This window comes from Nostoc sp. (genome assembly GCF_036917975.1).
Lineage (GTDB): Bacteria > Cyanobacteriota > Cyanobacteriia > Cyanobacteriales > Nostocaceae > Nostoc.
The window spans coordinates 57,672-110,001 of record NZ_JBALEJ010000039.1 but is presented as its reverse complement, the minus strand read 5'-3'; the positions used below and the strand labels follow the sequence as shown (position 1 = coordinate 110,001).

Annotated in this window: 40 protein-coding genes and 2 pseudogenes (1 of these 42 running past the window's edge); 20 read left to right on the top strand and 22 right to left on the bottom strand. The window is 40.7% G+C overall.

Annotated elements, in window-relative coordinates:
• The 4 genes and pseudogenes from V7K76_RS17925 to V7K76_RS17910 all read left to right on the top strand — a co-directional run.
• Nucleotides 1-270: pseudogene (locus tag V7K76_RS17925) on the top strand (hypothetical protein); the annotation flags it as partial.
• 216 nt (nucleotides 271-486) lie between these two features.
• The gene (locus V7K76_RS17920; protein WP_335029910.1) at nucleotides 487-1,533 is read left to right on the top strand and encodes a hypothetical protein; all 1,047 of its coding nucleotides are present in this window, start codon (nucleotides 487-489) and stop codon (nucleotides 1,531-1,533) included.
• 2 nt (nucleotides 1,534-1,535) lie between these two features.
• Nucleotides 1,536-2,303 carry a hypothetical protein gene (locus V7K76_RS17915; protein WP_335029909.1) on the top strand — a complete coding sequence of 256 codons (768 nt, stop codon included), beginning with the start codon at nucleotides 1,536-1,538 and terminating at the stop codon, nucleotides 2,301-2,303.
• A 311-nt stretch (nucleotides 2,304-2,614) separates the two neighbouring features.
• Nucleotides 2,615-2,944: a hypothetical protein gene (locus V7K76_RS17910; RefSeq protein ID WP_334953355.1), complete on the top strand. Its 330-nt coding sequence runs from the start codon at nucleotides 2,615-2,617 to the stop codon at nucleotides 2,942-2,944.
• Between the two features lie 475 nt (nucleotides 2,945-3,419).
• Here the strand turns inward: V7K76_RS17910 and V7K76_RS17905 are convergent, their stop codons facing one another.
• Together V7K76_RS17905 and V7K76_RS17900 are read right to left on the bottom strand one after the other, a co-directional pair.
• Nucleotides 3,420-3,590 carry a hypothetical protein gene (locus V7K76_RS17905; RefSeq protein WP_334953357.1) on the bottom strand — a complete coding sequence of 57 codons (171 nt, stop codon included), beginning with the start codon at nucleotides 3,588-3,590 and terminating at the stop codon, nucleotides 3,420-3,422.
• Between the two features lie 224 nt (nucleotides 3,591-3,814).
• Nucleotides 3,815-3,952: pseudogene (locus V7K76_RS17900) on the bottom strand (IS5/IS1182 family transposase); the annotation flags it as partial.
• Here V7K76_RS17900 and V7K76_RS17895 point away from each other — a divergent pair.
• Nucleotides 3,906-4,547 carry a DUF4058 family protein gene (locus V7K76_RS17895; protein ID WP_335029911.1) on the top strand — a complete coding sequence of 214 codons (642 nt, stop codon included), beginning with the start codon at nucleotides 3,906-3,908 and terminating at the stop codon, nucleotides 4,545-4,547. The pseudogene V7K76_RS17900 and the gene V7K76_RS17895 sit on opposite strands and share 47 nt — an antisense overlap.
• On the opposite strand, the gene V7K76_RS17890 is transcribed toward V7K76_RS17895, so the two are convergent.
• From V7K76_RS17890 to V7K76_RS17865, 6 genes are all read right to left on the bottom strand, one after another.
• The gene (locus V7K76_RS17890) at nucleotides 4,539-5,816 is read right to left on the bottom strand and encodes a glycosyltransferase (RefSeq protein WP_334779629.1); all 1,278 of its coding nucleotides are present in this window, start codon (nucleotides 5,814-5,816) and stop codon (nucleotides 4,539-4,541) included. The two genes, V7K76_RS17895 and V7K76_RS17890, sit on opposite strands and share 9 nt — an antisense overlap.
• Nucleotides 5,817-6,545: 729 nt before the next feature.
• Nucleotides 6,546-7,514: a Rieske 2Fe-2S domain-containing protein gene (locus V7K76_RS17885; RefSeq protein ID WP_334779628.1), complete on the bottom strand. Its 969-nt coding sequence runs from the start codon at nucleotides 7,512-7,514 to the stop codon at nucleotides 6,546-6,548.
• Between the two features lie 334 nt (nucleotides 7,515-7,848).
• A complete protein-coding gene (locus tag V7K76_RS17880) occupies nucleotides 7,849-10,044 on the bottom strand; it encodes a lytic transglycosylase domain-containing protein (protein ID WP_334779627.1) in 2,196 nt (731 codons plus the stop codon).
• Nucleotides 10,045-10,494: 450 nt separating this feature from the next.
• On the bottom strand, nucleotides 10,495-10,749 hold the full coding sequence (locus V7K76_RS17875; RefSeq protein WP_334779626.1) for a hypothetical protein: 255 nt from the start codon (nucleotides 10,747-10,749) through the stop codon (nucleotides 10,495-10,497).
• 693 nt (nucleotides 10,750-11,442) lie between these two features.
• The gene (locus V7K76_RS17870; RefSeq protein WP_334779625.1) at nucleotides 11,443-12,009 is read right to left on the bottom strand and encodes a phycobiliprotein lyase; all 567 of its coding nucleotides are present in this window, start codon (nucleotides 12,007-12,009) and stop codon (nucleotides 11,443-11,445) included.
• A 75-nt stretch (nucleotides 12,010-12,084) separates the two neighbouring features.
• On the bottom strand, nucleotides 12,085-12,765 hold the full coding sequence (locus V7K76_RS17865; RefSeq protein WP_334779624.1) for a HEAT repeat domain-containing protein: 681 nt from the start codon (nucleotides 12,763-12,765) through the stop codon (nucleotides 12,085-12,087).
• 519 nt (nucleotides 12,766-13,284) lie between these two features.
• Here V7K76_RS17865 and infC point away from each other — a divergent pair.
• Nucleotides 13,285-13,818, top strand: a complete 534-nt coding sequence (gene infC / locus V7K76_RS17860) for a translation initiation factor IF-3 (RefSeq protein WP_334779623.1) — start codon at nucleotides 13,285-13,287, stop codon at nucleotides 13,816-13,818.
• 300 nt (nucleotides 13,819-14,118) lie between these two features.
• Here infC and V7K76_RS17855 read toward each other — a convergent pair whose 3' ends face one another.
• A complete protein-coding gene (locus V7K76_RS17855) occupies nucleotides 14,119-15,576 on the bottom strand; it encodes an AAA-like domain-containing protein (protein WP_334779622.1) in 1,458 nt (485 codons plus the stop codon).
• A 736-nt stretch (nucleotides 15,577-16,312) separates the two neighbouring features.
• Between V7K76_RS17855 and V7K76_RS17850 the strand changes: the two genes are divergently transcribed.
• From V7K76_RS17850 to V7K76_RS17830, 5 genes are all read left to right on the top strand, one after another.
• Nucleotides 16,313-22,906 carry a HAMP domain-containing protein gene (locus V7K76_RS17850; protein ID WP_334952304.1) on the top strand — a complete coding sequence of 2,198 codons (6,594 nt, stop codon included), beginning with the start codon at nucleotides 16,313-16,315 and terminating at the stop codon, nucleotides 22,904-22,906.
• A 590-nt stretch (nucleotides 22,907-23,496) separates the two neighbouring features.
• Nucleotides 23,497-24,540, top strand: a complete 1,044-nt coding sequence (locus V7K76_RS17845; protein ID WP_334779620.1) for an aspartate carbamoyltransferase catalytic subunit — start codon at nucleotides 23,497-23,499, stop codon at nucleotides 24,538-24,540.
• A 49-nt stretch (nucleotides 24,541-24,589) separates the two neighbouring features.
• Nucleotides 24,590-24,748, top strand: coding sequence for a hypothetical protein (locus V7K76_RS17840; protein ID WP_334779619.1), 159 nt, complete (start codon nucleotides 24,590-24,592; stop codon nucleotides 24,746-24,748).
• A 416-nt stretch (nucleotides 24,749-25,164) separates the two neighbouring features.
• A complete protein-coding gene (locus tag V7K76_RS17835) occupies nucleotides 25,165-26,016 on the top strand; it encodes a hypothetical protein (RefSeq protein ID WP_334779618.1) in 852 nt (283 codons plus the stop codon).
• Nucleotides 26,017-26,085: 69 nt separating this feature from the next.
• Nucleotides 26,086-27,078, top strand: a complete 993-nt coding sequence (locus tag V7K76_RS17830; protein ID WP_334779617.1) for a pentapeptide repeat-containing protein — start codon at nucleotides 26,086-26,088, stop codon at nucleotides 27,076-27,078.
• A 392-nt stretch (nucleotides 27,079-27,470) separates the two neighbouring features.
• Here V7K76_RS17830 and V7K76_RS17825 read toward each other — a convergent pair whose 3' ends face one another.
• From V7K76_RS17825 to V7K76_RS17790, 8 genes are all read right to left on the bottom strand, one after another.
• A complete protein-coding gene (locus tag V7K76_RS17825; RefSeq protein WP_334779616.1) occupies nucleotides 27,471-28,811 on the bottom strand; it encodes a TldD/PmbA family protein in 1,341 nt (446 codons plus the stop codon).
• Between the two features lie 270 nt (nucleotides 28,812-29,081).
• Nucleotides 29,082-30,554 (bottom strand): TldD/PmbA family protein, encoded by a 1,473-nt coding sequence (locus V7K76_RS17820; RefSeq protein ID WP_334779615.1) that lies wholly within the window; start codon nucleotides 30,552-30,554, stop codon nucleotides 29,082-29,084.
• 530 nt (nucleotides 30,555-31,084) lie between these two features.
• Entirely contained in the window at nucleotides 31,085-31,909 is an 825-nt protein-coding gene (locus V7K76_RS17815; protein WP_334779614.1) for a glycosyltransferase family 2 protein, read from the bottom strand.
• Between the two features lie 45 nt (nucleotides 31,910-31,954).
• Nucleotides 31,955-33,259 carry an NAD(P)/FAD-dependent oxidoreductase gene (locus tag V7K76_RS17810; RefSeq protein WP_334779613.1) on the bottom strand — a complete coding sequence of 435 codons (1,305 nt, stop codon included), beginning with the start codon at nucleotides 33,257-33,259 and terminating at the stop codon, nucleotides 31,955-31,957.
• Nucleotides 33,260-33,350: 91 nt separating this feature from the next.
• Nucleotides 33,351-33,707, bottom strand: coding sequence for an EamA family transporter (locus tag V7K76_RS17805; RefSeq protein WP_334779612.1), 357 nt, complete (start codon nucleotides 33,705-33,707; stop codon nucleotides 33,351-33,353).
• A gap of 34 nt (nucleotides 33,708-33,741) precedes the next feature.
• A complete protein-coding gene (locus tag V7K76_RS17800) occupies nucleotides 33,742-34,116 on the bottom strand; it encodes an EamA family transporter (RefSeq protein WP_334952309.1) in 375 nt (124 codons plus the stop codon).
• 234 nt (nucleotides 34,117-34,350) lie between these two features.
• Nucleotides 34,351-34,752, bottom strand: a complete 402-nt coding sequence (locus V7K76_RS17795) for a hypothetical protein (RefSeq protein ID WP_334779610.1) — start codon at nucleotides 34,750-34,752, stop codon at nucleotides 34,351-34,353.
• 1,245 nt (nucleotides 34,753-35,997) lie between these two features.
• Nucleotides 35,998-36,216, bottom strand: a complete 219-nt coding sequence (locus V7K76_RS17790; protein WP_334779609.1) for a hypothetical protein — start codon at nucleotides 36,214-36,216, stop codon at nucleotides 35,998-36,000.
• 608 nt (nucleotides 36,217-36,824) lie between these two features.
• Here V7K76_RS17790 and V7K76_RS17785 point away from each other — a divergent pair.
• On the top strand, nucleotides 36,825-38,984 hold the full coding sequence (locus tag V7K76_RS17785; protein WP_334779608.1) for a Tex family protein: 2,160 nt from the start codon (nucleotides 36,825-36,827) through the stop codon (nucleotides 38,982-38,984).
• Between the two features lie 13 nt (nucleotides 38,985-38,997).
• Entirely contained in the window at nucleotides 38,998-39,339 is a 342-nt protein-coding gene (locus V7K76_RS17780) for a 2Fe-2S iron-sulfur cluster-binding protein (RefSeq protein WP_334779607.1), read from the top strand.
• A 48-nt stretch (nucleotides 39,340-39,387) separates the two neighbouring features.
• On the opposite strand, the gene V7K76_RS17775 is transcribed toward V7K76_RS17780, so the two are convergent.
• Nucleotides 39,388-40,377, bottom strand: coding sequence for a hypothetical protein (locus tag V7K76_RS17775; RefSeq protein ID WP_334779606.1), 990 nt, complete (start codon nucleotides 40,375-40,377; stop codon nucleotides 39,388-39,390).
• Nucleotides 40,378-40,615: 238 nt separating this feature from the next.
• On the opposite strand from V7K76_RS17775, the gene V7K76_RS17770 reads away from it, so the two are divergent.
• On the top strand, nucleotides 40,616-41,014 hold the full coding sequence (locus V7K76_RS17770; protein WP_334779604.1) for a phage holin family protein: 399 nt from the start codon (nucleotides 40,616-40,618) through the stop codon (nucleotides 41,012-41,014).
• 126 nt (nucleotides 41,015-41,140) lie between these two features.
• Nucleotides 41,141-41,332 carry a YqaE/Pmp3 family membrane protein gene (locus tag V7K76_RS17765; RefSeq protein ID WP_334779603.1) on the top strand — a complete coding sequence of 64 codons (192 nt, stop codon included), beginning with the start codon at nucleotides 41,141-41,143 and terminating at the stop codon, nucleotides 41,330-41,332.
• A 165-nt stretch (nucleotides 41,333-41,497) separates the two neighbouring features.
• Here V7K76_RS17765 and V7K76_RS17760 read toward each other — a convergent pair whose 3' ends face one another.
• Complete coding sequence (locus V7K76_RS17760) at nucleotides 41,498-42,298, bottom strand: histidine kinase (RefSeq protein ID WP_334779602.1); 801 nt, start codon at nucleotides 42,296-42,298, stop codon at nucleotides 41,498-41,500.
• Between the two features lie 191 nt (nucleotides 42,299-42,489).
• Between V7K76_RS17760 and V7K76_RS17755 the strand changes: the two genes are divergently transcribed.
• From V7K76_RS17755 to V7K76_RS17745, 3 genes are all read left to right on the top strand, one after another.
• A complete protein-coding gene (locus V7K76_RS17755; RefSeq protein WP_179067872.1) occupies nucleotides 42,490-42,714 on the top strand; it encodes a hypothetical protein in 225 nt (74 codons plus the stop codon).
• A 55-nt stretch (nucleotides 42,715-42,769) separates the two neighbouring features.
• The gene (gene petJ, locus V7K76_RS17750; protein ID WP_334710848.1) at nucleotides 42,770-43,105 is read left to right on the top strand and encodes a cytochrome c6 PetJ; all 336 of its coding nucleotides are present in this window, start codon (nucleotides 42,770-42,772) and stop codon (nucleotides 43,103-43,105) included.
• A gap of 307 nt (nucleotides 43,106-43,412) precedes the next feature.
• Nucleotides 43,413-44,432 (top strand): aldo/keto reductase, encoded by a 1,020-nt coding sequence (locus V7K76_RS17745; protein ID WP_334779601.1) that lies wholly within the window; start codon nucleotides 43,413-43,415, stop codon nucleotides 44,430-44,432.
• Nucleotides 44,433-44,571: 139 nt separating this feature from the next.
• Here the strand turns inward: V7K76_RS17745 and V7K76_RS17740 are convergent, their stop codons facing one another.
• Entirely contained in the window at nucleotides 44,572-45,636 is a 1,065-nt protein-coding gene (locus V7K76_RS17740; protein WP_334779600.1) for a tetratricopeptide repeat protein, read from the bottom strand.
• A gap of 64 nt (nucleotides 45,637-45,700) precedes the next feature.
• A complete protein-coding gene (locus V7K76_RS17735; RefSeq protein ID WP_334779599.1) occupies nucleotides 45,701-46,432 on the bottom strand; it encodes a 16S rRNA (uracil(1498)-N(3))-methyltransferase in 732 nt (243 codons plus the stop codon).
• 198 nt (nucleotides 46,433-46,630) lie between these two features.
• Between V7K76_RS17735 and V7K76_RS17730 the strand changes: the two genes are divergently transcribed.
• Nucleotides 46,631-48,223, top strand: a complete 1,593-nt coding sequence (locus V7K76_RS17730; RefSeq protein WP_334779598.1) for an AAA-like domain-containing protein — start codon at nucleotides 46,631-46,633, stop codon at nucleotides 48,221-48,223.
• A gap of 27 nt (nucleotides 48,224-48,250) precedes the next feature.
• Nucleotides 48,251-50,980 (top strand): ABC transporter substrate-binding protein, encoded by a 2,730-nt coding sequence (locus V7K76_RS17725; RefSeq protein WP_334779597.1) that lies wholly within the window; start codon nucleotides 48,251-48,253, stop codon nucleotides 50,978-50,980.
• Between the two features lie 64 nt (nucleotides 50,981-51,044).
• Here V7K76_RS17725 and sir read toward each other — a convergent pair whose 3' ends face one another.
• Nucleotides 51,045-52,330 carry the 3' portion of a sulfite reductase, ferredoxin dependent gene (gene sir / locus V7K76_RS17720; protein ID WP_334779596.1) on the bottom strand. Its footprint extends 631 nt past the window's final position, so 1,286 of the gene's 1,917 nt are visible here — the last part of the coding sequence; the start codon falls outside the window, past its right edge — the gene reads right to left on this strand; its stop codon occupies nucleotides 51,045-51,047.

The following is a 52,330-nucleotide window of genomic DNA, read 5'->3' as shown; positions in this document are numbered from 1 at the left end:
ACTACCTCTTCTCACAATCCCGAAAAATGGGCGCAAGACATTCGCCGCAATATTTCCGGCACTCACACAATTGAGCATTTGAGAGCCGATGCCAGTCGTTCAAGAGTTCAAAAAACTTACAAAATTACACTCAACGACGTAAAACCAGAAGGTTACGGCAGTATCGCTTACTGCCTATTCGCTGGAGATGACAAAGCCTCTATCGAATTAGAGGAAAGCGAGATTGCAATTGGCTTGGATTTCGGAACATCCACAGGAAAATGGGGATAAAAAGTTCATTGCCCTGCTTATAGCGGCAATATCGCTTACACTTCCAGAGCAAACGCTAAAACTCGTTAGTTCTATGGTTAGTGTCTTGGGTGAAGTTTCGGACGCGATTGATACTGACATCCCCGATCCAATAAGCTTCGACTAATTTCTAATTCAAAAGCCCGCCAGAGCTAAACCTGTGCGGGCTTTTTACAAACTTAAACGAGAATTAATCCCATGCTATCAAAAATTACTAAGAATCTAGCAGACCCGCTAAAAGTTCTATTTTATGAGTTATGCCAAGAAGAAAATACAGAAAGCCTAACAGAGAAAACCGCCATACTACAACAATTCCAACATACTCTAGAACATTTAGACAACGAGCTAGAAAACAAGATCCACAAAAATATAGCTAGCTCAATCTTTACTGGCTTTAGCGTATGTTTGGCAATTTCCGGGGCAAGTCTTCTCACAAGCCCACTTGTTATTGCGGTTGTACTTGCCGCAAGCGTAGGGAGTGCGGCTACCATCATTGGTGGAACCATAAACGACCATAGCGAAATCACTAAATCACTACCTAAACTTAAGGTGTATTCACTGGCTCTAGGCTCATCTCCGGCTAAAAATTGGGCTAAGTTATGGCAGCTATCCGGCGATCGCCTGTTCTGCGATGCTCTGGTGAGTGCCTCTAAGGGGGAAATAGCGGAAGGTAAGTTGATTAGACGGGACAGAAAACCCGTATTTGACTATGCTGTAGACTATTGCGCCGAAAGGTTGGGAATTACACGCGCTGAATTGATGGACAGAGCATCAGCCTTAACCGTTGCCACCGCTCCAACTAAGCTACAGAATCAAACACCTACTATATCTACTGCGCCAAAAGTACTGCTAGTGCAGGATTCGGCGACAACAGTATTACAAACTCAGTCCAGCCAAACGAGTTTAGACACGCTAGAAGAAGCAGCGATATCTATTATTGATAACCTGGTGTTGTCGGCTGATAAACAAACACTCGGCGGTTGCGTAATTATTGCCGCACCTGGTGCAGGTAAGACAACGTTTTTAGGTACTGCTTGGGGTAGACTTAAGACCCACCACGGTAATAGACTTCAATCTCTAGCCGTAGTTGTTAAAAAGTCTGATTTAGCATTCTTTAAAAGTTTTGCTACAACCGCACTTTGCATTAAAGATAATCCAGTTAACGCCGTAGTAGAAATAATAAAATTCATTGATGCGGGAATGAAAGAGGGGAAGATAACCAGACTCTTTCTTGAGACTTCTTAACAATGAACGTAATGCTGGAGAACGCACTTAAAGGCATTTATTTAGAACCAAACTCGTACTATATTAGTGAAAAAAAAGAGTTGGGGTTCGTGCCCTTAGCTGGGCATCTACAAGCGAGTTTAAATGAAGCTTGGCTAGTTGGACGCGAGTATAACCTTTGCTTGTGGGTTAGCTCCCATTCTCCTAACTTAGATGCTTTACCATTCTGCGGAAGTAGGGATTCTAGAAGTGTTGGTGACATCATCTTTCTTGCTAAAAACAGCAAGCGCGAATTCTTAGAGTTAGCATTAAATAACGCCCACCTGATCAGCAATTCTAACAAGCGCCAAGAATTGAAACAGCAACTAGATCAACTAGACGCTGGTGATTCTCCTATCGTTCTCTCCAACAATTCAAATTGGACTCTTGGCGTAGTTCCAGAATTTATCCGAGACGAATACAAAGGCTACAGAAGCCAGTGTTTAGAATCAGCCGATTCTATTAAGGATGCTGTAGCAGACGATAACATCCAAGACAACACCAGACAACAGCTAGAGTCATTCTTTAAACTTCCATCTGCTTATACTCCGGCACTATCTAAAGTAGCCGCTACCATTCTAGATATTATCAGAAATGGGAACCCGCCAGTAAAGCTAGAGACTATTAGAAAGTCGCGCAAGTGGGGAGACAAAACACCACCTATGGCAGAAATTAAAAGCGGTATAGATGAGCTAATTCAAAAAGAATTAATTGATGGTGAAAGCGAGAATGGGTTTACTGTTCTAGGCTAACCCCTAGACCGGAGCGGAACACGGAACAGGCTAGAGAAGCGACCGGAACACGACCGGAACAACGCAATATCAATGTTCCTAGCGTTCCGTTCCGGTGTTCCGGTGTTCCGTTCCGGTTGTGTTCCGTTCCATGTTCCGGCTGTGTTCCTGAACTTTTAGACATAGCTTAAATAGCAAAAATGCACCCATACTAGTGTTAGTAGTACGGGTGCATTATAATAATATTAAGTATTAGAGTTTTGGATACACTACTGGAGTATAACATGGAAAACAATAGATTAGACAATAGACTTAGAAAGGTTAAGACCTTCGTGTATAGGAATGTTCGTAAGAGAATATACGGCGAACTTTCTGAAAAAGAAAAGGCGAAAGTTCTACAAGATGCCTTAGACTGGGAAGAAAGAATGTTTACTAAAGATGGTTGTAAGGAATGCGATCGCTTTGATGACTTCATGCCAAGATTTAATCAGTGCGATACTTTTGAATACAAGGCTATAATCACAAACGGTGTAGGTGGTAGATTTGGCGGTATTCAGGTTATTGGAACTATCACGAACAAGGTTAAATTACGAAACTTCCTTGAGAATCAGCCGGATAAATTACCAACTTTTAGACCATCAGACTGGTGGTTCCCGGAATAATCTTGTGGGGAGATTTAAACTAACTCCCTCTTCAATTTGCCTAAGTTTACGCCGTCAAGTGGTTGATTTTGGAGTAAAAATTTTTAAAAAATTTTTGGGCGAACGCCTATATAAAGACCGCCACCCTTTCTGCTGGAAACTTGCATAAAAATGCTATAATTAGCGTAGTAAGCAAGCACTTCAAACAACAAACATAAGCCCGTCTTCTTAACTACAAATAGATAGAAGACGGGCTTATGTTTTTGAGTAAATATGAGGCTGGGAAGAGACACAGATGAGCCATCTACGCCGAAATAGAGATACGTCAATCTCTGGACTCCCCCCCTACCTACGCCCTAGCCTAGACTCAAGTGATTGATTGACTTTGAACGACACGCAGGACATTTTAAAACCTGCTTTGACTTCGTTCTGTCTAATCCTTCTTTCTTAAAGTCAGAGCCTTGATAGCCACAGCGAACGCATTGGAGTAGTGGTTTTATGCCGCTAGTGCTTTGGCTTGGTGTGGTGGTGGTGTTTTCGGTTGTAGATTGGGCTGCAACTTTTTTTCTTGTTCTAGCCTGTCTTGTTCAACCAGTGACTCAAGCAGCGATCGCAAAAATTCCCCACCACCTCGTTCTAGTACCCACGCTCTTACAACTGCGTTCACTAGAACTCTTGCATAAATATTTTGTGGTATGATATTGGGTTATTTTAATTTGAGATTTGGCAATTAGAATAGGAAGAATTTATCAATTTTTTCGATTAGCTATTATCAAGCGATGCCTACGGCGGGCTGCGCCTACGCTAATTTTAAAAAATTAGCAGCAAATCTAGTTTCAGTGATTGATAAAATCCTGAAACTATTTGATAATTTTATTTTTTAATCTGACTTTATAGAGCTAATTCGTAATTATAAATTCCGGCAATTAAATTCGACCTTAAACCAAAACGTCGGTGACGATTTCGATATCTATCAGACAAGATTTTAAAGATTTTTAGACGACGATTTACGTGTTCAACAGCAATTCTTAATGGTATTCCTGATTTAGCGATTTTATCAGCAAAACAAAAGGAACAACAATCCAATAGTAATAAAACAGCAATAGCAACTTTACCCACTGACACAGAAAATAAATCTATTACTGTAACATTACCATTACCTTTAGAAATAAAAGAAGGATATTTAGAAATTAGAGAAGTTTCTACTGGTAAAGTAATAACAGTAATTGAAGTGCTTTCTCCCACCAATAAACGCACAAAATCAGGAAGAAAATCCTATTTAGAGAAAAGAGAAAAAATATTACAAAGTGATACTAATTTAGTAGAAATTGACTTGATTAGAAATGGCGATAAAATGCCAATTATGACAAATATTCCTGACATAGACTATCGGATTTTAGTTGTCAGGTCTGATTGCTTACCCTCGGCTCAATTATTTGCTTTTACAGTGAGAGAAGCTATCCCTAATTTTACTATTCCTTTAGAACAGCAAGAACAGGAAATAAAATTAAATTTACAGAATCTATTATTAGAGATATATGAGCAAGCCGGATTTGATTTGACCTTGGATTATAATCAACCTCCTGTACCAGAGTTGTTGGTAAAAGATAGAGAATTACGATGAAACTACAACTTTTCCTAGCTGTTTTTCGATGGCATCACACGCTACAGCAATACCATCTTCGGCTCGTATGATTTGTCCAATTTCCGCCGCTTTTGCTGCATAAGTCGGATTCTCTAGCAACTCACTCAACTCCTTTACAACTCGTGAAGCGGAGTATTGTTCGCGGGAAATTGTGCGAGACGTTCCTAATCGTTGAACTCTTGCTGCGTTGTCCGGTTGATCATGGCTGTACGGCATAATTAAGGTCGGGCGACCTGCCTGTAATGCTTGAGCCGTAGTACCAATGCCACCTTGATGCACGATCGCACGGGCATGAGGAAATATCTGAGAATACGGCGCATAGTTGATTACCAAAACATTATCTGGAAGATTTTCTAGTGTTGGATTATTACCCATGAGCAAAACAGCTCGGCAATTCAGTTGTTGGACGGCTCGAAGGCTTTCTTGGTAGAAGGTTCCAGCATTCATCACAGCAGCAGAGCCAAGCGTGAAGACGATCGGAGGTTCACCCGCTTCTAAAAACTGCCTCAACTCTGGAGCTAGTTCTGCGCCACCTTGCGTCCCATCGTAGAGAGTGAAGCCTGCGACTACGGTGTTTGCCGCCCAGTCCGGCTGAGGTTGCCCTAAAACTGAAGAAAATAAGGCAATGACTAGATAAGGTGAAAATCGATTCTCAAGAAAAGGATTGTAGTTAATGGGTGATAAATCAAGTTCTCGTCGCAGTTGTCGAATTGGCTCTGCCCAGGAGTTACTCACAAGCTTTGCAAAATTGAGAACGCCTCGATTTACAATCGGTCCCAGTTTGCATAACTTCGCTAAAGCTGGAAACGGAGCTAAAACGGGGGGATCGTAGATTGAAAAAAACGATAGGGGAACCATTGCGCTTGAAGCCCATCGCATTCCGAGCTTTTCTGCCACGAGCAAAGTTGCGATTACCCCTTCGCCCGAAAAGATAAAATCTGCACCTTTGGCAACGTTAAGCAAGTCGGTATACATTTCGCGCAAGTGCGGATTCGCCCATTGACGCACCATGTATTCTTGTCCAGTTTTCAAATCCATCATTCGCGCCATTTCTTGTGGGTCGTTCATCGCTGTGAAATTTGGACGCATGGAATGAAACTCAAACCCCAAGGCTTGTAGCTTTGATTGATACACTTCATGCGTGACAAATACGACATCATGACCTCGCTGCCGCAACTCTAGCGCGATCGCGATCATGGGGTGAAGATCCCCCAAGGTTCCTACTGTCGTCACAGTAATTCGACTCATTCTTTTGCATCTTGCTCCGTAGCATTTGCTTTATGCTACCGCTTTGAGTGGACAGAAGCACAAAAAGCTCAAGATAGAGCCAGAAGACAGGCATTTTATGAGCGTTTTTGGGCGATTTTTGAGTGTTTAAAACCAGAAATACTAGACAAATATTATGGCTGTAGGACTTACGCATTGACACGAAATAGAAAACATGAATGGGTTGAAAAACCACATTTGTCGTAGGGGCACAGCAGTGCTGTGCCCTCCATAGCGCGGGTTTACATATATCAAAGAATGATTCATCAAGGACAGAAACGTCATATTTTCGTGATGCATACCATGATTAATTTGTACAGTGCGTAAGTTCTAGGCTGGTAAGTCAGTCGGCGTTAAAAAATTAACCTATGCAACAAAGTGTAAGGTCAGCAAAAAGCCTATAAAGCAATAGTTCCAGGGTTTTTACAAAACTCAATATACCTTGGTTTTATCGTGCCGACTTACTTAGGTTCTCGATGCTTGAAATCATTTATTTTAATCTGGGCGATCGCGTAAAGCCTACGGCATAGCTTCTCTGCGAGACGCTGCGCGAACGCTTAACACGGAGCGTCTTGTAGAGAAGCGCTGCTACAAGCAAATCGCTCTTGGGGGATCATGAGGGCGTAGGCTTTGCCCGCCGCAGGCATCGCTATTGAATTATAGTCAAGATAAAGTCACTTTAGAGTACATATAAAAATTGAAACCTAACTATTACCAAGCGCTGTATAACTTTTCGACGTAAACCATTATTTCCTCCTTGGGCAACCGGATTTTGGGTTTCTGCTGGGGGTACAAACTCTCCAAGGTAGCTGAATCTTGCTCTATAACCTTTGCTGTTGCCTGTATCAATGACCTCCGAGCGATCGCATTCATTCCCAGCAACTGAAATAGTGGATTCTTCCATTTGCCATAACATAAGACAAATGTTTTTGTTCGATGTTCCGTTTCAGGGTACAAAATGTAGAACTGTGGAATATGCCCAAAATCCACTTCTGCTCTAAACATGGTCGTTGAAGGAAAACTGTATTCTAGTTCGCTTCTATAGGTTTTTGGAGTACTGAGCAAAGCCGGATTCTCTAAAATCTCACTCAGAGTATTGTCTTCTCGGAGAAAGGTCTGTTCAACTCTGACACGATAACCATCTTCTTCAAAAGTATGAACTGGATTTTCACGAATCTTGAAACTTGCACGATGGCTGCCGTTTTGGTGATTAAAGTCGTAGTTGATTTTAATGCAATTTAAAAAGCTTGAATGAATGCTTTTTTCGCCTGCAATACCGAGAAAACCCAACCCTTCTGTTCTTCGGGGAATCAGATCGGGAATGGGCAAGCGCGGTTCAAAGCCACCATAAGTCCAGATTAGATCGCCTTGAATCACTAACTCTAAAGTTGTTACAATCGCTTGACCACTTGGCTTTCCGTCTTTAAGCAATTTACCACTGCCATCAAATTCAAGAGCATGAAAGGGACAAGCGATAGAATCGCGAGATACACATATCCAACCCTCCCAAAGAGGAGCCTGCATATGAGGACAAATATTCTCAAGAGCAAAGATTTCGCCTTGTGTATTTTGCCACAAAACATAATCCTGGCTGTTGAGGGTAACTTTATAAGGCTTGTTTAAACCCAACATTGAGCGATGTGCAATTAGCCAAGGCGCACCAGGAAGAATTGGTGTCATAATAAAAGCTCTCCCATTCCAGAAGGGCAGCAGTTAGGATTCATTACGCTCAAGTTTAGCAGCAGATTTCCGATCCAAAACCGAACGCCTCATCGACAACTTTTGCGCTGCTAAATTAATGCTTACAACCTGCGAGTAATTCCAGTTATTAGCGATCGCTTCACCCTCTCAACAGAAATAGGACTTACGCAAACAATAGCCGAAAAGAGTGATTTTTGAGTAGTAGGGGCAATTCATGAATTGCCCCTACCGCGCGTATTTTTGCGTAAGTCCTAAGCTTGACCTTTAGCTAAACACATATCACTATGAGTTGTGAACTTTGAATTTTGAATTGTTATCGCGCCGGTAGTTGTGGATGTGTAGTCGAGTACTTGGCGACGATATCAGAAATCTCTGGATTGTAAAGTCTCAAATAATTCCAGTAATTGCCAAATACTTGCCGCACATAATTTTTGGTTTCATCAAAGGGAATTTCTTCAACAAACTCGTCTGGATCTTTTGTAGTTAGAGTTTGCAACCATTTGGAGACGTTGCCAGGGCCAGCATTGTAACTAGCGATCGCCAACAGAGAGTTATTGTTATATTGCTGATGAGTATGATCCAAATACCATGTACCTAGCATGATGTTATCGTTGGGATTTTCTAGGTTTATGGTTTTGAAATCCACCTTGATTTGTGGGGCAATCCATTGAGCGGTACTTGGCAACAGCTGCATTAAACCAGTGGCGTTAGCGACGGATTTGATTTTTGGCTCAAACCGCGACTCCTGACGGATTAAGGCAGTGACTAACAAGGGATTGAGTTTACGCTCAGTAGACCACTTTTCAATCTCCCGAAGATAGGGAAATGGATAACGGGCTTGCCAGTAGGTGATTTGTTTGCTCAGAGTTTGATATTGGGCGAGTTCTGCGGGGATTTCGCGGTCTTCCAATTTAGAAATTTTGTCAATTCCGATGAGATTTTCTCCCTTAGCCTGCCGCATTAACCCTTCAGTAAATTGCTCTGCTACCGTTGGCTGAAGTTTGTTCTGAAATTCTGTTTGCCATTGTAACCAGGCATCACGGTCTTGACCCAGCAGATATAATTCTTTGAAAGTCTCAGAACCAGCAGGCGGTACTGGACGTTGGGGTGCGATTACTTCTGGGTTCATGGCGCGCACGTTATCAAAATTGCCGACATTTAGCCCTAGCATGGTTGCGGCTCGCCAAGCATAGTAAGAGTAAGGAAACTGGCTAATCACATATTCATAAGCAGTTTTAGAATCCTGTTGCTTGCCTAGTAAAGCTGTCCATTTACCTACCCAAAAGCCTGCTCTTGGAGCCAAAATACTGTTGGGGTTGTTGGTAACAATTGGTTCTGCCCACTGCCAAGCACCGACGTAATCTTTAACATTGGCTTTATCTTGGGCTATTTTCCAGCGATACTCTGCGGCTTCATCAGAATTACCGTATTTAGCTATGAGTATTTGCCATGCGGCGCTAGCTGACTTTTGATCCTTGAGAGTTTGGAGAGTTTTAGCTTTTTGTGCCAGTGCAGTAGCAGCAAGTTTTGGAAATTTACTAATTACCTGATCGAGATAGGGTAAGCCGTCTTTAGGAGTTTTTGCGGTTTCTGCTAACCGTAGTAAAGCATTCCCAGTTTCCTCAGTATTGGGAAATTGTTGCACCAATTGTTTATAGGTGGCGATCGCTTTTTCTTTATCTTTACCTCCTACCTGTAACCCTCGTGCGGTACGGTAGAGGTTACGCGATGTTTTGGGTGCTTTGGCATAAGCATTGGCTGCTTTCAGAAATTGACTATTTTCCCAATAGCTTGTACCAATTAGTTCCCAATCTCCGGGTTTCAAAGTAGGCTGTTTTACTAGCTGATCCAAAACGCCCACTATGCCCGGTTGGTCATAAGCATAAGTAGCCAAAATCAATTCTAAATTGGGCTGATTGGGATTTTCTTGCAAGCGTTTGCGAATAATTTCCCAAGTTAGAGGATTGCTAGGAAATTGAGCGATCGCAATTTCTTGTTGCTTCGGTTGGGCAATTAGATATAGTGCTTTCACGCTGGCCGCTTCTTTGGGATACAGTTTCAGCACTCTTTGCCTAAGATCCGAGGCTTTGCCATCCTCGCCCAGCATATCCTCTGCCTGGGCAAGTTTGAGCAAAATGTAGGGCGCAAGGATGGGATAGTCTTTCTCTAGTCCTTGGAGTAAAAGTAGAGCTTTTTTCCCTTGGGTTCTTTCAATGTAATCACTCGCCAAAAGATAACGAGCGCGATTTCGGTCTGGCGATTGCGATTCTTGGGCGATCGCTGCTAGTTTTGCCGCCCGTTCTGGCAGTGATTGTGATATCAGTGGAAATACGGCTGATTGAGCCTTACTTGCCTCTGATGTTTGCTCCGTTTTATTCTGACTCAGTTTGAGCCATTTCCCTAGAGATTTGCCGATCTCCGGTGCTGATACCATTGCCCCAGCTAAAAAGGCAAACAGTGCCGCACCCGCGATTATCGAAATTTGCTTTTTCTGTAGTTTCTTCAGCATGAATACCCGCTGAAAAGTTCCGGTGAATTTCTTGAAACTCTAACACTCCTAACCATCAGTGTTACCAAATTTTAATTTTAGATTTTTAATTTTATGTAGAAAAATACTAATTTTCAATCCTACAGTTGGCAGTATTGAGTAGATAGCACATATTAAATACTATTACATCTACCTTGGGTATATCATAAATGCAATTCGTCGCCATCACTTGGCAGTGAAAACCCAATCCCCAGTTCCCAGTCCCTTTAATTAAACTTGAGTGCTTGTTACCAAAATGCGTAGTTTACCGCCGCAGGCATCGCTATTTAGAGCGAATCTCTTTAGGAATGCCTATGCCGTTATCAGAAATTATAATCTTCACTTGGTTGGTATTGATTTGACGAGTCTTAATCCAGATGGTATTTGGGTTGGCTAAAATATCTGGAAACGAACGCCCTTGATTAGATTCTTCTAATCCATCAACAGCATAGCTAAACGCAGCTTGGTTTCTGCTTGTGTTCGTTCTGCGATCGTTGCCGTCAGCACGAGAATAGTGGGTGTAATCACGCCAATAAACGATTGCAGCTGCATTAAAGATTGGTTGATATCTGCACTTACAAAACCACCTTTGCCATTGACGGTGGCGATGACTGCGATCGCTAAAACAACGCTGCCTCCAATTTGCCATAGCGGATGAGGGACTATAGAGGATTTTTGTTGAATCATCTGTTTAGTGGCTGCTTGATATCAACGTTGCTTATCTTTACATAGAGTGCCCTTTTCCCTTAAGGTTGCAACAGAAAGCAGGCATAAAAGTGGTTTAAAAATAATTGACTGTTAACCGTGGTGGGAAAGCTGTACGCAGTCTCCTATATTACAGATAATGTTTCTATCATCAGTAATTGTCTATCGGACTAGTATTTGATTTATGAAAAAATCCAAGTATGTGTAGGGTGTGTTACGGTTTCCGTAACGCACCAAAATCTTCGGGTGGTGCGTTAGCCTACGGCATAACACACCCTACAAGGCTACTGAGATATTTTCAGATGATCGGTCTCTAGTTAACAAACTCCGTGGGTTTAAGTCCCCCGGTTCAATAACCGGCAAGTTTTGGGTCGGGGTCTGTCTTGCAAAGTTGCTCCTCTTGGGGAGACCCCAAGACCGCACTTTGCGCTAAATCCCCGGACGCGACGCTCGAGTACTCGCTAACGCTGCGCTATCGCAGACTCGCTACCGCAACGCTTTCACAAAACTTACTTCCGACTTCTTTAACGAACTTTGGGGGTTTAAGTCCCCAGCAATACAGGCAGCCCGTTTTGGGTCGGGGTCTAAATCCCCGTCCCAAAACGTAATTGCGAATTGCGAATTGCGAATTGTTTTAATTCCCCCCATTTCTGGAGGGAATATGTTGTCAAAAAACTAACTAGATACTGAATTAGCCGTTTCCGAAGCCTTCTCGGCTGGTGGAAAGCCACCCATACGAATTTCAGAAGTGAAAGAAGTGATACTAAATCCATCAAAACTCTTGAGGACATTTACCCGCATTCGTAAATTGGGGCTAGCAAACCACAAGCGTTCCTCTGACGATATATTTTCATCCTCTGTACTTAGAATCAAAGCACCGTCACTGTCGATTTTATAGCGTCCGGCAACTGGAGTTTTATTGGCATCAACTATTTCTCGCAGTAATTTACCTTGGGTGGGATTATCTTCATCAGGTACGGAAACTAACACAGTTGAACCACTGTGTTTCACTTGATCCTTTTCTGTTGTGCCATTCCAGGTAATTTTGCTAGCAGAGGAAGCAGAACTGGGATTAATTTTATACTTTTGACACAGTTTGATCGCTTCTGGATGATCTAATGCCAGCGTCTCAACGATGATATCTGACTTGCTATGTTCCGATTGGTTAAAAGCCAAATGTTGACTAGTACGATGAGAAAACCATTTACCAGCACTTAACTGAAAAAACTCTTCAATATTCATGAATGAAATTACCCTGCATCAAAATGCTAAAATTCCCACTTAATTATTATTAAAAGGTAGCAGAAGGTTTTAATATTAAGCTTGATTGCCTATTTCCTCAAGCTTTTTGAGGCCAATTCTGGCTGCCTCAGCAACGTTGAAATGATTGTCTTTTTCTAGATATTTTAAAGCTGAGACACTTTTAGAAGTAGGAAGATTGCCCAAAGCTTCTGCCAAACGCTGTCTGACTAACCAATCATCTGATTGGGCGAAGCGCAGGATTTTATCTACAGACTCGATGTCTTTAATTTCTCCCAGCGCAGAGATTGCAGCTTGCTGCAACACTACTTCTTTACTATCTAATGCCTGAAGAAGGATTTGACGGGCACGAGGGTCTTTAATGTTACCTAGAGAAACAGCCGCACTGAAGCGTACTAGCCAATCAGTATCTTCATAGAATGCCCGTGATAGCACCTCAAAGGCTCTGGCATCACCCAAATATCCTAAAGCACCGGCAGCATCGGCACGCATACCATAGTCTGGATCATTTTCGAGAATTTTTACCAAAATTGAATAACATTCTGGTGTCGGCTTGATTCCAAGGGCAAATATTGCCATCGATCGCAGTTGCAAAGATTCGTCATCAAGTACCTTTTTAATCAAAGGAACAGCATCTTCAGGGTCAACATGACGCAGATTAGCAAGGGCTACCATGCGATCGCGTAAATTCGGACTTTCTAACTGAGTAGAAATTTCTTGTAAGCTTAGAGCTGCCATTTAGTTCAAAGCGTTTTCTTTACTTATCTTAATTTACCTGATCCGTTCATCAGGCTGTCGCCATAGTGAAGTAGGAGTTTGGCTACTTGACAAAATGCCTCAGTTATGGGTGGATTGGGGACTGCTAGATCCCCGACTTCTTCAAGAAGTCGGGGATCTGAACATCTAGCAAAATTACACCATGTCAAAATTAGTTGAAACTGCCCGACGAAGACGTTAATCGCCCAAGCTAATTGTTACTGCGTAGGCGTAGCCCGTCGTAGACATCGCAAAAAATATTGCTAAATAATTGTAATAATATTTAACATAGCCTAGGTTGTGTAATTTAGATTAACTATCGCCAAGAAATTATCTCAGAGTGAGTAGAATGACAAATACAACGAGGCAAGTCTTTTACGGATTAGTTACCCTAGAACTGTAGACTACGTTTTCATTCTTGAGTTACTTCTGTATTTTGCCTCTGAGGCATACTAATCTAGACCACCCTGAATCCTTCATTAAGAACTCCCACAAATCATAATGTCTGTGATTGAGAAGAAAAGAACTCGCGATCTGCCCCAAATTAATGAACGAATTCGCTTCCCAAAAATTCGGGTCATTGACACTGACGGTGCCCAGTTGGGAATTATGCTCCCACAGGAAGCAATACATCTAGCCGAAGAAAAAGAGCTAGATTTGGTGCTAATCAGCGATAAAGCTGACCCGCCGGTTTGTCGGATTATGGACTATGGCAAATACAAGTTTGAGCAGGAGAAAAAGGCACGGGAAGCCCGGAAAAAGCAACACACCGCCGATGTCAAAGAAGTTAAGATGCGCTACAAAATAGAAGAACACGACTACAATGTGCGTGTTAAACAAGCAGAGCGCTTTTTAAAAGATGGTGATAAAGTCAAAGCGACTGTGATGTTTCGGGGTCGAGAAATTCAACACAGCGACCTAGCAGAAGATTTGCTCAAGCGAATGGCAATTGATTTGGAGCCTTTTGGTGAGCTTCAACAAGCGCCAAAAAAAGAAGGGCGAAACATGATGATGCTTATCTCGCCCAAAAAATAATTCTCTAACTGTTCACTAGACCAAGTTTAGAAATCCCCTGACTGTATAGCCAGGGGATTTTGTCATTTTTGTTTGGGGAATTCCAAGAAATAAATTATCCAATATTGTGGGGTGGGCAAGATGCCATTGGTGTCAAGTTAAGGCATCAGCCCAGATGTCAAGTGACAGAGCAGCTGTTCGTCGGTGACGTTGACGGACGGCTTTAACCCGTAATATAAAAAGATAATCCCCATAAATAAATTTAGCGTCCCGTAGATAAGGGGTGCGGAAGGTGCGAGAGAAAGAGTATCTGATAGTTTCTCAAGCACGTTTTTGTAATGATTTATATTCCAACTCAGCAACGCCTAGTTGTTTTTTAAAGTAGGCACGGTAGAGTTCGCAACGTGGTAGGATGCGATCGCCTTCATAAGCGATCAACCCTAAGCTTTCGAGCTTATGAGCGTCAATGGGGTTCAGAGAAATACTTTGTTTTGTGTTCACAACCTCAATATATGCCTTTACCAAACTGGGATTTTCTTGTAAGATTGCCCAGTGTCGCCATAAATGATAACGATAGATACCGCCATTAGCGATCGCCTCCTGTATCAGTTCTTCTAAGGTGATTCCTTGACAGCAAAGATAATACAGAGCAATCCGAATCAGTGCAGGATGTCCCCCAACCAGAGACATCAGTTGGGTAACTTCGTTATTAGAGTTCCAATCTAGTCCGTGTCTTTGGGCTAAATATTTTACTTGCTGCTTAGTAAATTCTGGCAGATGGAGCGGTAGTCCAATATTAAATGGAGAGCGGTTGATATCCAAAGAAACATATACTTCTGTGGAGTAAACCACCACTAGCCTTAGTTTCTGCAAGTTACTATCTTGTCGTGCTTCTTCATACCAAGAGCGCAACAAACTAAAGAACTCCTGAGCAATTTCAGGATATTCAAAAAAGCGATCAACCTCATTTAATACTAAAACCACTGGGCTTTGACTCTGCTTGAGCAAATAAGATTGCAAATATAAACTGCAACTCAACTTACAGCCTATTTCCTCATCCCATTTCTCATCTAGCTTCGGATCAATGCCCAATTCTGTGGCAATTTGCCAGCACAGAGAACGCAAAAGCTTGTTTAAGTTTGTCAGAAAACTGGAATCTATTTGTTTGCAATTGACCTTTACCGGGCGATAACCTTGCATCTGGGCAAAAGCTAACAACCGTAGCACAAGAGAACTTTTACCCATCTCTCTTGGCGCTCGAATCCGAATCACACAGCCAGGTTGAATTACTTCTCGATAAACTAGTTCCTCAATGGGGGGACGTTCAACATAGAACGGGGAATCTAGAGGTACGGGGCCATCTGGGTATGACCAAAGATTTTCTAGTTGGTCATGGTGCTGAGTAGCAAAAGTATCTAAAGATAAAAACTGGGATATCTCGTTTTTTTTTGTATCTAATGTATCCAAGCTCCGAGAAAAAGCTTGATAGCTTTCGGTATGATTTGATTCACTGACGATCGCATAATCTTCCCTGTGTAATTCTAGGTTAAAGGCGCTAAAACACAATTTCAGGGTTTTTTGATCTACGCCTGTATTCAACGACCATAATCGGTTTAGAGTTTTGGTAGAAACATTCATCCGATCGCCTAAATCTTCTAGAGTGAAGCGACGCCCATTGTTTTGTACCTTTTCTATGGTCAGAATCGCCGCTTGTAAACGCTTCAACCCAGCGATCGTCAGGACAAGTCCCCGCTTTCTCGTGCTTTTAGATTGCTTCATGTCGCTAATTATCTATCTGCTTTTTTTCTTTACCGTCTGAGCTATCTCCTCATTGTTTCATGTTTTAAAACAGTTATTCAACAGTTACTTACCCGTTCTTAGAGTATTAATTAACTAGTAAAAAAATATACATCTATCTTTAGAGAGATTTAGATAAGTGGGTATAAATAAACATAACTATATTGATTATCTTTTTTCCCGCCTCTGTGGAAAGGGGCTGATAATTCTGCATCAAGTATTTTTGATTACTTGCAAAGTTGAAGTCCCTTACCAAGCAACAACCAATCTCCCAAAAATTAATCCTTTGGCACCGTGGGCGCGGTTTACTATGCGATGCTGTATTCGCCCAGGTAGGCATCGCCCACAGTTGATGCTGCATAACAGAGTCCAACTAGCTATTATTAGCTAAGGGACTTCCAAATAAAAAATATTCAATTAACTCTTGTGGGGTGGGCGTCTCGCCCGCCTTATGGACTGGGCGGGCAAGATGCCCACCCCACAATATTGGATAATTTATTTTTTGGAGTTCTTTAAGTGGTATGTCAGATACGACGGCAATACCATCTAGTTTGCAGTCTTTATCAACTGCTTACAGTCGCACCCGTAAAAATTAGTTTGATTTACTTTTTATTTTCTACTCTCTATTTTGATAACCATTACCTAAAAGTTTTCTAACTAAGTACGGGATACAAAAAATACAAAAAATTCCTCAAGATTCAAGATTAAGGATAAGGCTATGGCAACCGAACAGTTGACTAGAGACAGCGACAATTTAGATTTAAATCAGCTACTAAGAACGCTGAATGCTGTTAAACAGGGTGACTTTTCAGCTCGGATGCCCATAGACCATACTGGGGTGGCGGGAAAAATTGCTGATACCCTCAATGATATTATTGATCAAAATGAGCGGATGGCGGCGGAGCTACAACGGATTGGTAACGTTGTTGGCAAAGAAGGCAAAATTGCCGATCGCGCCTCTCTCGGAGATGTTCGAGGATCTTGGTCAGATTGTGTGACTTCTGTTAATACTCTGATTACAGATTTAGTTCAACCAACGGCTGAAACTACGCGGGTGATTCGGTCGGTTGCCAATGGTGACTTATCCCAAACGATCGCCACAGAAATTGATGGCAGACCTCTCCAAGGTGAGTTTCTCCAAACTGCGAATATTGTCAACACGATGGTAGAACGGCTTGGTTCCTTTGCATCAGAAGTTACTAGGGTTGCCCGTGAGGTGGGAACTGAAGGGAAGTTGGGTGTTCAAGCCGAAGTGCAAGGTGTGGCTGGCACTTGGAAAGATTTGACTGATAACGTTAACTTAATGGCGGGTAATCTCACTGGTCAAGTTCGCAACATCGCCGAAGTTGCCACTGCGATCGCCAATGGTGACTTATCCAAAAAAATCACTGTTGATGTCAAAGGCGAAATTCTAGAACTAAAAAACACCGTTAACACGATGGTGGATCAGCTTAATTCCTTTGCGAGTGAAGTAACGCGAGTTGCCCGTGAAGTTGGAACTGAAGGGAAGTTGGGCGTGCAAGCAGAAGTTAAAGGTGTAGCAGGTACTTGGAAGGATTTAACCGACAACGTTAACTTGATGGCAGGAAATTTAACTGCCCAAGTCCGTAACATTGCGGAAGTGACAACGGCGGTAGCTAATGGCGACCTTTCCAAAAAAATCACTGTGGATGTGAAAGGCGAAATTTTAGAGTTGAAAAACACCGTCAACATCATGGTGGATCAACTTAATTCTTTTGCATCGGAAGTCACAAGAGTTGCGCGTGAGGTGGGTGCAGAAGGAAAATTAGGCGGTCAAGCAGAAGTGCGCGGGGTAGCGGGTACGTGGAAAGATTTAACTGATAGTGTGAATTTCATGGCGGGAAGCTTGACGGCACAGGTGCGGAATATTGCCGAAGTTACTACTGCTGTGGCAAATGGGGACTTATCTAAGAAAATCACCGTCGATGTGAAAGGCGAAATTCTGGAGTTGAAAAATACCATTAATACAATGGTGGATCAACTCAATTCCTTTGCATCAGAAGTCACAAGAGTTGCGCGTGAAGTGGGAACTGAAGGGAAGTTGGGCGTACAAGCAGAAGTGAGGGGAGTAGCAGGTACTTGGAAAGATTTAACTGATAACGTTAACTTAATGGCGGGTAATCTCACCGGACAAGTGCGAAATATTGCCGAGGTTGCCACTGCGATCGCCAATGGTGATCTATCTAAAAAAATCACCGTTGATGTTAGAGGTGAAATTCTCGAACTCAAGAATACCATCAATATAATGGTGGATCAACTCAGTTCTTTTGCAAGTGAAGTCACAAGAGTTGCGCGTGAAGTTGGCAGTGAAGGTAAACTGGGTGTGCAAGCCGATGTGCGCGGCGTGGCTGGTACTTGGAAAGATTTAACCGACAGCGTGAATTTCATGGCGGGAAGTTTAACGGCACAGGTGCGGAATATTGCCGAAGTGACAACGGCTGTTGCAACAGGCGACTTATCCAAGAAGATCACTGTTGATGTTAAAGGTGAAATTTTAGAACTTAAAAATACCATTAACACAATGGTGGATCAACTCAATTCCTTTGCATCAGAAGTAACAAGGGTTGCCCGTGAGGTGGGAAGCGAAGGTAAATTGGGTGTGCAAGCAGAAGTGCGCGGCGTGGCTGGAACTTGGAAAGATTTAACTGACAGCGTGAACTTCATGGCGGGAAGTTTGACGGCGCAAGTGCGAAATATTGCCGAAGTGACTACGGCGGTTGCAACTGGCGATTTATCCAAGAAAATCACTGTTGATGTCAAAGGTGAAATTCTGGAGTTGAAAAATACCATTAATACAATGGTGGATCAACTCAGTTCCTTTGCAAGTGAAGTTACAAGAGTTGCTCGTGAAGTGGGAACTGAAGGTAAATTGGGTGTACAAGCGGAAGTGAAAGACGTTGCCGGCACTTGGAAAGATTTAACCGACAGCGTAAACTTCATGGCGGGAAGCTTGACGGCACAGGTGCGGAATATTGCCGAAGTGACAACTGCGATCGCCAATGGTGACTTATCCAAAAAAATCACTGTTGCTGTCAAAGGCGAAATTCTGGAACTCAAGAATACCATCAATATAATGGTGGATCAACTTAATTCTTTTGCCAGTGAAGTTACAAGAGTTGCCCGTGAGGTGGGAAGCGAGGGTAAACTCGGCGTACAAGCAGATGTGCGCGGCGTAGCTGGAACTTGGAAAGATTTAACCGACAGCGTGAATTTTATGGCCGGAAGCTTAACGGCACAGGTGCGAAACATTGCCGCCGTCACCACCGCCGTAGCTAATGGCGACTTATCTAAGAAAATCTCCGTTGATGTCAAAGGTGAAATTTTAGAGTTGAAAAACACCGTCAACACAATGGTAGATCAACTCAATTCCTTTGCCAGTGAAGTTACCAGAGTTGCCCGTGAGGTGGGAACTGAAGGTAAGTTAGGTGTACAAGCCGAAGTTAAAGGTGTAGCCGGCACTTGGAAAGATTTAACCGACAGCGTAAATTTCATGGCGGGAAGCTTGACGGCGCAAGTGCGGAACATTGCCGAAGTTACCACAGCAGTAGCAAACGGCGACTTATCTAAAAAAATCACCGTCGATGTCAAAGGTGAAATTCAGGAACTTAAAAATACCATTAACACAATGGTGGATCAGCTAAATTCTTTTGCATCGGAAGTTACCAGGGTTGCCCGTGAGGTGGGAACGGAAGGTAAATTGGGCGTACAAGCTTACGTTAGAGGTGTTGCGGGGACTTGGAAAGATTTAACGGATAACGTGAACTCGATGGCGGGGAACCTCACCGGACAAGTTCGCAACATCGCCGAAGTTACGAAAGCGGTAGCTAATGGCGACTTATCGAAGAAAATTACCGTTGATGCCAAAGGCGAAATTTTAGACTTGAAGAACACCACCAACACGATGGTAGATCAACTCAGTTCCTTTGCCAGTGAAGTAACGCGGGTGGCGCGGGAAGTGGGAACTGAAGGGAAGTTGGGCGGACAAGCGCAAGTCCAAGGTGTTGCGGGGACTTGGAAAGATTTAACTGATAACGTGAACTCGATGGCGGGTAACTTAACGGCACAAGTGCGCGGTATTGCCAGAGTTGTAACCGCAGTTGCTAACGGTGACTTGAAGCGGAAACTGATGTTAGATGCTAAGGGAGAAATTGAAACCTTGGCAGAGACAATCAACGAGATGATTGATACCCTAGCGACATTTGCTAATCAAGTAACCACAGTAGCGCGAGAAGTGGGAATTGAAGGGAAGTTAGGCGGACAAGCGAGAGTCCCTGGGGCGGCTGGAACTTGGAAAGATTTAACGGATAATGTAAATGAACTTGCTGCTACACTGACAACTCAGTTGCGAGCGATCGCAGAAGTTGCTACAGCTGTAACTAAAGGTGATTTAACTCGTTCAATTGCCGTCGAAGCATTAGGGGAAGTAGCAATACTTAAAGATAATATCAACCAGATGATTGCCAACCTGCGAGAGACAACGCAGAAAAACACCGAACAAGATTGGTTGAAAACTAACTTAGCCAAGTTTACTCGAATGCTCCAAGGGCAGCGAGATTTGGAAACCGTATCTAAACTAATTCTCTCAGAATTAGCACCCTTGGTAGGAGCGCAACACGGCGTATTCTTCCTGATGGAGTCTGCGGAAAATACACCATATTTAAAACTAATCAGTAGCTACGCTTACCGCGAACGCAGACATCTAGCTAACCGCTTCCAATTGGGTGAAGGTTTGGTGGGACAATGCGCCTTAGAAAAAGAGCGAATTCTGCTGACGGATGTGCCAAGTGATTATGTCAGAATTGCCTCTGGTTTAGGAGAAGCCACGCCCCTGAATGCCGTGGTGTTACCTGTACTCTTTGAAGGACAGGTGACAGCAGTGATTGAATTAGCATCCTTTCGCCGCTTTAGCGAAATTCATCTGACATTCTTTGACCAGCTTACCGAAAGTATTGCGATCGTTCTCAACACGATCGCCGCATCGATGCGAACTGAAGAATTACTCAAACAATCGCAATCTTTGGCTGAAGAACTCCAAACTCAGCAAAGTGAACTCCGGGAAACCAACAAGCGCTTAGAACAACAAGCCCAATCACTCAAAACTTCTGAGGATTTACTCAAAGGACAGCAAGAGGAACTGCAACAAACCAACGCCGAATTAGAAGAGAAGGCAGAGTTGTTGGCGATGCAAAAGAAAGAAGTCGAGCGCAAAAATCGGGAAATTGAACAAGCAAGACTATCTTTAGAAGACAAAGCTGAACAACTCGCCCTTTCCTCAAAATACAAATCAGAATTTCTCGCCAACATGTCCCATGAACTGCGGACACCGCTAAACAGCTTGTTGATTTTAGCGAAATTGTTAACAGATAACATCGATCGCAACCTCACCGCCAAGCAAGTCGAATACAGCCGAACAATTTATTCAGCCGGTAATGATTTGTTGACGTTAATCAATGACATTCTGGATCTCGCTAAAATTGAATCTGGAACGATGTCCATTGACATGATCCCAATGCCATTAGGAGAGTTGGGTGATGTGATTGAGCGCACCTTCCGGCAAATTGCTGAAGACAAAGGACTTGCCTTTACAATTGAATTCACTCCCGAATTGCCAAACACCATCTATTCAGATGTCAAACGCTTACAACAGGTGTTGAAAAATCTCCTCTCCAACGCTTTTAAATTTACAGAACAAGGAGAGGTACGCTTACGGATTGCGGTGGCCAAGCTAGGGTGGAGTCTCAGTCACGAAACCTTAAATAGTGCCCAGCTTGTGATTGCCTTCTCAGTCAGCGATACAGGCATTGGCATTGCCCCCGAAAAACAGAAAGTGATTTTTGAAGCATTTCAACAAGCCGATGGCTCTACCATTCGCAGATACGGCGGCACCGGATTAGGCTTATCAATTAGCCGCGAAATCGCCCGTCTCTTCGGCGGCGAAATTAAACTCATCAGTCAACCCGGTGAAGGTAGCACCTTTACATTCTACTTACCACAATTGAGTGCTGAGTCTAGATTGACACTCCCCACTCCCCACTCCCCTCTCCCCTCTCCCCACTCCCCACTCCCCACTCCTCACTCCCCACTCATAAATGACGATCGCACTACCATTGAAAGAGGCGATCGCGTGTTATTAATTGTTGAAGATGACCTTAATTTTGCGCGTATCCTGCTAGATATGGCGCAACAGCAAGGATTCAAGGTAATAGCTGCCCAAACCGGTAGTACAGGTTTGATGTTAGCGCAGCAATTTCTACCTTCAGCCATTTTGCTAGATATCCGGTTGCCAGAAATGGATGGTTGGACGGTATTAGATCGTCTGAAACATGACCCAAATACCCGTCACATTCCCGTACATATTATGACAGTTGAGGAAGGAAGACAACGCGGTTTACAATTAGGTGCGATCGCATATCTGCAAAAACCCTTAACCAGCGAGACAATATCCGAGGCGTTGAGCAAAATTAAAGGTTTTGTTGAACGCCAGGTGAAAAATTTATTAGTAGTCGAAGACGATGAGACTCAACGGCTGAGTATTGTTGAGTTAATTGGCAACAGCGATGTTTCAACCACAGCAGTGGCTAACGGTACAGCAGCCCTAGAAGCGATTCGCACCCAGCATTTTGATTGCCTCGTCCTCGATTTAGGGCTACCCGACATGACCGGCTTTGAATTGATTGAGCAGATAAAGCTTTTACCTCACGGTAAAACTTTACCAATTATTGTCTACACAGGTAGAGAAATTAGCAAAGCTCAAGAAACAGAACTCAGACGAATTGCCGAGACAATCATTATTAAAGATGTGCGATCGCCCGAACGTCTCCTAGATGAAACAGCATTATTTTTACACCGAGTCCAAGCAAATTTACCAGCACCCAAGCGCCAAATACTTGAACAACTGCATTCACAAGACTACTTACTCACTGGCAAAAAAGCGCTAATTATAGACGACGATATGCGGAATATCTTCGCTCTTACCAGTATGCTAGAGCGTTATCAAATCCAGGTTTTATATGCTGAAAATGGCAGAGAGGGAATTGCATTGTTACAAAATACACCAGATATTGATGTGGTGTTGATGGATGTGATGATGCCAGAAATGGATGGTTACGAAACAACACGCGTAATCCGCCAAAACGAGCAATTTAAATCTTTGCCGATTATTGCACTGACCGCTAAAGCCATGCAAGGCGATCGCGAGAAGTGTATTGAAGCCGGTGCATCAGACTACATTACTAAACCCGTAGATACCGAACAATTGCTGTCGCTGTTGCGTGTTTGGCTATATCGTTGATACTACTGTAAAACCTTTACTGCATTTTTGAATTAACAGCCAACGGTCAGAGTCTTTGTCCAGTGCTGGCTTGAGACGAAAATTAAAAACATCCTCCCACACTTCTACGCCGTGAGTAGAGGCAAAATCAATCTCAAGCTCTTTAAAACGTGGGTAGTCCCGTTCGCCGATCGCTAAATTACCCAATCTTGTGGGGTGGGCATCTTGCCCGCCCTATGAACTAGGCGCTCATGTTGCCATTGGTGTCAAGTTAAGAAAATTAGAGTCCAATACGGTTCAGTTAGCGCCAAAAACCCCTCAGATGCGTAGGTTGGGTGGAGGAACGAAACCCAAAATTTTCGCGGGTTTGTTGGGTTTCACTTCGTTCCACCCAACCTACAATTTTTTTGCAACATTTTAGCCTTGCCACGCTACTAGCTGGATTTACGCCGTGCTGTACTAGTCCTTTGTATTCACAAAGGACTAATGAGAAAATAATAGATATCTAATTTGATAGAAGACAAGTGATATCATTTCCTCTGCATCTGTAAATTAAAAAGCTGTAGAGACGCGATCGCTTGTATCTCTATGCAGGAAACTGATTGCTATTTATGCCTACTAACACTTGGAATCGTCATCACATTCTTTCCCTAGCTGATTTCACTACCACTGAATACGATACTGTTTTGCAAACTGCTGCCAGTTTTCAAGAGGTGCTATCACGGCGGACGAAGAAAGTACCAACCTTACAAGGACAGGTGGTGGCGAATTTATTTTTTGAATCGTCTACCCGCACTCGCAGCAGTTTTGAACTCGCAGCCAAACGCTTAAGTGCAGATACGCTGAACTTCGCCGCCGCCACATCTTCTATGACTAAGGGAGAGACAATTCTCGACACGGCGAAAACCTATTTGGCCATGGGAACTGATATTATGGTAGTCCGCCATCGAGAGGCAGGAGTACCGAATGCGATCGCGGCTGAAATGGATCGTCTAGGTGTAAAAGTTAGCGTCCTCAACGCTGGTGATGGTCAACATGAGCATCCTTCCCAAGCATTGCTAGACTTATTTACCATAACCACTCTCATTGACCCAGATCATCCCCGAATAGAACTTTTAAAGGGGAAAAAGATTGCCATTATTGGAGATATTCTTCATTCTCGTGTGGCGCGATCGAATATCTGGAGTTTAATTGCTAGTGGTGCCGAAGTGCATCTTGCAGCACCACCCACCCTTTTACCCAAGTTATTTGCCGAGTATATCTTGGAAGAAGCAGAAGGTCAGGAAGCAGCAGGAGATAAATCAATTATCTCATCGCCCTCCCCAAATCAACAACTTTTTATTCACTGGCAGCTAGAACCAGCTTTACAGAATGCCGATTTTGTGATGACTTTGCGCTTGCAAAAAGAACGTATGACGGCTCATTTACTACCAAGTTTGCGAGAATATCATCAGCTATTTGGTATTACACGTGCAAAGCTGCAACTCTGTAAACCTAACGTCAAAGTTTTGCATCCAGGCCCGGTTAACCGAGGTGTCGAAATTAGTTCTGATTTAATGGATGACCCAGAATTTAGCCTCATTCAATCGCAAGTTACCAGTGGTGTCGCCGTTCGGATGGCGCTGTTGTATTTGATAGGAAGCGGTAAGGTTTAAATAATTTAACATCAACCCCAATCCAATACGGTTCGATTAAGGTTTTTTGATGAAAATTCTAGCTCATAGAGACGGGATAAATCATCACAAAGATGCGATAAATCGCCCTCAAGACAAGAGACTGATTATTGTAGAGACGGCGATTCATCGCGTCTGTTGCCTTAACCTGTGGGCAAAGTTGCTTGACATAACTACACAAGCTAGATAAAAAGGGTATAACATAAGACCAGCCCTTTCAACGCTGAGTATAAATTCTCGAAGATGAATTCCTCTTTAAACCTCTTTTCTATGTGTTCTCTGTCTGGGAAAGACTGATATCTGAGGCTGGCTGCGCCAACAGAGGTTTTTTGCCCTCAGATTTTTCGCTGTGCCTCGTGGTTAAATAAATAACTTATAAACCACTTCCGACACAGACATAGCTCAGAGAAAAAGAGATTTTATGAGTTACCTTGAAAGGGCTAATCTTATCACTCGTTCGGACTTACGCACTAAAGATCCACCAATGATCCTAAAAAGTTGGCTCTTAGGGTTCCCCTTTTTAAAGTTAGGCGGAATCTAGGTTTAAAATTTTCAGTGCGTAAGTCTTGTTTATTGCTATTTAATACCTGTGCCGGAGATTTGCCGATGAAAACTATATCTAGCCTCGATTCAGTAACTAAACATTTAGAACAGCATGAGAACTCAAAACGGATTAAAAAATTAATATACTCAGCTTGCAAAAATATTTGGGAGAATGATGAAGAGACGCTAGATAGGTTTAAATTACAGGAATTAATTCAAGAATTATACAGATTAAATCCAACTATAAATAACTTAAATTATAGTTTATCTAAAGTTGTAAAAACCCTTAACAAACAAGCCGAATATGCCCTACTTGCCAGTATTATTTCTCATGAAATGCAGAAGCTATATATAACACCTGATGAAGCCACAGGAATATTATTAAATCAATCTCATCAAGAGGAACAGACATTTTATAATTCTGGGCAAATATCATCAAATTCTATAGATAAATCTCCAAACAATCAAACCAAACATCAATACAATCAGTTTGATTTACGGCAAAATATTATGAAGTATACCAACCCACTTAGGGCTAAGATAGTTCTATTTTCTGCACTTTACAAAAAGTTTGCTTTCAATGAAGAAGACTGGTTGAAACTGAAGGCTGAACAACTTGATGATTTATTGTTGAGATTATTTGATACTTGTCCAACTATCAAAGAGCTTGAATCTAAACTAAATAGTGCTGTTATATCTCTAGGTAAGCCGGATGAGAATATTCAAGCAGCTAGTGCAATCATCCAATCTATGCGAGGTTTATATGGCAACATATCACCCAGCGCCGACGGATATCAACCGTTTAACAGCAATTCATCTCTAGAAACGAGAACATTAGTTAATCCTCATCAAAAAATTGCACTCATAGATGATAATAATACCTGTCAATTTATAGTACCTCCTACCAAAGAATAATCGTAACTTTTGAATATTGTTGAGCCTGGAAAAATTTGGAAATATTATAGTAATTGAGATAGGAAAAATATGGATGCTAATGAACTTCTTCAGCGATATGAAAATGGAGAAACGAAATTTATTGAGGCAAACTTAAATGGAGTAAATTTATTTGGTGCAGACTTGATTGGTATAGCTTTGAATAAAGCAGATTTGGGTAATGCTATCCTAATTTTTAGCTATCTAAATCGAGGAATCCTAAATAAGGCAAATCTAGTTTGTACAAAGCTAAGTGGCGCGAACTTAAATCAGGCAAGTTTAATCAGTGCCAACCTGCATGATGCTAATTTACATGGTGCAACTTTGCAGGGTGCTGATTTGCGTAATGCCAATTTAACTTTGGCATATATGTTAGATACTAACTTGATGGATGCCGATTTGCGTGGTGCAGATTTGAGTGGTGCAAATCTAACTGGTGCGTGCTTGCGTGGTGCTAACCTGCGAGAAGAAAAGAGAATGTATTCTGCTAGTTTACGGGGTGCTAACCTGCATAAAGCTGACCTGCGAGGCGCTGATTTAACTGGTGTAGATTTATCTAAAGTTGATTTGAGTGGTGCTAACTTGAGTGAGGCAACGCTACGTTATGCCGATTTGAGTGACGCTAACCTGAGTGAAGCGATTTTGTATAATGCCTCTCTGGCAGATACTAACATCGGGGGTGCTAATTTAAAAGGTGCTAACCTGATGAACGCCAGGCTGGAACGGTCAAATCTCGTTGATGCCGAACTTACAGGTGTTAACTTGTATGGTGCAATTATGCCAGATGCTAAACTGACTAGATGTCAGATGAGTGGGGTAAACCTGAGTTTTGCAAGGTTAAATAGAGTTGATTTAAGTCGGGCTAACCTGCGTGGGGCTAACCTCACTGAAGCAGACTTAGTTGATGCCTATCTTGCTAGGACAAACTTGACTGGCGCTAATTTAAGTAAGGCAAATCTAATCAGAGCAGAAATGAGTAGTACAAATTTGACGGGTGCAGATTTGCGTGGTGCAGTTATGCCTGATGGAACAATTAACGACTAAAAATTAGAACTTATGCACTGTACAAATTAATCATGGTGTGCATTTACCAAAATAGATGGTTTCAGGCTTTTATTAATCATTCTTTGATAGTAAATAGACTCTCGGTGTAGGGGCACAGCAGTGCCCCTACGTGTCAACTTAAGCTGAAACTCCTTTAAAACCTCGTTTCCAGCCGGAGGCTGGAAATGCTGCTCCTAGCGGCTCTGCCGCCAGTAAGAGAGGCGGAGCCTCAAAGACAAGCATTCCCAGTCGGAGACTGGGAACGAGGCAGAGTACTGAGTAACAAGAAGATTACTTCAGTACTTCCGCACTTATGGTAAAAGCCCGCCTCTTGTGGCGCGGTCTTTCAACTCAGCACGGGCTAAACGCCCCGCTACCGCTAACAGCACTCTTCATTCACCGGTAATTGACAGTTCATTAACCCAGATTTTCGGGCAAACTCCCCCTGGCGTTAACTCTGGTTCTTTTTCTACATAAATAATTGACTTCAAGAGTTCTAAGAAATCGCCGGCAACCGTTGCTGACTCAATACTCGTCTTAACACCCTTGTTAACTAGCCAACCATCAAAGGGCAAAGAAAAGGAACCCTGCAAGGCTTTAACTCCGGCATGGAGAGCTTGTAAATCATCGATAAGAATTACATTTTCAGCCGTTTCTAAGCTCAACTCTTGCTCAGGAGTTCCTGTTGAGAAAACATGATAAAAATTGGGACTGACGCTGACTTTTGCACCAATACTGGCATTCCCCGTTGGCTGGGTATTTAACCTTTTAGCAGTACCAGCACTATGGAGAAATCCTGTTAAAATGCCATTTTCAATTAGCGAAATTTGACGAGTAGGTGTTCCTTCGCCATCAAAACTTTCTGCACCTACGTTAGCTGGGTGAAGGGCATCATCATAAAGTGAAAGTAGAGGAGAAGCAATTTGCTTTCCTAAATCATCAGGAGTTGATAGGCTTTGATTGTCTAAAATACTTTGGGCATTGAATAAGTTAGAAAAACCACCCAGCAGACTTAAGAAAGCTTCTGCTGAGAAAACAACTCGATATTTGCCAGTTTTAATTTTTTCATAATTCAAGTGGCTGATGGTTTTATCGGCGGTTTCTTTGATGCAACCATTAATATCTAGATTATCTAAATTTTGGTTGATTCTAAAAGCACCTGCACTACGCGGTTTTTTTCCTTCTTCCTCAGTTTTGCTGTAAAGATAAACTGATGCCAAAGAGTGAGATTCAGTTCTCACTGCACCATCGCTATTGAGATAGAATCTGTCAACATCTCTTTGTGATAAACCGTTATAAGGTACACCTTTAATTGCTGGATGAGATGCTAGTAATTCTTTTTCAGCTACCAACAATTTTTCTATAAGTTCAGCAACTGGTGCTTGGGGTGCTTTATCCTGAGGTTTATTTGGGATAGGAATAGTAGCCTCTGGACTAAAATCAGGAACATTCTCTCTAACACCAAAAAAACTAGCTTCATAAGCAGTTTTCAAAGCTAATTCTAGTCCCTTGGGGTCTACATCTGTGGTGCTGGTGACACCCATTATATTATCTTCATTCCAGACACGAACAGTAACACCAGAACGATTTGACGCTTTAACTTGTTTTGGCTCACCTTGGTCTACTTGTACGCTAGTATCATCTACTGTTGAGCCATAAATGTCGAATTTCTTAATGCCAAGCTTCTCAGCATTGTCCTTGGCAGAATTTGCAATCTCATTGATATTTGGCATAGTTGATTTTAGATTTTAGATTTTAGATTGGAAGCGATTTTATTTTGAAGATTAGATTTTGGATTTTGGATGTTAAGGGTTTCCACATAATCAAGTTTATTTGTACTTACTGGGCGGGTGAGACACCCACCCCACAAGAAATGTACAATCGAATATTATGCAAATTAGATGTGGTTTAGCTGATGACTTAATATTTGTCTCACAGCTTTTTATTCACATAATATCCAAATCATTCACAATCCCAAATCCAAAATCTCAAATCCAAAATTCTTATCTTCCACCGACGGTAATAGAATCAACCTTGATATGGGGTTGTCCAACTGTGGTGTAAATACTGCCACTAACGGAACCACAAAAGCCTGGGGCAATTTCCAAATCTTGAGAACACAAGGAAATTTTATTCATAATTTCCTTAGCTTCACCAATAAGTATTGCTCCCTTTAGTGGTTTGGTGATTTTGCCATTTTCAATCAAATAAGCTTCATCAACACTGAAGTTAAATTGACCTGTAGCACCAACGCTACCGCCACCCATCTTTTTGCAGTAAATGCCTTTATCAACAGAGGCAAATAATTCATCAATTGTGTATTCGCCAGAATCGATATAAGTATTCCGCATCCGGCTAGCGGCGGCATAGGTATAATTTTGGCGGCGTCCACTTCCTGTTCTGGGGTGTCCGGTGCGTGTAGAACCTGTTCTATCTGCTAAGAAGTTTTTGAGAACGCCTTTTTCAATTAATAGGGTTCTTTGAGCAGGCATACCTTCATCATCCATGTCAATTGTCCCGAAGGCATTTTCAGAGCGCCCTTCATCCCAGGCTGTCAAACTTTCGTGGGCAATTTTTTCGCCTTTTTTGTCAGCAAAGGGAGAGGTATTACGTTCTATTTGAGTGGTTTCTAGGAGGTGTCCACAAGCTTCGTGGAAGATTACGCCGCCAAAGTGGTTGGCCATAATAATGGGGTAAGTACCCGATTCCACGTAATCTGCATAGAGCATTTTTCCAGCCGATTCTGCTATTTTCTCAGCAGCTTGTTGAGAATCCCAAGTTCTCAAGAAGTTGGCATCGCTAGTATTACCCGCGCGATCGCCAATTGAGGTACGATTAGCACCATCAGCACACAATAGGTTAAATCCTACTGACTGGGTGAGGCGAATATCACGAGCAAAAGTACCATCACTGGCGGCGATTAAAACTTCTTGCCAATCTCGGAAATAGGTAGCACGGCGCGATTGGACGTGACTAGCTTTTTGTTTCAGGTTGGCAGTACCCTCAAGGAGGATTTCTCCCATTTCTCGGATGGAGCTACATACTGGTAGCCAGGCATCTTTACCTCTTTTGGTGGCGTAATCTCTCAATAATTCCAGATTAATTTCTGGGATGAAAGCCTTTGCAGTGGGTAGTTGTAATCCCAAGATAGAAAGACCTTTTTCTAAGGCTGCTTTCAAACCGGAAAACGAAAGGTCATTGGTGCTAACGTAGCAGTCAGCTTTACCGCGAAATACTCTGACTCCCGCGCCTGTAGATAGGCTGGGTGAAATACTGGTGATGGCGTCGTCTTCTGCAAGAGAACTAATATAGTTACGACGTTCTAAAAATAATTCGATGAAGTCAGCGCCGGCGGCGCGTCCTAATCCCAGAAGGGTAGCCAGTGGGGCTTCCCAGGTTTCATCGAAACGCTCTGGTGTGGAGGAATATTGGAGGGTGGGAAGTTGATTCGAGAGAAGTAGCGTACTTGTAAGCATGGGTAGCCTCGTCTGCTGGCGTAGTTCAGAGATTTGACTGAAAAATCCTGGTGTGTTCAGTCTAACAAATGAGTTAAAGTCACTGTTGGTAGAAAGGTGTGTGGATTTTACTCCTCTTCAGCAACGCCTTGGCAAATTAGCCCATAGAGTAAAAGTTTGGGACTATATAAACAAAACCCGCCTTTGCGGGCTTTATTTTGAAAATTCACACCCTTGAGGGTGTCGTCGGAAAATGAGATGCACCTATATATATGTATTTAAGTGGCACTCTTCTTAACGAAGAGAGTTATGAGTTAGGAGTGGAACGTGAGAAATTCCACATACAGAAACTTTTTGAAAACTAACTCATCTTAAATATGTAATCTTGTTTACTGCAAACGCTTAATTTAACGAATTCGGTGGGTTGAAGTCCCCCGGTTCAATAAATAAGTCAGTTTTGTGGTGGGGTCTAAATCCCCATTACAAAACTGTACTTCCGACTTCCGACTTCCGACTTCCGACTTCTTTAATCTAGACTATCCTGCTCAGATTTATTTGCGATTTGCCATTTTCAGGGGAATTCTTGCTCTTTCTTGCTCATTGAAAGTCTGAGCTAAATTAGAAGTTGGTGCTGTAGATACTAGATTCTTAAACAATAGCTTTAGGGTTCGAGTAATAGTTTTAAGAATTTTCATTTTGCTAGCACTAGGCTTTTGATCGTATCTCAAAACCATTGGAATTTCTACGATTTTTGGTTTGAGGACTTTGGCTTTCAGCAGTAAATCTATCATGCAGGCAAATCCACTTTCAGTGAATAGATTGTCTCCATAATACATATCCAGTTTAGTGAGGAAAGTACGGTTATATAGCCTATAACCACAAGTATAGTCTCTTACACCTCGTACACGGGCGGCAATTCTAAAAAGCCAGCTGGCTCCATAACTCATAAACTCTCTGAATTTTGATAAGCCTATGACTTTAGAACCTTTTCGATATCTGGATGCGATCGCAATATCATAACTCCCAGCTATCATAGTGTCATACATCTTTATTAATAGTTCTGGTGGCTGAGTGTTGTCGCAATCCATCGCCGCTAAAAAATCGCCTTCTTGAGATATTTCTAAGAAAGTCGTGAAACCTGTTTTAATTGCTTGACCTAAACCAGCATTTTTGGGATGTTGAACTAATTCCAGTAATATACCTAGTGATTGAGATTCTTCTAAAGCAGTTTCAGCAGTTGCATCACTACTACCATCATCAACCAGAATCAGTTTTATCTCCATCTTAGAGATTTGCTGCAATGTCTGAAACTTTTTGAACAAGGGGCGAATTGATTCTTGCTCGTTGTATGCAGGTAAAAGAACAAAAAGACTCATAAATAACTCCTGTGATTTTTAAAATAAAATACCAGTACTCAAATTTCAAGAATTCAGTAATGTTGATTTTTTGAGAAATTCATCGACCTGTCGCACAACTGCGTTGTTATTAACGCTATCATTGACCAACTGTGAGGTATTGACGACGAAAAAATCATCATTTTCTGTACTCACTTTTGGAACAAGACTTGAATAATTTAAAACTTGTAGTGGCTGCACTTTAATAGCTCGATTGATGTGGGCTGCTACAATGTCATCTTCTTTCAGTTCTGGGAACATCAAACGTATTCCCTGGAAAAATACTTGGCGTAATTCCTCATCTGGTTGTTTTAACAAGGCGTCAGTGGAAAGTATATATTTCGGTAGGAATGTCATGTGATATCCTGCTGTCTCTTGTAAAGAAACTAAGTTGCTCATACCGATAACTCCGGTAAAGGGAATACTTCTATCGGCTATATTTACTACGTAATAAGGAATTAGAGCCTTGCGAGTAATAAGTACCATACAAATTACACCCAGGTATTCTACTGTTTCACTACTGTCTGAAACTTTCACCAGTTCATTAGCAGTAACCTGTTGCAAAATGTTAACTGGGCCAGTAAAAATGACTTTATCAAAATGTTCTTTTTTCCCCTGATATTCTACCCACATTCCACCCCCTGCATGAGGTGAGATATGTTCTACCGAAACACCTGTGTGGATATGACCTCCAGCCGCGTAAATTAATTTTTCTATATGATCAAAAACAGTTTTGTAACCGCCTGAGACATAACCAAGTTGTTCTTTATTTAATGAAGAATCACGCGCTGAAAATAGCCGTTTGATATAAGCCCAGATAAAAACTGCTGATATTCGCTTATAATTCTCTCCTAATTTAGATAAAAGCAAGGGTTTCCAGAGCTTCTCGTATGTGCTTCTTCCACCGAGTTTTAATAACCAATCTTCAACTAAAATCTTCTCTAAGCGCCGCCAGTTATTCAGGCGTGAACCATACAGAAGAGTAAAAGCTAACCTAATTTTACCGATAAGTCCAAAGAGAGGAAAGCGCAGAAATTCTATAGCATTACTAATAGAATAAAACTTTTTATTGTCATAGAACCCTGTTAAACTTCGATGCCAACGCAGTTTATCTCCAAGACCAATATCTCTAATAAAATTTATTAAGTAAGTATCAGAAGGGAGGATAACGTGATAAAAGCGATCCCAGGTAAACAACCCATAATCATGATAAGTAGTAAGTCCACCAAGCTGCTTGTTGCTATCAAATACAGTGACTCTATGTCCTTGATGTGAAAGACGTTGAGCTAATACCAACCCAGTTATACCCCCGCCAACAATGCCTATATTCATAAATTTAGATTTTTGTAGGGATGTTTTTGAGATTTATCATTAGAGGATTTTATTTTAATATTAATAACCTGGGCTATTACCTATACAGCTATTAGCTTACAACAAGAACTACACCAGTGATGATAATGGAAATTCCTATCCACTGCTTCAATACAACCTGCTCTTTGAGAAAATAGTGAGAAGCAATTGGGATCAGTGCATACATTAATCCGAGAACTGGAAATGCTTGACTCAAAGGAATTGTCCGCAATACATAAAGCCACAAAAGAGTCATAAATGTATAGCAGATAAACCAAATCAAAAAATAACGAGAAAGTAACAAATTTAGGATAGATGGGCTTTCTCCATTAGTAGGACTAGAAATGTAAAGTCCGTATTTTAGAGACAGGTTAGCTATTGTTCCAAATAAAACTACAAACATTAAAAGTAGCCAAGTAGTGAAGTTCATTTGTCAATACTTTGTTGTGGAATTTACTATAAAGTTATATAGACTTTTTCGGTGGAATAGCCACTAAAAGTACACCCATAAAAATAGTTATGACTCCTGCTATTCGAGTCAATGTAATCACCTCATTAAAAAAGTAGTAGGAGCCAAAAAGTATACCGACATAATTTAAACTAGTTAATGGATAAGCAATACTCAATTTTACAGAGCGCAAAGCCAATATCCAATTTGCTATTCCCAAACAATAAACACTAACAGCTAGTGCTAATTTTTGAAGAAATTCCCATGTCAATAGTCCCTCATTTGCATGACTCATGGTGTATTTCATTAGCAATTGTCCAGAAATACTAAACAAAATACTAATAAACAGGATGATATAGGGAATTATTTTAAAGTTTGAAGCTTGGGACATAGATTTCATCGCACATTTGCCTCTATTCAGATATTAGGTATGAACCGGACAGTAAACAGCCCGTTGTTTTGAACGTTTCGGATCTCGGTTACACCTTCTCTGCAATTCGACCTCCACTTCAGTAAATAGACAACAAAGTTAGTAAGGCTGACTCATAATCAAAATAATCGTTGAAGCTTATTTTCTAGAGTTAGTAACTAAATAAGATGCAATGCAATTTCTCAGATGGTTAGTTTATAATTGCAGCGTTCGATATGATTCGGAGTAGAGCGCACTAAATTGGTTTGCCGAGTTATACTCCCAGGTAAACCATTTTTTTTGCTTGGCAATTTGCACAATCAATTTCGTTTTTGCCCAACTGTGAATTGTAGAAGTTTTTAGTATCAGCCAGTTACCCTTCAACACTACTTTGAGCGCGATCGCAATATCTAGGCTATAAAGGATACAGATGTAATAAAGGTTGAAAGCTTTGCCACAAATTATTTCTGGACAAAGTTTAGCAGTACGCTTAGGTGCAGCCTGTAGTATACATCGTTTATCCTGAACTTGGACTCTAACCACATCTGCGACAGATGCAGCTAAACGAATAAAAATGGATTGCCAGAATTTTTGATTAATCCATTCATTAACTTTCATCTGTTGTATCCTGCTGTAGAAATCTTGTTGAAGACACTACTGAACTTCTCAAGCTATCAACTTATACATTAAAACTTAGCTGGATTGATAAATATTCTCTATTTGCTCCAGGGAAGTTTACTAATTTACTTATATACCGCAGAAATTATCCAGGTTCGCAAACATATCTCTAAACCTTGGCTGTTAACTAAACCGAATAATAAAAATTTGTACTCTAACTCAGTGTCTGTACTCATTCTATATTGGAAACGTGAAAAAATTTGTAACAGAAGTCTATTTAGCTGCGTAAATCTTCGATACGTTAACTACCCTACATAAACGCGCTTTACAGATTCTAGAGATTTTTACTGAATGTCCAAATATAGTTAGTTTTTGAGAACACTGAGAGCTAATGCGGCGTAAACTCGGAGTTGACATTTATTGCATTAGATTTGAAATATTTTAGACTATTTAGTATTAGGTTTGCTTGATTCTTCTTCGTAATTCTAACTAGGCTTTTTTCTCCCAATTTATTGCTACATGTAATCACCTACTAGAATACCACGATAAAAGCGTGTTGCAAATTTATCGCCATACTTCATCAAAAATTCATTAACCGAAAATATACTTAAACAAAAACTTCATAAAATCGCAACTTTCCTTTATGTGAATTTTTATTTTGAGGATTTGTACATTTATGAAGTACTTTCTGGGTAATAAATTTGCAGAAGTAGGGGCTTAGTACAGCTTTGCATAAGTTCGTAACTTTTTTAAACGCAGAGGAACACAGAGGTAAACGCAAAGGTACGCAGAGTTTTGCCAAAGTTAATTCGCTATGAATTAATGAAATATCGTACTTAGTATCAAATTTGATAAAAAGCTGAATTGAAGTTTGAACAACAATACAAGTATTGTTATTACTTGGTATAAAAATTATGCTAATATACACTGAAAATTATAGATGGTAACTGGGAGTCTGAATCGGTTTCTATTTATCCATACAAATCTCCAAATTCAGATATCTCAGACAGAAGGCTGACAGTTAATTCAGATTCCAAGTCAGCCTAAAGCCCCATTGATGATTTGAACATCAATCTTTATTTTATACTGCAATTTATTGTAAGTATATTTTTTTAAAAGTTGGCGTGGTCTTATTGGTAAACAAGTTCATAAATACCTAACCATCGCCTTTATCGGCTAAATGAGAAGATAAAAGTTAGTCATGGTTAGGATACTGGGATTATTCAGTTTTTCTAGGTTGTTTTTCTATTGTTTAGACTCATTTTTTTGCAAAAGCCTGTTGCTAATTATGAAGACAACGAGCAACAATCCAAACTGAATCTGCCAAGGTGCTAATACCAAACTTAAAATCAAGCTAATAGCTGCAAATACACCTGCAAGATATGCAATTTCATCATTACTCTTTTTAAACAAGTAGCCAGTAGCTAAAGCCGTACACAGTGGTATCAAGAAAAACAAAGGCATTCTACTAACCTCTGGACTAAAAGTTGTTGTGTTTAAAAAACGAAATTAGTTTTTGGAATTCTGGTTAATTCTACATCCAATCAGGTTTTAGCCACAACAACCGATCGAAATAAATATTATAGAAAATCAAAATTATGTAATGTTATATATTACACCAATGTAAATAATTCTGGCGACAGATGAAGCATCCAAAAGCTTGCTTTCAAAGTAGGTTACAAGATGCTACGCGTAGCTTGTTTTTGTGTATAGAATCCTTACTGTGACACTCCTTCTACTGCTTTCTAACTCAGCATATAGCAATCCTACTAGATTACTGAAGATACTTGTATAGGTAGGGAAGAGGGAAAGAAGGGAATAGATGTGTACTGAGGTTTTTCAAAAATCAAACCGGATTCCTGTAGCTGCGCTATGCTATACAAACTCTCCTTCATCTACGCGGATTGAAAGGGTTTAAAATTTGCGTGGGTGGGTTTTGTCTATTTCGCCAATTAGACTCTTGTGAGAAATCATCAGGTAAATTGGCTTAAAAGTTTGGCCTTGCGCCAGAATCAGAATCTAGCGTATTACCTTTAGAAGTAGCATTTTCATTTTTTCATTTTAGACACCTAATGCTGAATATTCCTCAACTACTGGCAACTGAAATAAACCTCAAATCCCATCAGGTGCAAAACGCGCTGGAACTTTTGGCGGAGGGTGCAACAATTCCCTTTATTGCACGTTACCGTAAAGAGCGCACTGATGAGATGAATGAAGTGCAACTACGTGAACTGTCCGATCGCTATACTTACTTAACAGAACTGGAAGAACGAAAATCGGTAATTTTAAGTGCGATCGCTCAACAAGGTAAACTTACGGATGAACTCAAAGCCAAAATCTTACCCTGTTTACAAAAAACCGAACTTGAGGATTTATACTTACCCTATCGACCAAAACGACGCACCCGCGCCACTATCGCTAGAGAAAAAGGACTCGAACCACTGGCTGAGTTCATCAAATCTTTAAATATCAAAAATGCTGCAACAGCTTCTTTGGAGGAAGCTGCGGCTAAGTATATTTCGGAAACCAAGGGAGTCAAAACAGCTGAAGAAGCACTCAAAGGTGCTGCTGACATTTTAGCGGAAGAAGTCGCCGAAAAAGCTGAGTTACGCGCATATATCCGCGATTATCTTTTAGAAGAAGGCGTATTTGTCTCCCGTATCAAAGATGATTATCCTGAAGGTACAACCAAATTTGAGATGTACCGTAACTATCAAATTAAGGTAAAAAATATTGCCCCCCACAATATGCTGGCGTTGTGTCGGGGTGAAACGGAAAAAATATTAAGCTTTGAAATTGCTTTTGATGAAGATACGCTACTTTACTATCTTGAGTCAAAAGAAATTAAAACCAAAGTTCGGACAATTCGGGATTTTTATCAGGCGATGCTGAAAGATGCATTTAACCGTTTGATGAAAATCTCTCTTATGGGAGAGGTCATTTCTGAGAAGAAAGTTTATGCAGACATAGAATCAATCAAGACATTTGAAACTAATCTGCGAGAGTTGCTGCTGTCTGCACCAGCAGGGATGAAACCAACACTGGCAATAGACCCTGGATTTAGAACTGGATGTAAGGTTGCTGTCCTCGACCAAACTGGAAAATTTTTGGAATATCAAGCGGTATTTCCCCACCAAGCGGCTGAACAGCGACTCAAAGCTGCACAAACTGTCAAAAATCTTATTCAAAAGTACAAAATTGAGTTAATCGCCATTGGTAACGGTACAGCGTCCCGCGAGACAGAGGAATTTGTCACGCAAGTTTTAGAAACCATAGAACACAAACCAGTTAAGGTAATGGTAAATGAATCTGGCGCATCTATATATTCTGCGAGTACTGTAGCTTTAGAAGAGTTTCCCGATTTAGATATTACTGTGCGTGGTGCTATTAGCATCGGTCGCCGTTTACAAGACCCTTTGGCGGAACTAGTGAAAATTGATCCCAAATCTATTGGTGTGGGACAATATCAGCACGATGTCGATCAGAAGTTGTTGAAAAAGAAATTAGATGACACCGTAGAAAGCTGCGTGAACTATGTCGGCGTAGACTTAAACACCGCCTCCAAAGAACTGCTAACTTCCGTCTCTGGGATTACGGCAACAGTAGCCAATAATATTGTCGCCTATCGTAATCAGAATGGAGCCTTTAAAAATCGCCGACAATTGTTGAAAGTTCCGAAATTGGGGCCAAAAGCCTTTGAACAAGCAGCCGGTTTTCTGCGGATTCGCGGTGGTGATAACCCATTAGATAATACAGCAGTGCATCCAGAGAGTTATTCTGTAGTAGAAGCGATCGCATCTGATCTAAATGTGCCATTAAATCAGGTGACACAAATTGCCGAAAAACTCAAAAAGACCAACCTGAAAAAATACGTTACTGATACCGTTGGCGAACCCACACTACGCGACATTCTCAGCGAACTAGAAAAACCAGGTAGAGATCCTCGTGCTGAGTTTAAGTATGCCACCTTCAGAGAAGGAATTAAGGAAATCAGGGATTTAAAGGTGGGAATGGAATTAGAGGGAATCGTGACGAACGTCGCCAACTTCGGTGCTTTTGTCGATATCGGCGTACATCAAGATGGCTTGGTGCATATATCCCAACTTGCTGATAGATTTGTAGACGATCCCAACAAAATTGTCAAAGTGGGACAAGTTGTTAAAGTGCAGGTGTTAGAAATCAACGAGAAACTTAAGCGGATTAGTTTGTCGATGAAAGCAGTTAAACAATAATTAGAAACAGCAGATGGCAGTTTATCAAGTTCGATTCATCAATCCTACACTTGGATTAGATCGCACCATTCTAGTACCAGATGATCAGTATATTCTCGATATGGCGGAAGATGCTGGTATCCGCCTACCATCTGGGTGCAAACAAGGTGAATGCTCTGCGTGTATTGCTAAACTTATTAGTGGTGAAGTTAACCAAAGTGAGCAAAAATTTCTGCGTCCAAGTGAAATACAGGCTGGTTATGTTGTTACTTGTGTAACTTACCCTTTGTCTGATTGCACTTTAGAAACCCATCAAGAACAAGTCTTATATAAATCTGCCCTTTACTATAAGCCTGAGTCGGGAAAATCTGATTAATTTTTGTCTTGTCAATCCTTTGTCGTCAATAAATTCTACAACACTCCCCTATTGGCAGTTAACCCCCGTTAATTCCGGAAAAAACTCCTTTGCGGCACAAGACACTAACATCGGATCTTCAATCGGGGGATTCGTTTTTGCAACAATGTGAGCGGCGGTAACTTTTTTGAGAGTCCATTGAAAATCTTCTTTCTTCTTATTAGCAATACTTTTTACTTGAGTGTAGAAATATTCGCCACGAGCCAAACGATTAGTACCTTGTTGTGCATCGCACTTATAGGTATCATGGTCATCCGATAAAGGTTTGTTATCTTTAGTGCCTAAAATGATTGTCATTGGTGTACTGAAAGTCGTTTTCAAGTCCACAGATGGCAGTTGCTCTCCGGTTTCTTTATGGAAACCACAGGGATAATCCCTATGCTGATCAGGTATTATATACGAACCAGCCTCGGCAGCGATCGCCTTTTTAATATGTGCATGGGGCATAAAGATGACCATTCGATGTACGAACTGTGCGCCAGCAGAGTGACCATAGAGATAGTAATTGGTTGCGTTGACTTTGGTGCTTCTTTTCACGAAGTCAAAAATATTTTCAATTTCAGTAAATGCCCATTGGTTTCGAGGATTTAGAATCTTCAAATCTTCTGTAAACATGTTACCAAGATTATACCCTGTAGCTAATGGATAGCGCTTTTGCTTAAACTGGGGAGCAAGCAGGATAAAATTTGGATTGTTGCTGCCCTTGTGGTTGTAGATATTTCTCCAGTCATTTCTATAATCTTCAGCATTCCGTTGTTCGCCATGCATGGCGAATACCACTTTCGTATTTGCCTGCAATTGATTAGGTAGGTAGTAGTAAACAGGGATAGAGAAATTACCAGCTTCAACCTTGTAAAGGAAACAACCCTCTCCTTTTTTCAAAATCCTTAAATTACAACTATTATCTGAAAGTGTTGAGATTGACCCAGATGCCTTGACAAGATGAGCGAAATCAAAGCAGAGGAAAGCAGTTGTAATAAAAGCAAGCAACCGTTTCATGAACCAAAACCTCTGAGATGGTAAACACAAAACCTGGATGTGTGTACACCGTAGCCTTTCCTTGTAGGGAAGGACTGTTCTTGTTAGGTCTGTATTAGACTCAACAGAGAAGCGCTTTATCAATGATAGACCTAATGGTAGAAGTAAATTCTATCTTGCAAGAGAGGTGAAAACCTAGCAGATAGTTAAAGATGATATAAGAAGTTGCAAAAAAATCTCTAGTTATTAGGTAGAAACGATGTTGACTCCATTTTTAACCGCCCTAGCTACAGCCTTGAGTCTGTTGATTGTTGATTTAGTTGTTCCAGGCGTTGACATTGCTAATTTTCCCGCAGCATTGATTGCCGCTTTAGTAATTGGTCTAATTAACGGTTCAGTTAAACCAGTCCTATCTGCTCTTTCTCTACCACTTAATTTTCTATCATTTGGAGCATTTTCGCTCATCGTCAACGGTTTATGTTTCTGGTTAGCAGCAGTATTAGTTCCTGGGTTCGCCGTTCGCGGAATCATTGGTTTCCTTCTCGGACCAGTAATTTTAACCTTTGCTAACACCTTCATTAACAACTACTTTGTTGAAAGAAATCTTTTAACTAGCGGTGGTAGTGTAAAGAATCAAACTGAGTTACCTTCTAGATAAGTTAGAAGAGGTAGAAACGCTAGTTAGCTCACGTTTCTTTAACTACATAAAATCTCCGAATCTGGATTTCCCAATTCGGCATCCTCAAATGAATGTAACTAAACAAAATCACAAAGTTGTAAAATCATGAAATTAGTTCGTTTTCTTCTAGGTCTGTTAGTTCCTCCTTTAGGTGTTTTCTTGACAGTTGGAGTTGGGCCAACTTTGATTATTAACATTTTGCTCACAGTTCTAGGTTGGCTTCCTGGTAGTATTCATGCAATTTGGGTTATAGCCAAGCATGACGAACAAGTTAACCAAGAAGGACGTAGTTACTAATACGCGATCAGAATTTTCTTAATGGGTAATTGTTAAACCATAATTCCCCCTTTTCTACCCAGATTCCCGACTTCTTCAAGAAGTCGGGAATCTTTTTATTATTCAACAAAATAGAGTGAGAAATTTTCCACCCTATTTTTTAATTCAATTAAACATCAAAGCAGTCTATTTATGAATAGTCTCCCGTTCTTTATCAGCAGGTTCCTTATCTTTGAATAAGTCAGCTGCGGTTAAGAGTAACTCTCGCAACGTTTGTTTGATTTGGCGCTCTTTTCTGGCTAGAGATGTGCCAGCTTCACCCAGTTTATCTTCTAGCTGCGATCGCTTCTGTTCTACCTGTACGGCTACAGACTCTGCTTGGGGGCGAGCTTTATCATACCAGTGTTTAGCCTCGTCTAGATAATCTTGAACTTCCAGATTACGTCCGCCATAGCGTGCAGCTAAGTTGGCTCGGACAATGGCTAGCTGCGATTGCAGTTGCGCGTAACGTTTCTTTAACAATGCAACCTCTTCACTATCTTTAATAGCATTGACAGCAGAATCAATGGCAGTTTTGGTACTATCAGATTTCTCCTTACCCGTCTCTTCAATCTCTGCCAAAATTACATCAACTTCTTGCTGGAGTTGTTCTTCTTCACCATCTAGTTGAGCCTGTAGTCGCTTGATATCTGTTTGAGTTTTAGCAATAGCTTCGTGTCTTTGACTATTAATTCCTTCCAGCGCTCCTTCAATGGAAGCTGTCACTTCATCTTTGAGTTCGCCACCTTTTTCTTGGAAGTTTTCAATGACAGCAGAAACAGCATCTCTGACAATGCTACGAACTTCACTAGAACCTTGTTTAAACTCAGAAGCTACTTGAGAAACTGCGGATTTGACAATTTCTCGAATTCGCTCAGTTCTTAATTGTCCAGTTTCTTTCGCTTGTTGCAAGTCGGCTTGAATTTGTTGTTTGATATTGTTAGGCATTTTCAACTCGGAGAATTTAACTAATTGGGATAAAAGTTTCTAGACATGTTCCTACACCCACATTATGGCGTAGTCTGATAGAGCTAGGCACTTCCTTTAGATAGAAAATCCCAGTCTCCAAGAGGTGACGTGTAGCATGTTGCCCATTTGTGAGATGATGAATATTTAGTGGTAGTAATTAGTGGTGAAATATGTGGCGAGTAAATATTACTTGTTCGGGTGATGCCTGGAAACTCTATGGTGTTGATTTTAAAGCGATCGCAGCGAAATATCAAGGTGAATTGATTGGTTCCAAAAAAATGCCAGATGGGACGCGCATCATGTCTTATAAAATTGAAGATGTTAGTGATGCAGAGTCCTTTCAAGAAGATTGTGCAAATTTTGCTGGATTTACAACTGACTTTGAATCTCTCTAGTATTGCTTATGATATTTATACCTAGAATTAGTATGTCCAAATCTGGAGAAGTTAATTGAAAAAACTACTTAAATTAGTATTAGTAACCTTTTTGTTATTAATCAGTACTTTTACTTTGCCTGCTAATGCCGCAGACACAGTTAATGGTGAACAAATCTTTAGTGTTCATTGTGCTGGTTGTCATATCAACGGTAGCAACATAGTTAGGCGTGGTAAAAATCTCAAAAAGCAAGCCCTGAAAAAATATGGTATGGATTCAATAGAGGCAGTTACATCTATAGTTACCAATGGTAAAAATAATATGTCAGCCTACAAAGAGCGTCTCACTGAACAGCAAATTCAAGATGTTGCTGCTTACGTTCTCGAACAGGCTGAAAAAGGCTGGCGTTAGAAAGTTAGGAGTTAGGAGTTTAAAGTTAGGAGTTATAGGAGTTAGGAGTTCAAAGTTAGGAGTTAAGAGTTAAGATTTAAGAGTTATTGATTATCGCTGTTATAAATATACATCTCCGAAAAAGAATTGTTTTGACGTAGCGCTGCTACGTCTCTACAAGGGTTCTGGGTAACGTATCTTTAATTTCTGGAGATGTCTAATGGTTCTTAAGAAGGCATAAAAGCTAAGAATGTTGTAATAAGATGCTTACGAACTCACAAATTGTTCATTCTTCTCACTCCCAACTTCTCACTCCTAAAACTTAAAAATGAATTTACCCACAGCTAGCCGTCTCCAATTCACTCCCGATTTAAATATCTGCCGCATTTTAAATGGTATGTGGCAAGTATCTGGCGCACACGGAAAGATTAATTCCCAAGCTGCCATTGAGACTATGTTTCAATATTTAGATGCAGGCTTTACTACTTGGGATTTAGCAGATCATTATGGCCCTGCAGAAGATTTTATTGGTGAGTTTCGCTGTCAACTAATTGATACTCGTGGAAAAGATGCTTTATCTCAGATACAAGCCTTTACAAAATGGGTACCTCGTCCAGGCAAAATGACGAAAAAACTCGTCGAAGAAAATATTGATATTTCCCTGAGAAGGATGAATGTACAATCGTTAGATTTGTTGCAGTTTCACTGGTGGGAATATCAGGATAAAAATTATCTGGATGCCCTCAAATATATGGCTGAACTTCAGACTGAGGGTAAAATTAAGTATCTAGGTTTAACTAATTTTGACACAGAAAACTTAAAGATTATTACCGAAGCAGGTATCAAAATCGTTTCTAATCAAGTGCAATTTTCCCTTATTGACCGCCGCCCTGAAGTTAATATGGTGGAGTTTTGTCAACAGCATGACATAAAGCTTTTTACTTACGGGACACTATGCGGCGGTTTGTTATCAGAAAACTATTTGGGGAAACCAGAACCGCGAGGATTTGATCTCTCTACTGCTAGTTTGAAAAAATATAAAAATATGATCGATGCTTGGGGTGGTTGGCGCTTATTTCAAGAGTTGCTGGCTATCTTAAAGGAAATTGCTAATAAGCATAGGGTAAGCATTTCTAATGTGGCAGCACGTTACATTTTAGATCAGCCAACTGTGGCAGGTGTGATAGTTGGTGCCAGACTTGGTGTATCTGAACATATAGAAGATAACGCCAAAGTATTTAGTTTTAGTTTAGATGCAGACGATCGCGATCGCATCAGTGCAGTATCTCGCCAATCACGCGATTTGTACCAACTCATCGGCGATTGCGGCGATGAATATCGGCGATAATTTCAGTAGTTGGGTGATAATACGTTAAGCTTCCCCGCGTCTGATGGCTTGACTTCTCCATCATCTTTGAGTAATTCTTCCAGATAATCTTTGGCAAATTTGTCATGTATAAAACGCGTCATTTCGATTGATCTACAAATTATTTAACAAACACCAGTCCACTATATAAATGAAAAGCTGAATCCCAATTACTCTGCTCCCGGCGAAATAGATTAATGTGAGACTTGATATGACTCAGCATTTCTGTTTGATCTAATGTTGTATCTGCAAAAGATGTGAAATCTGACCAGATTTTGACTTGAGGTAGTTGCTGGTTAATCCAACTAGATAAATTATTCCAATTAATTCTGATTGTATTTTGGCTAGCTTGGGGAATGATTTCTAAACCTTGCTGGAATTCATAGCCGTTATCATAAAATCGGAGAATGCAACGTCTACCAGGTATGTGTAAATCACAAAACTGAGCATAATCTTGTGTTTGAGTTTTCCATTCGAGTTTATGGTATGGATCAACATCTACAACTTGTTCAAAAATAGGCAACAGTCCTACTACTCTGGCTGTGACTTCTGACCAGTTAAAGGTGAGAGAACCGAGTTGATTTGTGTCATTACGGCAAACAATAGTAGCTTGTGGGCTAGATTCTTGGAAATGTTTGACTTGATAAACTTGAATTTGCTGAATTTGAGCTATTGTTGCCCAAAAGCAAGGAATGCCAGCTTGCTGTAACTGTTTTCCATAAAATTTTAGTTCTCCCACTTGACCAGTGCGGTACAACCTCCAGCCCCGACTTGGCAGTAATAGCCTTGCAGTGTAGGGGTCTAGCTGCATAATCTGGGCGAATTTTCGAGAGGCTTCTGTTTTCAGTTCGTTACTAAGTGGCTCTAAGACTAGTACGCCAAGTTCGGTGTTATTCGGTTCAGATTTTGCTTGAGAAATGGCTCTTTGTCTTTCTTCTAGTTCCATTTCTTGTAGTCGTTGTAAACCTTGACGTGCTAGCGCCACTATTTTGGTATTTGTCGTATCTCGCAGCAGTTGCCGATAAATTTTTTCCGCATTCTGACGCTTTCCAGATACTTCATGCAGCCGACCAAGATAAAATTGTACCCAAGGATTGTCTGGTGATTCTTTTTGCAGCTGTTTGAGTAATTTAGCTGCTGTTTGATAGTCTTTATGCTCAAAGGCGATCGCAACTTGCTCAATCATCACTTTAAATACACGCGAGAGTGATGTCTCACCCAAAATTACTTTTGCGTGAGCTATAAATCATTTATACTTCACAAGCTGCGGAAATCAAGGATAATGCTACTACTGGGGCTGTAACTGCTCTCAGGATGCGACGACCAAGGGAAACAGGTTGAAATCCAGCTGACTTTGCATTCTCAATTTCTTGTATTGTCCATCCCCCTTCTGGCCCAGTCGCAATAACAATTGTTTCTTGTCCTTTGTCATTGGTCATTTGTCCTTTGTGCTGTAAGCAATGTTTTAAATGGGGAAACTCACCACGAGCCTCACAAATGTAACGGTGACTTGTCTGATTGGCGGTGATAGCAGTATTAAAAGGAACAGGCTCTAAAATTGTCGGCACGAATGAGCGTTCTGATTGCTCGGCAGCTTCCGCAGCGATGCGCCGCCAGCGTTCGAGCTTTTGAGGACTAGGATGAAGTAAAGTGCGATCGCTCAATATTGGTGCAATACAAGTTACTCCTAACTCTGTACAACACCGCACCACTTCATCAAATCCATTGCCTTTGGGCAACGCCACCATCAGCGTAATTGCTATAGGTAATTCTGTTTCTACTAAAAGCGGTTCTAAAACCTGTGCTTGTTCCCCTATAAGCTGCGCTAACCACCATTTTCCTTTACCATCCATTGCAATAAAGCGATCGCCTTCACCCAAGCGCAACACCCGCCCTAAATAATGCTGTTGTTCTTTGGTGAGCAGAATTTGCCCTTGCTGGAGTTGGGAGGGTGCGATCGCAATTCTTTGCAGTTGAGACATGATATTTTCTGCATGGTGAGGATAGGAATTATTTTCCGTCTAGACTGGATTTTGATCGAAATGAAATATTATTGTATTTCTTGATAAAACATTAAAATCAAGTAGAATCACTTCAGTAGTTTCTCGTAAGTATGCTAAACCGGAACTGTGAGTGAAAAACAATGCAGGCAATTGATTAAACTTTAGGAACGGTTTTGGATGACTTACGCCAGCGATCGCCAGATGAGAATTTTGTTTTTAACGGCTGAACCTACTGATACGTCTAGACTGCGTTTACAGCAAGAGTTGCGAGAAATCCAGCAAAGACTACAACTAGCCAACCAACGAGAAAGATTTCAGCTAGAGTACGGATTATCTGCACGTCCTGGAGATGTCAGCCAAAAAATATTGGATTTTCAGCCTGATATTGTGCATTTTTCGGGACATGGTACAAGTACGGGTGAGCTTTGTTTTGAGAATACATTTGGTCAAGTGCAACCAGTCAAGCCCCAAGCTTTAGCTGCATTGTTTGAATTAGTAGCTAATCAAGTCCAGTGTGTGCTTCTCAATGCTTGTCATTCAGTGATTCAGGCGGAGGCTATTGTCCAGCATATCCCTTTTGTCATCGGGATGAATACTGCTATTGGGGATAGAGCAGCGATCGCATTTTCTGTGGGTTTTTACAAAGCACTAGGCGCAAATCGTTCACCTCAAGAAGCTTTTCAATTTGGGTGTGTAGAGATTCAACTAGAAGGTATTTCTGAAGAACTAACTCCAGTTCTTCGCAAAAAGATAGTCAGGCAATCCTCTAGTAATTTTTATATAGAACGCCCTGCTATTGAACAGCAATGTTATCAAGAAATTAGACAACCAGGCGCTCTCATCCGAATTAAAGCACCAGATAAAATGGGAAAAACATATTTGGTGAATAGGATTCTCACCTATGCGACAGCAAATAATTATCAAACCGTAACGTTGAATTGCAGCAGGTTAATAAATCCCCAAACTAAAACCGACATAGAGAGATTTTTACGCTCATTCTGCGCTGCTGTTAGCCAAGAGCTAGGTTTAACTAATCAGGTAAATGAGCGTTGGAACAATCAATGGACTCCTATGGATAACACGATCGGTTACTTTCAGGAATACTTGTTACCAAAAACTGCTAATTATTTGGTATTAGCCTTGAATGATATTGATTTAATTTTTGAACAAAATGAAATCTCTCAAGAATTCTGTAGTCTACTCCGAAGTTTTTATGATATGGCAAGGTGCGGCGATGTAAAGAGTGAAATCTGGGAAAGACTCCGTTTGATAATTGCTCATTCTACAGAAGTTTATGCCTCGCTAGATATCAATAAATCACCTCTTGCTAATCTACATTTAGTAATTGATTTACCAGACTTTGAGCAGGAGCAGGTACAGCGTTTAGTCGAGCTATATGGACTAAAGTGGAACATTGAACAAGTGCAGCGCCTAATGGATATGGTAGGAGGACATCCAAATCTGTTAAGAACTGGTATTGACCATATTAGATCGCATCAAAACTCCCTTGAGCAATTTTTAGAAGAAGCTCCAACCCTAGCAGGAGCATACAAAAATCATCTACTAGAACTATTGGAAAAGGTTGAAAATAATCCAGAGTTGAAAACAGCATTCATTCAAGTCATATCGGCAGATGAAAACAATCCAGTTCAGCTACGTCCGAGAATTGCCATCTCTTTGTACCGTTTGGGATTAGTCAAGTTCCAGGGTAATTGTGTTCAGCCACGTTGTAAACTGTATCGGTTGTATTTCCAAGCTTTTCTTGAATAGTTACTAGCAAAATAAGTGAAATAAACAATGAATCAAGGACAAAAATATTATCATGTAGGTGGGGATTTAAATCTTGACGATCCTAGTTATATAGAGCGACAAGCTGACATAAACCTTTATGATAAACTGGAAGCAGGTAATTTTTGCTATGTATTTAACTCTCGACAGATGGGTAAATCTAGCTTGCGGGTAAGAGTGAAGAAAAACTTAGAAACAGCAGGCTTTAAATGTGTAGTAATCAGCCTAGATAGGCTTGGGACTAAAGGGTTTACTGAGGAACAATGGTATAATAGTTTAATCAAAAATATTGCAGATAAATTTCATTTACAAACAGAGTCGTTATCAGATTTAACTCCATTAGATCGATTAAGTTCTTTTTTCGAGAATAAGTTATTAGCAGAAAATGAGCAAAAAATTGTTATTTTTATAGATGAGATTGACACTGTTCTCAGTTTGGATTTCCCCACTGATGATTTTTTTGCTTTTATTAGATTTTGTTATAATGAACGCGCTAATAACCCAATTTATGAACGAGTTACCTTTGTATTACTAGGAGTAGCTACACCTTCTCAATTAATCCAAGATACGCGACGCACACCCTTTAATATTGGCGAAGCAATCCAATTAAATGGGTTTTCATTACAGGAAGCTCGACCTTTAACTAGAGGATTAGAAGGTAAAATTAATGATCCTATAGTTGCTGAATTTATTCTTAGAGAAATACTAAAATGGACTGGCGGACAACCATTTCTCACGCAAAAAATATTCAAAATAATTGCAGATGATGAAAATATAATTCCTAGTGATGAAAATTTAATCTCTAAGTGGATAGAGAAATTAGTAAAATCACGAATAATTGAAAATTGGGAATATCAGGATGAACCACAACATTTAAGAACTATTCATAACAGAATTATTAATAGTAAAGAACCTCTTGTTAAATTGCTTAAATTCTATCTTAAAATTTTGCAAGATAAAGAATTACCAGTAAATGACAGTTTAGAACAAAATGAACTAATTCTGTCTGGTTTGATAGAAGAAAGGAATGGTAAATTAAAAGTTTATAACCTCATTTATGAATCAGTATTTAATTATAATTGGGTTGCTGAAATGTTAGTAGAGATGCGACCCTATGAAGAACAATTACTGAGATGGTTATCATCTAACCGTCAAGATAAATCATCGCTATTGCAAGGTGAACAATTACAAAAAGCAATTGCATGGCGTGATGGTAAAGTTCTGAATATTGAAGATTACCAGTTTATTAATGCTAGCGAAGAGTTAGAAATAGCTAATTTAGAAATGAAAATCCAAAAAAAAGAACGTTTTCAGCGCTTGCTTGCAGCAATAACTATCAATATGATGATTATTGCTGGAGTCAGTGTATTTCAATTACAAAAAACAATTCAATCAGAGTGGTTGCGTGTACCTTACGTTTTAAATCCAGAACTCTTTAGCCAAGGAGAAAAGTCTTTCTTTTTAGGTGATGAAATTTCTTATCAAAATAAGGGAGTTGAAGCTTTCAATAAAGGTGATTATTCAAAAGCAATAGAGTTTTTTAAAACATCTAAAGAGATAGACAAAAGTGATCCTGAAGTAGCAATTTATTACAATAATTCCTTAGCCCACGAACAGGCAAAAAAGATGAATCTCAAGCCTATAACTGTGGCTGTAGTTGTACCTATGTATGTGAGTAGATCATCTGCTATTGCAATATTGAGAGGAGTCGCTCTAGCCCAAAATGAGTTTAATGAGTCGAACGAAAAAGTTGGTTTTAAAAGTAGACTTTTGAATGTCAGGATAGCCGATGATAGTAATAATCCAGATCAAGCTCGAAAAGTTGCTAAAGAGTTAACTAAAGACTCAGATGTATTAGCAGTGATTGGTCACAATGCTAGCCAAGCTAGTAAATCTGCACTTGAGGAATATCAACATAGTAATTTGGCAATGATAGCCTCTACTAGCGCCAGTACAGAATTAAAAGGTAAAGGTTTTTTCAGGACAATCCGTTCTAATGAAGTTACTGCTAAATCCTTAGCCGATTATGCTATCAAGCATAATATAAAAAAAGTTGTTATTTACTATAATAGAGATGCTTACGGTAAAGACATCGAAGAAAAGTTTGAAGCTTCCTTTAAGGAACAACGTGGAAAAGTATCATCTAAAGATTTGGAAATGATCCCACAACAAAACTTCAAGGAAGAATTTCTTGTCACTTCTATTATAAATCATCCAGATGCGGTTGTTTTTTTCCCAAATACAGAGTCAGTTTCTACTGTAATTAAAATTGTTAGTTATAAAAAATTCGTCTCTCCAGAATTAAGAAATTTACCATTGTTGGGAGGAGGAACTCTGTATAATTCAGAAATTTTAAAACAAGCTAAAGAAGGTTTTGAAGGTTTAATATTGACAGTTCCCTGGTTTCCTGAAGAGAAAAACTCAGAAGAATTTGCAAAGCGAGCTTGCGAGAGATGGGAAGATAAAATTGACTGGGGAACAGCTTCTAGTTATGATGCTACTCAGGCTTTTATCGCAGCAATCTCACAGTCCAAAAATCCCTCTAGAAAAGATGTAATTGAAAAGTTAAAATCTATTAAGCTACCACCTGACAAAACTTCAGGTGATGCACTCCAATTCATTAACAGTGAACGGAAAGATGCTAAACCAGTTTTAGTCCGAGTAGTTGGAGGTAGTAGAAAAAAGTGTGGAAGTATAGAAGAGGGTGGATTTCGTTTTGAGAAAGTGCCGGAAAACTAAATCCTTACACATTTTTTTGCTTATTTGTGGCAGATGAAATGTCTACCACACAAAAATACTAGGCTTAGGAAAGATTCTGGAAGTAAACTTCTAACGCTTCAGTCACCAACTGAGTCATCGGTTTACCTTGGCTTTCTGCTACTTCCTTCAACTTGCTATAAACCTCTTCTTTCAAATTCACCCGATGGCGCGATTTGTTTGCACCATTGGCTGTTTTGGGTTCGTAGGTGGCAGCAAATTCGCGGATGGCATCAAAACCAATGCGATCGCAAAAATCACCAAAGCTTTCTTTTGATTTCCGAGATTTCTTAAAGTAAACAAAAATCGGCTCTAAGAAGCTTTCTAAGTCATTATGGTGCAGCTTTTCTGTGTAAGGTTGTGCCAGTCGAGTCTGATTTGGCGAACCCCCTAACCATAATTGGTAAGATTCTGGAGCGCTACCAACAAAGGCCAATTCTGCTAAGTAGGGACGAGCGCAACCGTTAGGGCATCCTGTCATCCTTACCACAAAATGTTCTTTTTGTAAACCTATTTTATCTAAAAGAGCGCGAACCCGCTCCAAAATACCTGGTATTGCTCGTTCTGATTCGGTGATTGCCAAGCCGCAAGTAGGCAAAGCCGGACAAGCCATTGCATAACGCACTAAAGGTTCGATTTTACTAGGGTCGTCTCCGACACCGTGACGGCTAAGAATCTCTTGAATAGCTTCCTTGCTATTTGGTTCGATATCGTAAAAAATCAGGTTTTGGCTGGGTGTGAGGCGGATGGGTAATTTGAACTGCTCGACAATTTCGCGCAAGGCGGTTTTCAGTTGCAACGAACCTTCATTCTTGATTCGACCATTTTCAATGGAAATTCCTAAGAATAGTTTGCCATCACCTTGTTCATTCCAGCCGAGGAAGTCGTGATATTTAAACTCTGGTAGTGGTTTGAAGGCTTCAACTGGTTTACCAAAATATTCTTCAACTTGGGTGCGGAATTTATCTACACCCCATTCGTTGATTAGATATTTTAATCTGGCATGACGACGATCGGTGCGATCGCCATAATCTCTCTGGGTAGCAACAATCGCTTTCACCACGTCGTAAACGTCATCTTTCGTTACATAACCGATGGGGTCTGCTAACCTAGCGAAAGTTTCTTCTTTACCGTGGGTTCTACCTAAACCACCACCAGCAAAAATATTAAATCCTTCTAACTGTTTCTTTTTATTAGTAATTACTACCAACGTCAGGTCTTGGGAATACAAATCAACCGAATTATCCCCTGGCACTGTCACACTAACCTTAAACTTCCGGGGCATATAGTGCGTGCCATAAATTGGTTCTTCGGTGTCATGGATAATTGTGC

Coding starts and splice junctions, on each gene's coding strand:
- V7K76_RS17830 (WP_334779617.1), top strand. CDS start 26,086: ATGGATGCTAATGAACTTCTTCAGCGATATGAAAATGGAGAAACGAAA.
- V7K76_RS17805 (WP_334779612.1), bottom strand. CDS start 33,707: ATGAACTTCACTACTTGGCTACTTTTAATGTTTGTAGTTTTATTTGGA.
- V7K76_RS17825 (WP_334779616.1), bottom strand. CDS start 28,811: ATGCCAAATATCAATGAGATTGCAAATTCTGCCAAGGACAATGCTGAG.
- V7K76_RS17850 (WP_334952304.1), top strand. CDS start 16,313: ATGGCAACCGAACAGTTGACTAGAGACAGCGACAATTTAGATTTAAAT.
- V7K76_RS17885 (WP_334779628.1), bottom strand. CDS start 7,514: ATGACACCAATTCTTCCTGGTGCGCCTTGGCTAATTGCACATCGCTCA.
- V7K76_RS17790 (WP_334779609.1), bottom strand. CDS start 36,216: ATGCCTTTGTTTTTCTTGATACCACTGTGTACGGCTTTAGCTACTGGC.
- V7K76_RS17735 (WP_334779599.1), bottom strand. CDS start 46,432: ATGTCTCAACTGCAAAGAATTGCGATCGCACCCTCCCAACTCCAGCAA.
- V7K76_RS17880 (WP_334779627.1), bottom strand. CDS start 10,044: ATGCTGAAGAAACTACAGAAAAAGCAAATTTCGATAATCGCGGGTGCG.
- V7K76_RS17870 (WP_334779625.1), bottom strand. CDS start 12,009: ATGAATATTGAAGAGTTTTTTCAGTTAAGTGCTGGTAAATGGTTTTCT.
- V7K76_RS17920 (WP_335029910.1), top strand. CDS start 487: ATGCTATCAAAAATTACTAAGAATCTAGCAGACCCGCTAAAAGTTCTA.
- V7K76_RS17820 (WP_334779615.1), bottom strand. CDS start 30,554: ATGCTTACAAGTACGCTACTTCTCTCGAATCAACTTCCCACCCTCCAA.
- V7K76_RS17890 (WP_334779629.1), bottom strand. CDS start 5,816: ATGAGTCGAATTACTGTGACGACAGTAGGAACCTTGGGGGATCTTCAC.
- V7K76_RS17770 (WP_334779604.1), top strand. CDS start 40,616: ATGTTGACTCCATTTTTAACCGCCCTAGCTACAGCCTTGAGTCTGTTG.
- V7K76_RS17815 (WP_334779614.1), bottom strand. CDS start 31,909: ATGAGTCTTTTTGTTCTTTTACCTGCATACAACGAGCAAGAATCAATT.
- V7K76_RS17785 (WP_334779608.1), top strand. CDS start 36,825: ATGCTGAATATTCCTCAACTACTGGCAACTGAAATAAACCTCAAATCC.
- V7K76_RS17845 (WP_334779620.1), top strand. CDS start 23,497: ATGCCTACTAACACTTGGAATCGTCATCACATTCTTTCCCTAGCTGAT.
- V7K76_RS17730 (WP_334779598.1), top strand. CDS start 46,631: ATGACTTACGCCAGCGATCGCCAGATGAGAATTTTGTTTTTAACGGCT.
- V7K76_RS17780 (WP_334779607.1), top strand. CDS start 38,998: ATGGCAGTTTATCAAGTTCGATTCATCAATCCTACACTTGGATTAGAT.
- V7K76_RS17840 (WP_334779619.1), top strand. CDS start 24,590: ATGAAAATTCTAGCTCATAGAGACGGGATAAATCATCACAAAGATGCG.
- V7K76_RS17875 (WP_334779626.1), bottom strand. CDS start 10,749: ATGATTCAACAAAAATCCTCTATAGTCCCTCATCCGCTATGGCAAATT.
- V7K76_RS17810 (WP_334779613.1), bottom strand. CDS start 33,259: ATGAATATAGGCATTGTTGGCGGGGGTATAACTGGGTTGGTATTAGCT.
- V7K76_RS17760 (WP_334779602.1), bottom strand. CDS start 42,298: ATGCCTAACAATATCAAACAACAAATTCAAGCCGACTTGCAACAAGCG.
- V7K76_RS17745 (WP_334779601.1), top strand. CDS start 43,413: ATGAATTTACCCACAGCTAGCCGTCTCCAATTCACTCCCGATTTAAAT.
- V7K76_RS17800 (WP_334952309.1), bottom strand. CDS start 34,116: ATGTCCCAAGCTTCAAACTTTAAAATAATTCCCTATATCATCCTGTTT.
- V7K76_RS17775 (WP_334779606.1), bottom strand. CDS start 40,377: ATGAAACGGTTGCTTGCTTTTATTACAACTGCTTTCCTCTGCTTTGAT.
- infC (WP_334779623.1), top strand. CDS start 13,285: ATGTCTGTGATTGAGAAGAAAAGAACTCGCGATCTGCCCCAAATTAAT.
- V7K76_RS17765 (WP_334779603.1), top strand. CDS start 41,141: ATGAAATTAGTTCGTTTTCTTCTAGGTCTGTTAGTTCCTCCTTTAGGT.
- V7K76_RS17865 (WP_334779624.1), bottom strand. CDS start 12,765: ATGGCAGCTCTAAGCTTACAAGAAATTTCTACTCAGTTAGAAAGTCCG.
- V7K76_RS17915 (WP_335029909.1), top strand. CDS start 1,536: ATGAACGTAATGCTGGAGAACGCACTTAAAGGCATTTATTTAGAACCA.
- V7K76_RS17795 (WP_334779610.1), bottom strand. CDS start 34,752: ATGAAAGTTAATGAATGGATTAATCAAAAATTCTGGCAATCCATTTTT.
- V7K76_RS17835 (WP_334779618.1), top strand. CDS start 25,165: ATGAAAACTATATCTAGCCTCGATTCAGTAACTAAACATTTAGAACAG.
- V7K76_RS17725 (WP_334779597.1), top strand. CDS start 48,251: ATGAATCAAGGACAAAAATATTATCATGTAGGTGGGGATTTAAATCTT.
- V7K76_RS17755 (WP_179067872.1), top strand. CDS start 42,490: ATGTGGCGAGTAAATATTACTTGTTCGGGTGATGCCTGGAAACTCTAT.
- V7K76_RS17855 (WP_334779622.1), bottom strand. CDS start 15,576: ATGAAGCAATCTAAAAGCACGAGAAAGCGGGGACTTGTCCTGACGATC.
- V7K76_RS17740 (WP_334779600.1), bottom strand. CDS start 45,636: ATGATTGAGCAAGTTGCGATCGCCTTTGAGCATAAAGACTATCAAACA.